General features: G+C 38.8%; 64 protein-coding genes (1 of these 64 only partly in view). 8 read left to right on the forward strand and 56 right to left on the reverse strand.

All coding sequences use genetic code 11. The annotated features are described in order from the left end of the window. From WQ54_RS27010 to ftsE, 3 genes are all read right to left on the reverse strand, one after another. Positions 1 to 182 carry the 5' end (the start) of a peptidoglycan DD-metalloendopeptidase family protein gene (locus tag WQ54_RS27010; protein WP_331435272.1) on the reverse strand. The gene continues 1135 nt to the left of window position 1, outside the view, so only the first 182 of its 1317 coding nucleotides appear in the window; it begins with the start codon at positions 180 to 182; its stop codon lies beyond the left edge, outside the window. Positions 183 to 292: 110 nt separating this feature from the next. Further along, complete coding sequence (gene ftsX / locus WQ54_RS27015) at positions 293 to 1183, reverse strand: permease-like cell division protein FtsX (RefSeq protein WP_046589195.1); 891 nt, start codon at positions 1181 to 1183, stop codon at positions 293 to 295. Beyond that, positions 1176 to 1862, reverse strand: coding sequence for a cell division ATP-binding protein FtsE (gene ftsE, locus WQ54_RS27020; protein WP_046589197.1), 687 nt, complete (start codon positions 1860 to 1862; stop codon positions 1176 to 1178). Before ftsE ends, ftsX begins: the two co-directional genes overlap by 8 nt. Before the next feature lie 317 nt (positions 1863 to 2179). On the opposite strand from ftsE, the gene WQ54_RS33985 reads away from it, so the two are divergent. Continuing rightward, positions 2180 to 2338 (forward strand): hypothetical protein, encoded by a 159-nt coding sequence (locus WQ54_RS33985; protein ID WP_156178184.1) that lies wholly within the window; start codon positions 2180 to 2182, stop codon positions 2336 to 2338. A 70-nt stretch (positions 2339 to 2408) separates the two neighbouring features. Here WQ54_RS33985 and cccB read toward each other — a convergent pair whose 3' ends face one another. The 23 genes from cccB to WQ54_RS27100 all read right to left on the reverse strand — a co-directional run bounded on the left by cccB (position 2409) and on the right by WQ54_RS27100 (position 18254). Next, positions 2409 to 2750, reverse strand: a complete 342-nt coding sequence (cccB, locus tag WQ54_RS27025) for a cytochrome c551 (protein ID WP_046589199.1) — start codon at positions 2748 to 2750, stop codon at positions 2409 to 2411. 66 nt (positions 2751 to 2816) lie between these two features. Next, entirely contained in the window at positions 2817 to 3680 is an 864-nt protein-coding gene (locus tag WQ54_RS27030; protein WP_046589200.1) for a YitT family protein, read from the reverse strand. A gap of 675 nt (positions 3681 to 4355) precedes the next feature. Next, positions 4356 to 5457 (reverse strand): peptide chain release factor 2 gene (gene prfB / locus WQ54_RS27035; RefSeq protein ID WP_156178186.1). Its coding sequence is split into 2 segments (ribosomal slippage): positions 4356 to 5384 and positions 5386 to 5457, totalling 1101 coding nucleotides; the frame shifts between segments, so codons are not numbered across the junction. A 135-nt stretch (positions 5458 to 5592) separates the two neighbouring features. Continuing rightward, positions 5593 to 8103, reverse strand: a complete 2511-nt coding sequence (gene secA / locus WQ54_RS27040; protein WP_046589204.1) for a preprotein translocase subunit SecA — start codon at positions 8101 to 8103, stop codon at positions 5593 to 5595. Between the two features lie 165 nt (positions 8104 to 8268). Next, entirely contained in the window at positions 8269 to 9189 is a 921-nt protein-coding gene (rbsK, locus tag WQ54_RS27045) for a ribokinase (protein ID WP_046589206.1), read from the reverse strand. A 50-nt stretch (positions 9190 to 9239) separates the two neighbouring features. Next, complete coding sequence (raiA, locus tag WQ54_RS27050) at positions 9240 to 9800, reverse strand: ribosome-associated translation inhibitor RaiA (RefSeq protein WP_046589208.1); 561 nt, start codon at positions 9798 to 9800, stop codon at positions 9240 to 9242. 193 nt (positions 9801 to 9993) lie between these two features. Beyond that, positions 9994 to 10392 (reverse strand): hypothetical protein, encoded by a 399-nt coding sequence (locus tag WQ54_RS27055; RefSeq protein WP_046589209.1) that lies wholly within the window; start codon positions 10390 to 10392, stop codon positions 9994 to 9996. A 9-nt stretch (positions 10393 to 10401) separates the two neighbouring features. Continuing rightward, entirely contained in the window at positions 10402 to 10668 is a 267-nt protein-coding gene (locus WQ54_RS27060) for a hypothetical protein (RefSeq protein WP_046589211.1), read from the reverse strand. A gap of 81 nt (positions 10669 to 10749) precedes the next feature. Then, positions 10750 to 11154: a flagellar export chaperone FliS gene (gene fliS / locus WQ54_RS27065; protein WP_046589213.1), complete on the reverse strand. Its 405-nt coding sequence runs from the start codon at positions 11152 to 11154 to the stop codon at positions 10750 to 10752. Between the two features lie 17 nt (positions 11155 to 11171). Further along, positions 11172 to 11390 carry a flagellar filament capping protein FliD gene (fliD, locus tag WQ54_RS35355; RefSeq protein ID WP_269431596.1) on the reverse strand — a complete coding sequence of 73 codons (219 nt, stop codon included), beginning with the start codon at positions 11388 to 11390 and terminating at the stop codon, positions 11172 to 11174. Continuing rightward, positions 11383 to 11664, reverse strand: a complete 282-nt coding sequence (fliD, locus tag WQ54_RS35360; protein ID WP_052737996.1) for a flagellar filament capping protein FliD — start codon at positions 11662 to 11664, stop codon at positions 11383 to 11385. The genes fliD (WQ54_RS35355) and fliD (WQ54_RS35360) overlap by 8 nt, the downstream gene beginning before the upstream one ends. Further along, positions 11654 to 11854 (reverse strand): flagellar filament capping protein FliD, encoded by a 201-nt coding sequence (fliD, locus tag WQ54_RS34985; protein ID WP_052737997.1) that lies wholly within the window; start codon positions 11852 to 11854, stop codon positions 11654 to 11656. Before fliD (WQ54_RS34985) ends, fliD (WQ54_RS35360) begins: the two co-directional genes overlap by 11 nt. Then, a complete protein-coding gene (gene fliD / locus WQ54_RS34990) occupies positions 11841 to 12053 on the reverse strand; it encodes a flagellar filament capping protein FliD (protein WP_052737998.1) in 213 nt (70 codons plus the stop codon). The genes fliD (WQ54_RS34985) and fliD (WQ54_RS34990) overlap by 14 nt, the downstream gene beginning before the upstream one ends. 274 nt (positions 12054 to 12327) lie before the next feature. Next, positions 12328 to 13194, reverse strand: coding sequence for a flagellar cap protein FliD N-terminal domain-containing protein (locus WQ54_RS34995; protein WP_052737999.1), 867 nt, complete (start codon positions 13192 to 13194; stop codon positions 12328 to 12330). Positions 13195 to 13365: 171 nt separating this feature from the next. Beyond that, positions 13366 to 13617, reverse strand: a complete 252-nt coding sequence (locus WQ54_RS35755) for a flagellar protein FlaG (protein ID WP_197089680.1) — start codon at positions 13615 to 13617, stop codon at positions 13366 to 13368. Positions 13618 to 13866: 249 nt separating this feature from the next. Then, positions 13867 to 14289, reverse strand: coding sequence for a hypothetical protein (locus WQ54_RS34440; protein WP_052738000.1), 423 nt, complete (start codon positions 14287 to 14289; stop codon positions 13867 to 13869). Continuing rightward, positions 14283 to 14798, reverse strand: coding sequence for a hypothetical protein (locus WQ54_RS32230; protein ID WP_052738001.1), 516 nt, complete (start codon positions 14796 to 14798; stop codon positions 14283 to 14285). The genes WQ54_RS34440 and WQ54_RS32230 overlap by 7 nt, the downstream gene beginning before the upstream one ends. 543 nt (positions 14799 to 15341) lie before the next feature. Continuing rightward, positions 15342 to 15506, reverse strand: coding sequence for a hypothetical protein (locus tag WQ54_RS33995; protein ID WP_156178190.1), 165 nt, complete (start codon positions 15504 to 15506; stop codon positions 15342 to 15344). A gap of 66 nt (positions 15507 to 15572) precedes the next feature. Next, complete coding sequence (locus WQ54_RS27085) at positions 15573 to 15872, reverse strand: hypothetical protein (RefSeq protein WP_231597664.1); 300 nt, start codon at positions 15870 to 15872, stop codon at positions 15573 to 15575. A 177-nt stretch (positions 15873 to 16049) separates the two neighbouring features. Then, positions 16050 to 16334 carry a phosphoribosyltransferase family protein gene (locus WQ54_RS35535; RefSeq protein ID WP_331435273.1) on the reverse strand — a complete coding sequence of 95 codons (285 nt, stop codon included), beginning with the start codon at positions 16332 to 16334 and terminating at the stop codon, positions 16050 to 16052. Continuing rightward, on the reverse strand, positions 16252 to 16677 hold the full coding sequence (locus tag WQ54_RS35005) for a ComF family protein (RefSeq protein ID WP_052738002.1): 426 nt from the start codon (positions 16675 to 16677) through the stop codon (positions 16252 to 16254). Before WQ54_RS35005 ends, WQ54_RS35535 begins: the two co-directional genes overlap by 83 nt. 40 nt (positions 16678 to 16717) lie before the next feature. Continuing rightward, on the reverse strand, positions 16718 to 17023 hold the full coding sequence (locus WQ54_RS27095) for a late competence development ComFB family protein (protein WP_046589215.1): 306 nt from the start codon (positions 17021 to 17023) through the stop codon (positions 16718 to 16720). Positions 17024 to 17096: 73 nt separating this feature from the next. Beyond that, positions 17097 to 18254 carry a DEAD/DEAH box helicase family protein gene (locus WQ54_RS27100; protein ID WP_331435274.1) on the reverse strand — a complete coding sequence of 386 codons (1158 nt, stop codon included), beginning with the start codon at positions 18252 to 18254 and terminating at the stop codon, positions 17097 to 17099. Positions 18255 to 18465: 211 nt separating this feature from the next. On the opposite strand from WQ54_RS27100, the gene WQ54_RS35365 reads away from it, so the two are divergent. Next, positions 18466 to 18588: a hypothetical protein gene (locus tag WQ54_RS35365; protein WP_269431597.1), complete on the forward strand. Its 123-nt coding sequence runs from the start codon at positions 18466 to 18468 to the stop codon at positions 18586 to 18588. 6 nt (positions 18589 to 18594) lie between these two features. Here the strand turns inward: WQ54_RS35365 and WQ54_RS34000 are convergent, their stop codons facing one another. From WQ54_RS34000 to WQ54_RS27115, 4 genes are all read right to left on the reverse strand, one after another. Continuing rightward, entirely contained in the window at positions 18595 to 18792 is a 198-nt protein-coding gene (locus tag WQ54_RS34000; protein ID WP_156178192.1) for a hypothetical protein, read from the reverse strand. Positions 18793 to 18944: 152 nt separating this feature from the next. Continuing rightward, the gene (locus tag WQ54_RS27105; protein WP_046589217.1) at positions 18945 to 19787 is read right to left on the reverse strand and encodes a DegV family protein; all 843 of its coding nucleotides are present in this window, start codon (positions 19785 to 19787) and stop codon (positions 18945 to 18947) included. Between the two features lie 240 nt (positions 19788 to 20027). Continuing rightward, complete coding sequence (locus WQ54_RS27110; protein WP_046589219.1) at positions 20028 to 20714, reverse strand: response regulator transcription factor; 687 nt, start codon at positions 20712 to 20714, stop codon at positions 20028 to 20030. A 91-nt stretch (positions 20715 to 20805) separates the two neighbouring features. Beyond that, positions 20806 to 21972, reverse strand: a complete 1167-nt coding sequence (locus WQ54_RS27115) for a sensor histidine kinase (RefSeq protein WP_046589224.1) — start codon at positions 21970 to 21972, stop codon at positions 20806 to 20808. A gap of 357 nt (positions 21973 to 22329) precedes the next feature. On the opposite strand from WQ54_RS27115, the gene WQ54_RS27120 reads away from it, so the two are divergent. Both WQ54_RS27120 and WQ54_RS27125 read left to right on the forward strand, forming a co-directional pair. Then, positions 22330 to 22968, forward strand: a complete 639-nt coding sequence (locus tag WQ54_RS27120; RefSeq protein ID WP_046589226.1) for a YigZ family protein — start codon at positions 22330 to 22332, stop codon at positions 22966 to 22968. A 20-nt stretch (positions 22969 to 22988) separates the two neighbouring features. Further along, entirely contained in the window at positions 22989 to 24023 is a 1035-nt protein-coding gene (locus tag WQ54_RS27125) for an LCP family protein (protein WP_046589227.1), read from the forward strand. A 53-nt stretch (positions 24024 to 24076) separates the two neighbouring features. Here the strand turns inward: WQ54_RS27125 and WQ54_RS27130 are convergent, their stop codons facing one another. Then, entirely contained in the window at positions 24077 to 25162 is a 1086-nt protein-coding gene (locus tag WQ54_RS27130; RefSeq protein ID WP_046589230.1) for a glycosyltransferase family 4 protein, read from the reverse strand. 164 nt (positions 25163 to 25326) lie between these two features. Next, positions 25327 to 26451: a glycosyltransferase family 4 protein gene (locus WQ54_RS27135; protein ID WP_046589235.1), complete on the reverse strand. Its 1125-nt coding sequence runs from the start codon at positions 26449 to 26451 to the stop codon at positions 25327 to 25329. A gap of 98 nt (positions 26452 to 26549) precedes the next feature. Between WQ54_RS27135 and WQ54_RS27140 the strand changes: the two genes are divergently transcribed. Next, positions 26550 to 27794: a glycosyltransferase family 4 protein gene (locus tag WQ54_RS27140; RefSeq protein ID WP_046589240.1), complete on the forward strand. Its 1245-nt coding sequence runs from the start codon at positions 26550 to 26552 to the stop codon at positions 27792 to 27794. 147 nt (positions 27795 to 27941) lie between these two features. On the opposite strand, the gene wecB is transcribed toward WQ54_RS27140, so the two are convergent. The 17 genes from wecB to WQ54_RS27230 form a co-directional block, all read right to left on the reverse strand. Further along, a complete protein-coding gene (gene wecB, locus WQ54_RS27145; RefSeq protein ID WP_046589242.1) occupies positions 27942 to 29087 on the reverse strand; it encodes a non-hydrolyzing UDP-N-acetylglucosamine 2-epimerase in 1146 nt (381 codons plus the stop codon). 125 nt (positions 29088 to 29212) lie between these two features. Further along, the gene (locus tag WQ54_RS27150; protein ID WP_046589244.1) at positions 29213 to 30427 is read right to left on the reverse strand and encodes a glycosyltransferase; all 1215 of its coding nucleotides are present in this window, start codon (positions 30425 to 30427) and stop codon (positions 29213 to 29215) included. Continuing rightward, complete coding sequence (locus WQ54_RS27155; RefSeq protein ID WP_046589245.1) at positions 30424 to 31161, reverse strand: ABC transporter ATP-binding protein; 738 nt, start codon at positions 31159 to 31161, stop codon at positions 30424 to 30426. The genes WQ54_RS27150 and WQ54_RS27155 overlap by 4 nt, the downstream gene beginning before the upstream one ends. Further along, positions 31162 to 31941, reverse strand: coding sequence for an ABC transporter permease (locus tag WQ54_RS27160; RefSeq protein WP_046589248.1), 780 nt, complete (start codon positions 31939 to 31941; stop codon positions 31162 to 31164). It lies immediately after the preceding gene. A gap of 231 nt (positions 31942 to 32172) precedes the next feature. Continuing rightward, positions 32173 to 33426, reverse strand: coding sequence for a nucleotide sugar dehydrogenase (locus WQ54_RS27165; RefSeq protein ID WP_046589249.1), 1254 nt, complete (start codon positions 33424 to 33426; stop codon positions 32173 to 32175). Between the two features lie 279 nt (positions 33427 to 33705). Next, positions 33706 to 35313: a glycosyltransferase family 4 protein gene (locus WQ54_RS27170; protein WP_052738003.1), complete on the reverse strand. Its 1608-nt coding sequence runs from the start codon at positions 35311 to 35313 to the stop codon at positions 33706 to 33708. A gap of 53 nt (positions 35314 to 35366) precedes the next feature. Next, positions 35367 to 35687 carry a hypothetical protein gene (locus WQ54_RS27175; protein ID WP_046589251.1) on the reverse strand — a complete coding sequence of 107 codons (321 nt, stop codon included), beginning with the start codon at positions 35685 to 35687 and terminating at the stop codon, positions 35367 to 35369. Positions 35688 to 35761: 74 nt separating this feature from the next. After that, positions 35762 to 37966 carry a glycosyltransferase family 2 protein gene (locus tag WQ54_RS27180; RefSeq protein WP_052738004.1) on the reverse strand — a complete coding sequence of 735 codons (2205 nt, stop codon included), beginning with the start codon at positions 37964 to 37966 and terminating at the stop codon, positions 35762 to 35764. Next, a complete protein-coding gene (locus WQ54_RS27185) occupies positions 37966 to 38973 on the reverse strand; it encodes a bifunctional 2-polyprenyl-6-hydroxyphenol methylase/3-demethylubiquinol 3-O-methyltransferase UbiG (protein ID WP_046589253.1) in 1008 nt (335 codons plus the stop codon). Before WQ54_RS27185 ends, WQ54_RS27180 begins: the two co-directional genes overlap by 1 nt. Before the next feature lie 189 nt (positions 38974 to 39162). Then, positions 39163 to 39762, reverse strand: a complete 600-nt coding sequence (locus WQ54_RS27190; RefSeq protein WP_046589254.1) for an N-acetylmuramoyl-L-alanine amidase — start codon at positions 39760 to 39762, stop codon at positions 39163 to 39165. Positions 39763 to 39841: 79 nt separating this feature from the next. Continuing rightward, positions 39842 to 40372: an SH3 domain-containing protein gene (locus WQ54_RS27195; protein WP_156178194.1), complete on the reverse strand. Its 531-nt coding sequence runs from the start codon at positions 40370 to 40372 to the stop codon at positions 39842 to 39844. Beyond that, positions 40290 to 40838 (reverse strand): hypothetical protein, encoded by a 549-nt coding sequence (locus WQ54_RS27200; RefSeq protein WP_046589258.1) that lies wholly within the window; start codon positions 40836 to 40838, stop codon positions 40290 to 40292. The genes WQ54_RS27195 and WQ54_RS27200 overlap by 83 nt, the downstream gene beginning before the upstream one ends. Positions 40839 to 41278: 440 nt before the next feature. Then, a complete protein-coding gene (locus tag WQ54_RS27205; RefSeq protein WP_046589261.1) occupies positions 41279 to 42607 on the reverse strand; it encodes a UDP-glucose/GDP-mannose dehydrogenase family protein in 1329 nt (442 codons plus the stop codon). 20 nt (positions 42608 to 42627) lie between these two features. Next, positions 42628 to 43524, reverse strand: coding sequence for a UTP--glucose-1-phosphate uridylyltransferase GalU (gene galU, locus WQ54_RS27210; RefSeq protein ID WP_046589263.1), 897 nt, complete (start codon positions 43522 to 43524; stop codon positions 42628 to 42630). A 530-nt stretch (positions 43525 to 44054) separates the two neighbouring features. Continuing rightward, on the reverse strand, positions 44055 to 45875 hold the full coding sequence (locus WQ54_RS32240) for a cell wall-binding repeat-containing protein (protein ID WP_084822354.1): 1821 nt from the start codon (positions 45873 to 45875) through the stop codon (positions 44055 to 44057). Between the two features lie 207 nt (positions 45876 to 46082). Beyond that, positions 46083 to 46853 carry an SGNH/GDSL hydrolase family protein gene (locus WQ54_RS27225; RefSeq protein WP_046589265.1) on the reverse strand — a complete coding sequence of 257 codons (771 nt, stop codon included), beginning with the start codon at positions 46851 to 46853 and terminating at the stop codon, positions 46083 to 46085. 189 nt (positions 46854 to 47042) lie between these two features. Further along, positions 47043 to 47615, reverse strand: a complete 573-nt coding sequence (locus tag WQ54_RS27230; RefSeq protein ID WP_046589266.1) for a hypothetical protein — start codon at positions 47613 to 47615, stop codon at positions 47043 to 47045. A gap of 382 nt (positions 47616 to 47997) precedes the next feature. On the opposite strand from WQ54_RS27230, the gene WQ54_RS27235 reads away from it, so the two are divergent. Next, positions 47998 to 48951 (forward strand): LytR family transcriptional regulator, encoded by a 954-nt coding sequence (locus WQ54_RS27235; protein WP_046589268.1) that lies wholly within the window; start codon positions 47998 to 48000, stop codon positions 48949 to 48951. A gap of 830 nt (positions 48952 to 49781) precedes the next feature. Next, a complete protein-coding gene (locus WQ54_RS27240; protein WP_052738006.1) occupies positions 49782 to 50039 on the forward strand; it encodes a hypothetical protein in 258 nt (85 codons plus the stop codon). An 83-nt stretch (positions 50040 to 50122) separates the two neighbouring features. Here the strand turns inward: WQ54_RS27240 and WQ54_RS27245 are convergent, their stop codons facing one another. Further along, positions 50123 to 50584, reverse strand: a complete 462-nt coding sequence (locus tag WQ54_RS27245; RefSeq protein ID WP_046589272.1) for a hypothetical protein — start codon at positions 50582 to 50584, stop codon at positions 50123 to 50125. A 39-nt stretch (positions 50585 to 50623) separates the two neighbouring features. Here WQ54_RS27245 and WQ54_RS27250 point away from each other — a divergent pair, with 39 nt between their 5' ends. Continuing rightward, positions 50624 to 51214: a hypothetical protein gene (locus tag WQ54_RS27250; RefSeq protein ID WP_231597666.1), complete on the forward strand. Its 591-nt coding sequence runs from the start codon at positions 50624 to 50626 to the stop codon at positions 51212 to 51214. Positions 51215 to 51387: 173 nt separating this feature from the next. Here WQ54_RS27250 and WQ54_RS27255 read toward each other — a convergent pair whose 3' ends face one another. The 6 genes from WQ54_RS27255 to WQ54_RS27285 all read right to left on the reverse strand — a co-directional run bounded on the left by WQ54_RS27255 (position 51388) and on the right by WQ54_RS27285 (position 57652). Beyond that, on the reverse strand, positions 51388 to 52197 hold the full coding sequence (locus tag WQ54_RS27255) for a histidinol-phosphatase (RefSeq protein WP_046589276.1): 810 nt from the start codon (positions 52195 to 52197) through the stop codon (positions 51388 to 51390). A 223-nt stretch (positions 52198 to 52420) separates the two neighbouring features. Then, complete coding sequence (locus WQ54_RS27260; RefSeq protein ID WP_046589279.1) at positions 52421 to 52999, reverse strand: PepSY domain-containing protein; 579 nt, start codon at positions 52997 to 52999, stop codon at positions 52421 to 52423. A gap of 123 nt (positions 53000 to 53122) precedes the next feature. Continuing rightward, the gene (locus tag WQ54_RS32245) at positions 53123 to 53869 is read right to left on the reverse strand and encodes a PepSY domain-containing protein (protein ID WP_052738008.1); all 747 of its coding nucleotides are present in this window, start codon (positions 53867 to 53869) and stop codon (positions 53123 to 53125) included. 218 nt (positions 53870 to 54087) lie between these two features. Then, positions 54088 to 55440 carry a cell wall metabolism sensor histidine kinase WalK gene (locus WQ54_RS27275; RefSeq protein ID WP_046589285.1) on the reverse strand — a complete coding sequence of 451 codons (1353 nt, stop codon included), beginning with the start codon at positions 55438 to 55440 and terminating at the stop codon, positions 54088 to 54090. Continuing rightward, entirely contained in the window at positions 55437 to 56138 is a 702-nt protein-coding gene (locus WQ54_RS27280; protein ID WP_046589289.1) for a response regulator transcription factor, read from the reverse strand. The genes WQ54_RS27275 and WQ54_RS27280 overlap by 4 nt, the downstream gene beginning before the upstream one ends. 194 nt (positions 56139 to 56332) lie before the next feature. Beyond that, positions 56333 to 57652 carry an MATE family efflux transporter gene (locus tag WQ54_RS27285; RefSeq protein WP_046589291.1) on the reverse strand — a complete coding sequence of 440 codons (1320 nt, stop codon included), beginning with the start codon at positions 57650 to 57652 and terminating at the stop codon, positions 56333 to 56335. Between the last annotated feature and the right edge of the window lie 19 nt (positions 57653 to 57671).

Here is a 57671-nt window from a genome sequence, read left to right on the forward strand (position 1 = left end):
AAATTAGCAATTTCACTTTCCTTTTTCTCAATACTTGACGAAACGTTTGATTGCTTCTGTTGGATATCCTGCTTTTTCTGCTCTAAAGATTCAGCAGAGGCAAGATTGTTATACGGCAGCAGTAATCCGCTTGTCCCAATGATGGCGGCCAAGCTAAACGATACTAGTCTTCTTTTCATCATGTCTCCTCCCACAGTTATGTAAGCATTTTTCTTTCACATACGGAGCCTGATCCAGACTCTGTTTTATACATTAAAAAAGCTAGTAAACTAGCAATCAAAAGACTGCTAGTTTACACTTTTAGGAATTTACGGACAGACATTAAGCTTCCCCATACACCGATCAATGCACCGATCAAAAGGAGGATCGCTGACACTTGGAAAACAAATGGATTGAATGGCAAGAACTCCACAAATGAACCTTGAAGCTTTGGCAATGCCCATTTATATAGTGATTGGTAAACGGAGATAATGAGAACAATCGGAATCACCGCTCCAAGCACTCCCAGGAATAATCCTTCAAGGAAGAACGGCCAGCGGATAAACCCGTTGGTAGCTCCTACCAGCTTCATAATCTCAATTTCGCGTCGACGTGCAAAAATTGTGATTTTAATTGTATTGGAAATGAGGAACATCGCTGTAAAAACGAGTCCAATAATGAGACCAATACCAATGTTTCTTGAAATAGAGATGACTTCAAAAAGCTTCTCTACTTCTTCTTGTCCATATTTTACCTTTGAGGCATTTTCAAGCTTGGCAATTTTATCTGCAACGGCTTTTGTATCCTGCGGATCCGCTGCCTTTACAATAAATACATCGTTTAATGGATTGTTCTGTTCAAAGAGCTCAAAGGATTCGCCTTCTTCTCCTAAACTTTCTATTAAATTATCAAGCTCTTGTTCCTTAGACGAGAAAGTAATCGAATCAATCTCTTCTATCTTTTGAATCTCGCTCTTAAGCTTTGCTTGTGCATCTTCATTTGCCGTTACATCGATAAGAACACGAATTTCAACATCGTTTTCAATATTATCCGCTACATTATTTAAGTTCATCATGATGACTAAAAATGTACCAACTAAAATCAAAGTCACGGTTACTGCACTAACTGATGCAAACGTCATCCACGTATTTCTAGCTAAACTTTTTAAGCTTTCACGAAAATGACGACCAAGAGTATTAATCATATATACCGTACTCCCCTCTTGCTTCGTCACGTGCAATCTTTCCATCCTCGATTGCGATGACACGCTTTTTCAGCGTGTTGACGATTTCCTTATTATGTGTCGCCATAACGATCGTTGTTCCGCGATTGTTAATCTCCTCAAAGAGGTGCATAATCTCCCAAGATGTATCGGGATCAAGGTTACCTGTCGGCTCATCCGCAATCATAACCGAAGGATTGTTTACAATCGAACGCGCAATTGAAACACGCTGCTGTTCCCCGCCTGAAAGCTCATCAGGGAAGAAACGTGCTTTATGTTTGAGCTGAACTAAATCTAGTACGTCTAGTACTCTCTTTTTTATATTTTTTGGATTTTCGCCAATTACTTCTAAAGCGAATGCCACATTTTCAAAGACTGTAAGCTTCGTCAGCAATTTAAAATCCTGGAATACGACGCCAATGTTACGTCTTAGCATAGGCACCTTAGATTCCTTTAAAGTGGATAAGTCTACACCGTTAATAATGATTTTACCGCTTGAAGGTTTTTCCTCACGGTACATCATTTTAATAAAGGTAGATTTACCGGCGCCACTAGGTCCAACGACGTAGACAAACTCGCCTTGGTTTATTTTTATATCAATCCCATTTATGGCTAATACACCATTTGGATATGTTTTGTATACTTCGGACATTTCAATCATAAAAACCCACCTAATAGTTGTGTTTTTTGGAAATTTGTCATTCGTTGTCGTATATTGTCGACTAAATAGACAGAAAAATACCTTTTCTTCTAAATTACAAAACTCATTATAACATCAAATTTCGGCAAAAGGTGACTAAATTTATATTACAATTTTATTTCAGTAATATTAACAGAAGGGGAAACCTTGATTTAATAAGGGGTTTGCTACTCATCATGGCATAAAGTGACAAAATTGTATACAATTTTTGAAAGCGCTACACTTCATTAAAAATTTTAGAACTTTCTGACTAAAATTGCAAGGGGAAATTACGACAAATGTCACAGCAGAAAGCGGAAGAAACTTGCTATTGGGCAAATAAGATGAAGATGTACTTATCGATTCTGAATGGCAGCATTTTTTTTATTGGCTGTAATACCGGTCTTCCTGTCGTTCTGACTGCACTTGACGTCCATTGCTTTGAAGCTGGGCACTAATAAATAAATGAAAATAACAAACGAGGTCATCTCAGTACCTCTTGAGACAGCCTCGTTTTCATTGCGTTCATTATTTTTTCTCAGAAAGCCATGATGCAACAACATCAGCATCTGATTCATTTAAAATTCCTTTTGGCATGCTTCCACGACCGTTAATAATAATATTTTTAATTTCGTCTTTATCGTACTTTGCCCCAACCTCTGTTAAATTCGGGCCTGCTCCGCCTTCAAGATTTTCTCCATGGCAGCTGATGCAGTTTTGCTGAACGATTTGTTCTGCATCACCGGCAACCGTTTCACCTTCCGCACCTTGGTTTGTATCTGCTGCATCATCTTGCGGCTCTTCTGCACCGCCGCAGGCTCCAAGAATCACTGATGTTCCAAGCAATAATGCCAGTAGCTTTCCTTTCACGATGAACATCCTCCTTTAAATCGATTATGTAGGCCAATTTCTAAATTCAAGGATATTATAACCTATCTACGCCCGTTTGAAACCTTCCCCGAGAACCTCTGATGTATCTGTTACAGTAACAAATGCATGCGGGTCAATGCCTCTAACAAGTTGTTTCAACTTTGTGAATTCTGTTTGATCAACCACACACATTAATACCGGCCTTTCATTGTTTGTAAAGCCGCCATGTGCCGTTAATCTCGTTACACCTCGATCGATTTCCTGAAGAATTGCCTCTTGGATCTCTTGCTGTTTATTCGTAATGATCATCGTCATCTTCGAACGTCCTAAGCCTATTTGAACAATATCAATCGTTTTGCTCGTTACATACAAGCCGATTAGCGCATAAAGGCCGCGCTCCACATCAAAAACAAACGCTGCCGCAAGCACAATTAATCCGTCAATTAAGGCAACGCATGTCCCAAGTGAAAGTCCTGTATACTTATGAATAATTTGCGCTGCCAGATCTGTTCCGCCTGTTGACGCCTTTCCTCTAAACACAATGCCGAGTCCAAGCCCGATTGCAATCCCGCCAAACAACGAGCCAAGTAACGGATCCGTTGTCGCAGGCTCCCAATTTCTCGTTAAGTACACAACAAACGGAACAAATATCGTGCCAATTAATGTTTTGATCCCAAATTGCTTTCCTAAAAAAATCACTCCGGCAATAAATAGAGGAATATTAAACGCCCACTGAACATAGGCCGGTTCAAAACCAAAGAGTGCATCAAAAATCGTGCTGATCCCGCTCACACCCCCTGAAGCAATACGATTCGGCAGCAAAAATAAATTAAAGCCAATAGCCACAAACGAAGAACCGATCAAGATATATATGTATTCAACCAGGTTTCCCTGTTTAGGATGATAAGATTGTTTTTTCTTTCTGCCCATCTATGTGTACCTCCTATTTTGCTATTTATATGGTTTCGCAAGATGCCAAAGATGAGTATAGCATTCGTTATTTCATCTGTGAATAACAGCCAAATAACGTGGTAATGAGGTAAAGTACGTTGTTTTGCTTCCTTTTTGGATAGTGTTTGCATGTTGGATGAAAAAGTTGCAAGGGGGTTTATCTTATATGCCTAAAGTGGATTAGGGTCAGTGGGACAGTCATCCCTACTACGGAGGAGGATATGTCTTTGAAGACGTCTTTGAAAGACAATAATTGGCGACAAGATTCAAATTTTACTTCATGGCACTCTTCAAAGACTTTAAGCTCATGATTCTCAGCTTTTTTGTCTTCATGGCACTTTTCAAAGACATTTGGCTAGCGATTCTTAACCTTTTTGTCCTTCATAGCTCTTTTCAAAGACATTTGGCTTGTGATTCTTAACCTTTTTGTACTTCATGGTGCTTTTCAAAGACATTTGGCGCATGTTTTCTCAACCTTTTTGTCCTTCATAGCCCTTCTATCGGACTTTTTCTGAGGAATCTCCTGCTGATTTGTCCTCTATAGTCCCTTTTTAAGGATCTCGCTTTATATTTGATTTATTCTCTTCACTCCTCCATATTATTCTCCCCTCAATAAGCACAAAAAAACAACCCAATCAGGGTTGTTTTTTGAGATTATGATAATTTTGAGCGTAAGAAGGCATCGATGAATGGATCTAATTCGCCATCCATGACGGCATGAACGTTGCCGATTTCTGTGTTTGTGCGGTGATCCTTTACCATAGAATATGGGTGGAATACGTAAGAACGGATTTGGCTTCCCCAGCCAATGTCCTTTTGTTCGCCGCGGATTTCAGCAAGCTCGGCTTCTTGTTCTTCAATTCGTTTTTGGTATAGCTTTGCTTGTAGCATTTTCATTGCGCGTTCACGGTTTTTAATTTGGGAGCGCTCTGTTTGACACGTTACCACGATATTTGTTGGGATGTGGGTAATCCGTACCGCCGAGTCAGTTGTATTAATATGCTGACCGCCGGCTCCGCTTGCACGGTACGTATCAATTTTTAAATCCTCTGTACGAATTTCAATATCGATTTCTTCGTTAAATTCCGGCATAACCTCACATGATACAAAGGATGTATGACGGCGGCCAGATGAATCGAACGGTGAAATCCGGACGAGACGGTGAACGCCTTTTTCTGCTTTTAAATAACCGTAGGCATTATGGCCTTTTATAAGTAAGGTAACACTTTTGATACCTGCTTCATCACCTGGCAGGTAATCAAGCGTTTCAACCTTGAAGCCTTTTTTCTCTGCCCAGCGTGTGTACATACGAAGCAGCATGGAACCCCAATCTTGAGATTCTGTACCGCCTGCACCTGGATGCAGCTCCAAAATGGCATTATTTTTATCATATGGTTCACTTAATAAAAGCTGAAGCTCAAAGTCATTTAACAGACCGACCAGATCCTTTAATTCAGAAACAAGCTCTTCCTGCAGGTCATCATCTTGCTCCTCTTTAACCAGGTCATAGGTTAATTGCAGGTTCTCATACGTTTCATTTAAGTTATGAAACTGATCAACCATCTCTTTCAATGCATTCGTTTCATTAATAACAGCTTGGGCTGCATTTTGGTTATCCCAGAAATCAGGGGCAGTCATTTGCCCTTCAAGCTGCTGAATGCGTGCTTCCTTAATATCGAGGTCAAAGAGACCCCCTAAAGTCCGCTAAACGTTTAGCTGTTTTTTCAAGCTCTTGTCGAATTTCTACTAATTCCATTTACGTCACCTCAAAAAATAAGTTATGTTGGTTAGCCAGATTCCGTTCATTTAGAAGTCTGGCTCTATTCGCAAACAAGAGAGAGGCGGTGGTCACCTCTCTCATTTTTCATATCTATTTGCTTTTCATTACGGTTTATTGGCCGCAGCAGTTTTTATATTTTTTGCCGCTGCCGCAGATGCATGGCTCATTTCGGCCGATCTCTACAACCTTGCGGGCCGGCTTTTTCTTAGGCGCTTCATCGCCTTCTTTTGGATGGACGGCTGTTTGGCCTTTTGCCACCTCTTCACGCTCAAGGTTATTGCGGATTTGCGCCTTCATGATATATTTCGCTACATCTTCCTCAATGGCAGAAATCATGCTTTCAAACATCGCAAAGCCTTCCATTTGATATTCACGCAACGGATCATTTTGTCCGTATGCACGTAGATGAATGCCTTGGCGAAGCTGATCCATCGCATCGATGTGATCCATCCATTTTGAATCAACCGCACGAAGAAGAATAACTTTTTCAAACTCGCGCATTTGCTCTTGGCCAAAGTCTTCTTCTTTTTGATCATAATAGTCTTTGGCTTTTTTGGTGATCATCTCGATGATTTCTTCAGGGTCTTGGCCGCGAAGGTCATTTAACTCAAGATCGCCTTCTTGAAGAATATTAGCATTCATATAATCTATAAGACCTTCTAAGTTCCAGGCTTCCTCATCCTCTTCCCGCGGCGTATAAGAAGCTACGGTACGCTCAATTGTTGAAACGAGCATTTTTTCCACAATATCGCGTAGATTTTCAGAATCAAGAACCTCAAATCGCTGCTTATAAATGACTTCACGCTGCTGACGTAAGACATCGTCATATTGGAGAAGCTGTTTACGAGCATCGAAGTTGTTACCCTCAACACGTTTTTGGGCAGATTCAACAGCACGTGAGACGATTTTACTTTGAATTGGCTGGGTATCATCCATACCAAGACGATCCATCATATTCATCATATTTTCTGAACCAAAGCGGCGCATCAACTCATCTTCCATAGAAAGATAGAATTGCGTCACACCAGGATCTCCTTGACGTCCAGAACGTCCGCGGAGCTGGTTGTCAATCCGGCGTGATTCATGACGCTCTGTTCCGATTACAGCAAGACCGCCTTTTTCACGCACACCATCGCCAAGCTTAATATCCGTACCACGGCCTGCCATATTGGTCGCAATGGTTACCGCTCCAAGCTGACCTGCATTTTCGATGATCTCCGCTTCCTTCTCATGGTTTTTCGCATTCAAAACATGATGCGGTACACCTTTTTTCTTAAGAAGCTGGGAAATTAATTCAGACGTTTCAACAGCAACCGTACCAACTAAAACCGGCTGGCCAAGGTCATAACGCTGCTTAACATCCTCAACAACCGCACGGAATTTCCCTTCCATAGAACGGTAAACTAAATCAGGTCGGTCATCACGAGTTACCGGCTTGTTCGTCGGAATTGCAACAACCTGCATGTTGTAAATATTACGGAACTCTTCTTCCTCTGTTTTCGCAGTACCGGTCATACCGGCAAGCTTTTTATACATCCGGAAGTAGTTTTGGAACGTAATCGTCGCAAGTGTCATACTCTCGTTTTGGATTTCAAGACCCTCTTTTGCTTCAATTGCTTGGTGGAGGCCATCACTGTAGCGGCGTCCCTTCATCAAACGGCCGGTAAAGGAGTCAACGATGACAACCTGCTCTTCTTCCACAACATAGTCCACATCTCGCTGCATGACGAAGTGGGCTTTTAATGCTTGGTTGATATGATGATTTAACGCAACATGTGAAATATCAAATAGATTATCAATACCAAATGCCTTTTCAGCCTTTGTAATTCCGTCCTCTGTCAGTTGAACGGCCTTTGTTTTCACATCGTACGTATAGTCCTCTTCTTGCTTTAATTGACGAACAAATCCATTTGCTTGAAGATAAAGCTTTGTGGATTTTGCAGCTTGTCCTGATATAATAAGCGGTGTTCTCGCTTCATCGACTAAGATCGAGTCAACCTCATCAATGATGGCAAAGTTGAGCGGACGCTGTACCATTTGTTCACGGTAAAGCACCATATTGTCACGCAGGTAGTCGAAGCCAAGCTCATTATTTGTTGAGTAGGTGACATCTGCGGCATATGCTTCACGTTTTTCATCTTTGTTTAAAGAGTTTAAGTTTAGACCAACTGTAAGGCCGAGAAATTCAAAAATTTGTCCCATTTCATGGGCGTCACGGCCTGCTAGGTATTCGTTGACCGTGACAACGTGCACACCTTCGCCGGAAAGCGCGTTTAAATAAACAGGCATAGTGGAAGTTAATGTTTTCCCTTCCCCTGTTTTCATCTCTGATATATTTCCTTCATGAAGGGAAATACCCCCCATAAGCTGAACCTTGTAAGGATATAAACCTAACACGCGCTTCGCTGCCTCACGTACAACAGCAAAAGCCTCTATTAATAGATCATCAAGCTTTTCGCCTTTCGCTAAACGACCTTTAAATTCTTCTGTTTTTGCTCTAAGCTCTTCATCTGATAAGCTGCCAATCTTGCCGCTTAAGGCATCAATCTGATCGGCCATCTTTTCATAACGATTTAACGCTCGTTTGTTAAAATCAAACACCTTATTTAAAATTCCAAGCATTCATAACGCTCCTCTGTGTGTAGAGTGAATAATTAATTACCTACGTTGATTAAAAAGACTCCTCTTTATTTTAGCACTATTTGTGGGGAGGTACAACAACGGCAAGTGTATATGGGTATGTTGGGGACTGTCCCTCTTTTGTTCGACCTTTGAGATGATTGCTGTTTAACTTCCATTGATCGGACTTGCGTGGGGACTGTCCCGCAAAAAAGACTTCACTTCTTCTAATGTCGGCATACCTGCTTGTGCGCCGAGCTTAGTTACGGAGAGAGCAGCTGCGGCATTGGCATATTGACAGGCTTCTTTGAGGGGTGCGCCTTTGCTTATAAAAACAGCTAATGCTCCGTTGAAGCAGTCGCCGGCACCTGTTGAGTCAACTGCACTCACTTTATATCCATGGATTTGCTCCTCCACCCCATGATAGAGCTGGACGCCTTTTGAACCCTTTGTGACAATGCATTTTTGCTTGAGTTCTTTTACCTCTTTATCCGATAAATCTTTTGCTGATAAAAGCAGCTCTTCTTCATGTTCATTAGGCGTTATGTAGTCTGCTTGTAAGACAAGGCTCTTCGGCAGTTGTTGAATCGGCGCTGGATTTAAAATCACGGGTACATGATGTTTTTTCGCTATTGTAACAGCCTCCATGACTGATGATAATGGTATTTCAAGCTGGAGGAGGATGATATCACTTTGGGCAATCAGATCTTCAAACCGGCTAACGAACTCAGGCGTAACTTCAGAGTTTGCACCAGAAACAACGATAATGCTGTTATCCCCTTCTGATAATGTGATGGAAGCAATACCTGTTGAGGTGTCAGGGATCGTTTGGATATGTTCAATATTGATTCCTTGGTTTGATAGATGTTGCTTTAATTCTTTTCCAAAGGAGTCCTCCCCAACACATCCAAGCATGGTCACCTCAGCGCCTAGTCTTGCTGCGGCTACTGCTTGGTTTGCGCCTTTTCCACCCGGAATGGTGAAGAAGGCTTCTCCCAGCACGGTCTCCCCGACCTTAGGAATCGTATCTGTTCTTGTAACTAGATCCATATTGATGCTGCCGATAACAGTAATCTTTGGTTTTTCCATCTTTTCTCCTTTCTAAACGAAGAACAGCGCCCATTAGGCGCTGTTACTTTTTAAACATAAGGCTCAATTAAGCCGTATTTCCCGTCTTTTCGTTTATATACGACATTTGTTTTATTTGTTTTTGAATCTGTATAGACGAAGAAGTTATGTCCAAGCATGTCCATTTGAAGAATTGCTTCCTCACTGTCCATCGGCTTTAAGTTAAAACGCTTTGTCCGGACAACCTCTTGCGGCTCTTCCAAGTCTAATACAGCTGCACTTTCTTCTTCTGATTGGCTATTGCTGAACACAAACTTTGGAGCACCCTGCTCACGAAGCTTGCGGTTAACTTTCGTTTTATGCTTACGGATTTGACGTTCTAATTTATTTACAACAAGATCAATCGCTGCGTACATATCCTCATTGTGCTCCTCTGCACGTAGCACAAGATCTGTCATAGGAATCGTTACCTCTATTTTAGACTCTTGGTCATTATAATATTTCAGATTGACATTCACATTTGCGTCAACTGAATCTTCAAAGTATTTCTCAAGCTTACCAATTTTCTTTTCTGCATACTCTCGTAATGCTGGAGTTATTTCAATGTTTTCCCCTCTGACGTTATATCTCATGATTGAACTCCTCCTTTATGATAAAGCTATGTATACTTAATTCTATATTCCCTTGCGTGTCTCCTGCTTAAACGTAAAATTTTCATAAATTTTTTGTGAAAATTGTTGAGAATTGTTTTATTTTTGTAAATACAGGATTAAGTGTAATAATATATGCGCTTACATAGAGAGATATGAAAAAACCCGCTGGGAATCAGCGGGTTTTTTCATGAGTAATATATGGCTGCAGCTTGGCTTGAACCATTTCCTTCCAAGCTAAAAAGGCAGGAAACAGTTGGTTTTTTACAAATTCATAATGTTGTTCAATCGTTGTAAAGATAGCTGGTTCCCCTTCTAACGTTAAAATCACCTGATCGAACTTCCGGATTTCCCCGACCATTCCGGTTTCTTCTTCTAAAAAAGCACATAATGTCAGATGCGAGGAGTCGATATGATAAAAGGCGGATAAAATATCTTTGAATAGATTTTCACCTTCTGTTAACTCCAAATTAGAAAAGCTTTCAATCACATATTCAAAGCCTTCTTCAATTGTATTTAACAGATGGTAATAAAAGTGAAGCATTTCATATTGATCGTTTGTTAAGGATACCATGGTTTTCACCTATTTTCGCTTATCATAAAACATGCCATCTGATGTGGAGATATTTTGATATGGATTGACATATTGCTGTTTAGATGATTTCGCTCTTTTTAATTGCATCATGTCCAGTTGAATTTGCTGTTTAAGCTCGGCAAATTTCGTATGAATCACATCACTCCAGGCTACGATTTGATCGAAATCTCGCTTATCGTTTGCTGTAAAAGGAGGTTGAACCCCTTTCAGGAGCTCCTCACGATGATCGAGCATGGATGTAATGCGTAGAATCACTTCCTCTCTCTTCTTTTACGACTGGCTGAGAGATGAGTTCAAAAAGCTTTTCGGTTATGCCGTAAACCTTTTTTAAGGAGCTCACTTCGCCTGCCCGCCTTGAGTATGCTGCTGTGCACGAGTTAGTTGAATAACTTGCTTCCACGTATCGCGGAATTCCACAACAAGCCCTTCAACCTCTTGGAGGATGGACAGATCATTCTTCACATTCGCTTCTGTTAAACGGTAATTGATGTAATCATACATCACCTGCATATTTTTAGAGATTTCAAGATCCATATTTAACGTGACCATCAGTTCTGTAATAATTTTTTGTGCTTTTTGAATGTTTATGTTTTTCACTTCAATTTGTTTATGTTCAATCGCTTGACCAGCAATCTTAATAAACTTCAAACAGCCATTATAAAGCATCAAAGTGACTTCACCAGGTGATGCGGTTATAACGGCATTTTGCTGATAAGCTGCATATGGATTATTCATTGCCATAATTGACACTCCCTTTCCTACATTGAGAATTGCTGCATGAGATAGGACATTTGTGAGTTTGATTGCTGAATCGCCTTTTCCATTGCGGTGAATTGACGCCAATAGCGGTCTTCGATTTGGGTAAGACGGTCTTCGAAACGGTCGATTTGGTCTTCGATTCTATTTAATTTTCTACCAAATGAAAAGGTGTTATTTGTTGAGTTAGAATTCCCAGCCTTTGTCTTAATGTTATCCATGGTATTTTGTCAGGCTATCGTAAAGGCGATTTAGAATGCCCTGCTCATTGCTTGATGATCCATTGCTCGTAAATAATTTTTCAACTGCTTCAGGATTTGATTCTATCGCTTTTCTGACCTCATCCTCATTAATGACAAGCTTACCTCCTTCAAGGTAATCCGATGTTGTTGTTATCCCGATACTCGATAGTTGTTTATAATTTGAATCGATTTCAGCACCACTCACAGGTGAAAAAAAATCTGTACGTATTTTTGAAAGAAGACTAGAAAGCATTGGAGCCGCTTTTCGCCATCTCTTCCCATTTCTCCTGTTGCTTTTCAGATAGCTCTTCGCGTTCCGTATCTGTTAATGGAAGATAACCCTTATATTTTTCTTCATTTACCTTTGATTGAATTTTTTCGATTAATTCATTATAGGAATTAATAAATCTTGTAATATTCTCAACGACTTTAATTTGTATCATTTGCAATGTTAATTGAGATAATAGGTTCAGTATCAAGTAACTTGTCTTTTAAGGTAAAGGTTACTCCATTCATTTCAAATGTGTTTGATGTCCGTTCCGTATTCAAGCCATTTACTGTAAAAACAGCGTTTGCTCCTCCTGTTTCTACTCCACTTCCAAAACGAAGGACATTGTTAAGGAAACCAGCTGTGGTGATCATTTCGTTTCCACTTTCATTAAAATTCCCTGTTTCTTTTCGGGTTAATGTTACTTGGTCTGTAAAAGAGTCATAATAAGTTGATAAACCGACAGTTGAAGAATTAATCTTACTTAAAACAGAATTAAGAGATTCCGAGCCTTGGATAAGGATACGCTCAGTAACCTGTCCGTTTGATGTATATTAGCCGATATCAAAGCCAAAATACATTTGTTCATATGCTACTTTTACTTCAGTATCCTTTGTCAGCAGGTTAGCAAAGGTAATTTTCCCGCTTTCATCTATATGTTGCAAAAACTGAGTTATCAGCAGCTAAAAGTTCATTTTTATTAACACCATTATTTCGATATTCGACACCATTAATAGTAACGACAATCTCATCTTGTAAAGATACCGGGCTTTTGGTTAATTGTATTTCTTTAAAATATGCAGTTGGCTTGAACGATTCAATTCTTTTGGTTGCCGCAAAATCAACTTTAATCGAACTGCCTTGTTTTACATCCTCAGCAAACGTCAGATTGCCATCCTTATCAACCAAAACCTCACCTGTTTGAAGAGTTGCTGCAGGATCCGTGATTATTTTATAGGATTTTCCATCGAATTTAACAGAAGTATGGATAGCAATTTCTTGAAGCTCCACTCCTGCTGATAGCGTAAGCTCGAACGTCTTGCCAGCTGCTTCTGAGGTAATTGTTTGGCTTTCGACACTGCCTGAAGTCCAACCAAAGTTTGCATTGGCAAAATTGTCTTTCATACTGTAAAGACTAGCAGCAGCATCAATTTTTGAACCAGCCTTGAAAATTTCCCCAGCATTCACTTTTGTTGCAGCTGTTGCTAATTGATCAATTTTTGTTATTGTAAAGGACGAAAGATCAGCTGCACTATTTGCAACAGCGGTTACCTTACTTTCGTTAGATGAAGTAACGGTACGCACTCGAAAGGTTGATAATAATTTCATATCAAAGGTTTGGTTACGAAAATTTAACAGAAGGGTATTCATTTCTCTGAAAGCATCACGGTGCCATTCAATCGTTTGTTTATTCTGATTTAATTTATCTAGTGGGATTCGCTCTGCCTTCATTAAATCACTGACAATCGTGTCAATGTCCATGCCACTGGCTAAACCGCCGATTCGAATTGCCATATTTGCAAGCACCTCCTATATTTTTTTATCTACAAATAATCCGATAAAGCAAGACTTCCATCAGAGGGGGTTTTACTGCCCGTTAAGATTGGGATAAACTCTGTCATTGCTGCATAGACATCCAGGAGCTTTTTTAAGGAATCTCGCGAACCACCTCTTTAGTCTGATCATCTACAACATGGCATAGTATTCATTTAATTTTTCATGTAACACGAATTGAGTATGGGTCCGTGAAGAATCGATAAAATCGTTTAAGCTTTTAACAGCCTTTTTCAATTCTTCTTTAGACGGCTGATTTGATGCTTGTTGATTTTCAAATAAACGTTTGTTTAAGATCTCTATTGAGCCATTTTTATTGGTATTGTCAGTACGGTGAAGTGTGGACTGCTGTAAAGAGAGGTTTTCAACAGTTATAGGTAACACTCCTAATGGTTTGTTGTCTACTATTTTTATCGGTTTTTGTTTTGGATTGTTTAGGTTTGGAGGGAACTATTTTGCAGGGATTTGAGGTAAATATAAATGGATATATTGAATTTTTTGATACTATTCTTCTCTGTGAAAAATGTTGAAGTTAAACAAAATCCTTGGCGTTATTAAAGAATAAGTAACTGGTATCCTAGTATGAGGGGCCAAGGTACCTGTCTCCATGTCCTTTTCTTGGGACTCTTCTTCTCACAACTTTCGAATCTCTTCTTCTGATAGCTCTGTCAACCTCGCTATCATTTCAATTGGGAATCCCTCTTTCAGCATCCTTATTGCAACTTTTCTCTGAGCTTTTTCTAGTCCCTCTTCTCTTCCTTCTTCCCTTTCTAATTTGATTAACTCACCGAAAGTTGGCGGCAAATTTTTTCTATCTAAATACATCATTTCTATCTCCTCCTTTGAGAGAATGATTTCACTTTTTACCTTTTCAGTTAATTCTTTAGGAATTTGCAGTAAGTAGTCAATGAAGTAGATTGATGCAGATAAATACACGCGTTGTTCTTTTGTGGAATATTCATTCTTTTGCAATACTAACAGGATTAATTTTCGTTTAAAGCGATAACGTTTCTCGGCATCATTTTTGGCCTCATTAGCATATTTGCCTGCTAACACAGCGTTGGCGAATGGGTTGCTTGAATGTAGAAGTTCATTTTCTTATCTTGAAATTTGTAAATATTATATTTGTACGTTAATTCAGTTCCTTGATACGAACGGTGATACTGATTAGCTCGAAAGCTTTTGGAGGTATCCGTTAATAGAGCAATAGCGACAATATCCTGATCATACCGATCAAAAATCCTGTAATAATACCGAAGCATTCTTTTTGAAAAGTCAGGTTCTCTGTCTCCCTGCACCTCAATATGAATCAGTACCCACTTTTCCTCTCCACTCTTTAAATACACCTTAACTATTTGATCCGTTACTTGTCTGCCCATTTTTTCTTGAATGATTTCCTGAAAGAGCTCCTGTTGCAAAAATTCAGGTTCCTTCAAAAAATCAATTTCCTTATACAAATCTGCTGCAAAATATAACACAAACTCTTCAAACAATTCATAGATCAGCTTCTTCCAAAGACCATCAAAATCCATCACGCTATAATCATGGGCTTCTCGAGAACACAATTTATCATCATTAGTTTATCACACTCCTTAATAATATTATACTTCAAATAGTCTAAAACAAGAACACACGTTCCTTTATTTAAAAATGCTATTCTAAAAAGGATATGTATCTATTAAAATCATTACGCTAAATAATGGCAGAATTAAAATATTTCCTTGGATGCATATTCTTTCGTTTAGGCTTCCATTGTAAAATTTTTGTGAACGACTATGAAAGCTTCGAATTAATACATTATGAAGCATCAAATCTAACCCTGCCTCCTAATGAAAAGAGACTCTAGTAAAACTAGAGCCTCTTTCAAAAAATATAAAATTAACGAAGAAGTTGTAAAACTCCTTGTGGTTGTTGGTTCGCTTGCTTAGCGACTGTATCTTTCGACTACAGAATAGACTATATCTTCACCCTTACTCTCATATGGGGCCGGGCACTTCGAACAGCGCGTGCTGCCCTACGAGATTCATAAGTCATAGCTTCTGCCTTAGACCGTGTTCTCTAGTCGTTGGACCTTCTCCAGGGAGCATGGAGGATTATCATTCCGGCTCTCACACTCCGGTTGATTTCTTCACGTTTGGAAATGAAGGGTTAAACGATGCAAAAGGGTCAGACTCTCTTATGCAAGTGTCAGGGGTCGGTGCGGCCGCCGCATTTTTTTCTGCATTTCGTTGATATGGATTCATCCCCATTGAGCCTAGATGATTGATTTTCAAGAAGATCCCTCGCTTTCGTTCGTTTTTATCTATATCGGATCGATTTTCACTTTATTTAGTTATAAGTTAATTTTTAGTTCTTTGGGAGTAGTAAGTGTAGGTAGGACTTTTCGGCTTATTGTGTTCACTGATCTTTTCTTCCTGCTCCATTTGCTGAAGCTGTTTGGTAAGATCCTTTTTACAGCCTTCACACATGCGTTCCTCTTTAATCGTTTTTCCGCATTTCTCACATGGATAGCCAAGATGAGGAATGTTTGCAAGATGAATTTTCCCGGTACGAATAAATTTTAGCACTAATTCCTCCGCAACACCCGTTCCTTCTACCACCTCATGAAGAATCGCCTTGCGATTGTCACGCTTGCGCAAAAATCGATAAACCGTTTCATATGCTTTTTCTTCTTCCTGAAGTCAAGCATCACAAACAGCTCGAAATGATGTTTGGACAAACAAGGCATTGCATTTTGGGCAGTTCGCTAATTCTCCCATTGTCATTCACCTATCGATTTAGATCTAGTATTTATATCGGCAGGAACTTTCACTTTTTTAGCTTCTAATTAATGTTAATGAAAAAACAGTTTTTGCCCCGTTATCAACAAGAAGTTTGGCAGCATTTCTTAGGGTGCTGCCCGTTGTGTATATGTCATCGACTAGGAGAATTTGCTTATCTTCTATTTTACTAGAGCTTGCATAAGAAAACACATTTTCAGCTGCAAGTCGTTCCATTCGTGATTTTTTGGATTGCTTTTCATGATGGGTACGCCAGAGGAGCTCTTGTTGCGAGCGGCAGGAGATCAGCGAGGAGCTTCGCCTGATTAAAGCCGCGTTCATATAGACGTTCCTTGCTTAAGGGGATTGGGACAGCAAAATCAATTTGGAGAAAGGAGATTTCTTTTTTATAACAGGAAGCCATGTCTTTTTGAAAAACTTCCGCTAACACTGCATCACCGCGAAATTTAAAAGTTGACAGAATCTCCTTCATCGCATCATTGTATTCAAACAATGAAATATTTCTTTGGAGGATGTTATTCCACTGAGGATCATCCTCCCACTTTTTGCAATCATTGCAAAGCGTTTCAGTTTCTTGCTGCCTGCTGCAGGCTGGACAGGTGGTGCCTGATATTCTTATTAATGATTGATAACATTCATCACATACCTTCTGTTCTGGTAACAAAAGCAGGCTTGTCCAGGACGCCTTAACAGATATTTCTTGGCTACAGATAAGACAAATGATTGGAATCATTCCTTTTTTGCTGTTTTTGGCAAAGGGGTCTGTCTGAAACAATTTTTGCACATTCGGCTAGCTTCACTAAAAGTGAGGTCATTTCCTGTTTATCAACAAACTCTGCTTTGATAAACATAATTTTTTCTTCCTTTGTCACGTAACGCGGCTCGGTTTTGTTTAAGGTAAGGGCTAAGATATCATCCAGGCATTCATTACACGTGCATGTTAGCTGTAAGCGATTTTGATATTCATCCAATAAATCCTTCATAATCCTTTCCATTGCATTAACGATCATACTATCGCTCTCCTTGCAAATGAGAAGTTTACATTGATTATGACATATAAAGAATGGATTTGAAAGATATTTGCTATTTTTTGGTAAGAAGGTCACTCCTTCTTGCAGCCTCATTCATTTTCTGAATATGCCTTTTGGCATCGAGCATCGCTTGTGTCTTACCAAAATGGAAAAGAATAATCTCTCCAGTTGGATAGGAAGCACTTCTTCCGACCCGTCCTGAGATTTGCACAAGGGCACTTTCTGTAAAAATTTCATCCTCGCTACCGAGTACAGCTACATCGCTATTAGGAATGGTGACCCCCCGTTCTAATATAGTAGAAGTGACAATAATCGGGATGTCTCCGTTACGAAAACTTCTGACCTTTTCTTTTCGCTCCGGATCCTCTGCATGTACCCCGATAATGCGCTCATCAAATTTCTTACATAACTGAACAACCTGATCAATGATTGAGATGGAAGGAACAAAAAGAAACGCTTGTTTCCGGCTTTGTAGCTGGGCGGTCATCCACTTTATAATGACAGTTGGCAAAGTATCTTTTTTTAATTTTTTCCTCCAATCCCCACACCATTTATATGCCGGGACTGGCAGCGGATGCCCATGATAGCGTGCAGGAATTCTTACTGCCATACGCTTATTTTGCTCAACCTCTCGTTTCCAGCGTTTCGATGGTGTCGCTGTTAAGTAGATCAGCGAGCTTACAGGTTTTCGCGATTTTTCAACAGCATATTGCAAGGCTTTATCAGCTGAATAGGGAAACGCATCAACCTCATCAACGATGATGGCGTCAAACGCTTCTTTAAAGCGTAATAATTGATGGGTTATTGAAAGATATAAGGATGCGGACTTGTTTCTTTCTTCACTGCCGCCATAGAGGGCTGTGATGTCAGCGGTTGGAAATACTTTTTTTAAACGTGGAGCTAATTCGAGAACAACATCTGTTCGAGGGGTGGCGATGCAGATTTTCTTACCGATTGCCAGACCATATTCAATGCCGCTAAACAATACCTCTGTTTTCCCGGCGCCGCACACTGCCCAAACGAGGAGCTCTTGGTGATGACGTATGGCATCCGCGACCTGCCGTGATGCCTTTGCCTGCCCTTTTGACAGCACGCCATCCCCTCTAGCGAAGCGGCGGCACTCCCTGCAGGAGGAGGGCCAGCCCAACGATATAATGGAGTGCACTCGCTTACTCGCCCCATCATGATACAATTCCTGCAATAGTGGCACCGTTCTTCTCCACAGCGCGCACAGGAAAAATAGGCAAAATACGCAGGATGGTTGTTACCGCAACGATTGCAGTAGAATCGGTCTTTTTTGCGGTACACACCATAGTTTAATTGAATAAACCCCTTTTGATAATGGCTGTGGAGCTGCTCTGTTGTGAATAGAAGCTCCGAATAAAGCAACTCCCTACCAAAAAGGTATTGCTGAAGCTGGATTGAATAATCAAAATTATGTTGTAGTGGATGCTGTGGAAGAGGATTCAAGCGCCCGATCGGCAATCCTTCCTGGCAGGATAGAACTGGTATCAAGCTATGATGTTGGAGTAAAAATCTCATAGGTCACCTCAATCAGATTTTGAGATTTTTCGATAGCGTTTTTCAACACTAATGGCTGTGCGGGATAGCTGTGTTGCGATATGGCAAAATTTCATGCCATTGTTGCGTAGTTCCAGAAGCCTTCTGTCCTCAAGAGTTGTCCAATGGCGATATGTACGTTTTCTGACGTCCTTACCGGATTGAGATTGATTAGTAGTAACACTCAAAGCGATCAAACCTTCCTATACGTAATTCCATGAGTATTATGTAGGATTAAATAGGACATGTCCATAATTTCACTTAAATAAAAGAGGAAAGAACTAGACCTTTCGTACTTTCCCCACCTACAACCAGAATTCTCATCGGTTAGAAGTAAGGCTTATTTCCTATACCATCCCAAACCGATTGCACCCTCACCTAGATGTGTGCCAATAACCGGACCAAAATAGCTGATCAAGCATTCAACATGCGGATATTTTCCTTCTAGTTCCTGCTTCATTTTTTCTGCTTCCTCAGGACGATTACCATGGATTAAGACAGCTCGCATCGGAACCTCTTGCTTCGCATCCTCGTGAAAAAGCTCAAAAACCCGGTTTAACGCCTTTTTACGTGTACGGATTTTTTCATATGGCACGATTACTTTGTTTTCAAAATGAAGAATCGGTTTCACTTGAAGCAAGCTTCCAATCAACGCCTGCGCACTGCTTAACCGCCCGCCGCGCTGCAGATTCGTTAAATCATCCACCATAAAGTAGGCACGCATCGACTGCTTCATTTCCTCTAATCGGGCTAGAATATCATCAGGCGTTTTTCCTGCCTCTGCCATGTTCGCAGCTTCGAGCGCGTAAAAGCCCTGGACCATGCAGCTCACCTCTGAATCAAATGGGTACACATTAAAGTCCTCAACCATCTCTCCCGCAGTTACAGCCCCATTAAAAGTACCGCTAATGCCGCTTGAAAGGTGAATCGAGATCACAGCATCATACTCTTTCGCTAATCTTTCAAATAAGGCAACAAACTCTCCGACCGGTGGCTGCGAGGTCGTAGGAAGCGTCTGCATCTCTTTTACCTTAGCAAAAAATTCTTCTGCTGTAATTTCGACCTCTTCCTGATACGTATCCGTTCCAAAAATAACACTTAACGGAATCATATGTATATTAAGCTTCTCACGCATTTCTTTTGGTATATATGCGGTACTATCTGTTAAAATAGCCGTTCTCATCTTTTAGTTCCTTCCCTAATACGAAAATCATCGTTTTTCTTTTCATTTTAACGGATACTGTCCGGAATTTCACTAGTTACTGATTTGTTCATGATCTTTGAATGGTTTTATTTTTTCTATGCAGTGATAGTTTGTAATGGATGATAAAAGTTAAGTCAGGATTTGGACCGCCTTCTCAAATGACCGAACCACTCCGCCCAAATAAAAAAGCCAGGCCCCATAAAGAGCCTGACCCGAATATTACTTCACTTCTACCCAGCCGTTTTTAATTGCAACGACTACTGCTTGTGTACGGTCATTTACATTCATTTTTTGCAGAATATTACTTACATGGTTCTTAACTGTTTTTTCACTGATAAATAAAGCTTCACCGATTCCGCGATTGCTTTTTCCGTCCGCCAGCATTTGCAGCACTTCACATTCACGACGAGTGAGAATATGTAATGGACGTCGGATTTCTGGTTGTAAGCTTTGAGTTGGGGCAGCTTGTCCTGTTGTAGTTGCAAGACGTCTGAATTCATTGACTAGGTTATGGGTTACTTTTGGATGTAAGTAAGAACCGCCGTCTGCTACAACTTTTACTGCTTCAATTAATGTGTCTGCATCCATCTCTTTTAATAAGTAGCCTCTTGCACCAGTTTTCAAAGCGTGTGTTACATAGTTTTCATCATCATGTATTGATAAAATAATGACCTTTGTATCAGCATTCGCTTCGATTAATTGCTTTGTTGCTTCGACACCATTGACTTTTGGCATGTTAATATCCATGATGACAACATCAGGCTTGTGCGATTCAACAATCGCTAATGCCTCTTCACCGTCATCACCTTCTGCGATTACCTCAAAGCTTGGTTCGAAATCTAAAATGCGTTTTACACCTTCACGAAATAACTGATGATCATCAATAATTACAATTTTCGTCTTCATGCTTACGCCTCCCCACTTTTTTATTCTAGTCTATTAGCCATCTATACCGTCAATAAGCCTTTAGAACGTATTTATCATTATTTCCCATCTTTTACACAACTTGATAAGGAACCCGGATCATGATAAAAGTCCCTAGGCCAATTTTTGAATCAATTGTCATTTTTCCCTCGAGAAGATCGACTCTTTCCTTCATCCCGATCAACCCGAACGATTTTTTGTCTTTTTTCCCCTTAAATTGATCAAGACTAAATCCTTTACCATTATCCTTAATCACCATGGTAAAGGTTTCCTCTGCAGCTTCTACTTTTACGGAAATTTCCGTTGCCTCTGCATGCTTCAGGGCATTTGTTACTGCCTCTTGGGCCAGCCTGAAAAGTGCAACCTCAAACCTTGGAGACAGCCGCTTTGCCTCAAGGCAGCCTAAGCTTTCGAAATGAATCTTTGTTTTCCCATTATTATATTCTTCGATTGTATTCATGTATTTTCTGAGGGTTGGGATAAGTCCTAAGTCATCCAGCGCCATTGGCCTTAGGTCATAAATAATCCTGCGCACCTCATATAAGGCATTGCGAACATTTTGCCTGAGGTTGCGGATTTCTTTAAATCCCTCATCAGCACCGCGTTCCCGGTAAATACGTTCGATCAGCTCTGAGCGCATCATCACATTGGCCAGCATTTGCGCCGGGCCGTCATGGATCTCCCTGGACACCCGTTTCCGCTCCTCTTCTTGAGCTTCGATAATTCTTAGGCCAAAATCCTGTTTTTGCTGTGCATCCTCTAATAGTATGCCCACTTGACGGATATCACGATTTAAATAATTTAAAACAACTGTAATTTGACTGACAAGCGAGTGGGAACGCTCAATAATTTCCTGTAAGCCGAGCAAACGCCGTTCTAAATCATCACGGCGGTCGCGCAGCTGTTTTTCATGCTGCTGCATCATCGTAAGCTGAACTTGAAGTTTGTGGGCTTTTTCATAGGCTTCCCGAATTTGATCTTCTGAAAACTGTTTAAAATTCTTGCTTACTTCTGAGAGCCGGTTACGAGCTGACCGTGCATGGACCTCAAGCTGATCTCCCTCTTCAATCACTTTGCTCACTTGGCTTTTAATATCCTTTAGTTCAACAACTAATGACTCATATTGCTGGCGCGATTGTTCGCCAATTTGAAAAATTTCATCCTTGCTTCCATCAACTGTTTGGATCATTTTATCCAACACTTCATCAAGTACTTTGCTATCTATTTTGTTGGAGTTCACAATCTACCCTCCGATTTTTTACTAAAAAGTTCTTGTTAATACTTTCCTGTTTATTTACGTTACAGAGCTGTTCGTAACCAGGGTTTCCCTTTACGTTTTTGCGACTGCTTAAGTCTTTTCTGTCCCATTATTTCCGCAGGAATCCTTGCGCAGTCTATCATTCACATTGTAACAAAATCCACCTTTAGTTTTAACAAAGCCTATATGAAACATAACGATCTTTACACAATATTACAAAATTCAACTGATCTCTTTTTCATTTGTCACATTAATAACGATTGAAGTAAAAAAAATGTCGTTTTATAATAAAAGAATGCGCTATTTAATTTTCGCTTGCTTGTCAGGAGGTGTACAAGCATGCTTTCACATTATTATACCGTAAAAGGCTATGGAGAGCATGAAATTATTATTCAGAAATCACGTTTTATTTGCTATACAGAGAGAGTGGCCAATGAAGCAGAGGCTCAACAATTTATTCAGCAAATAAAAAAGAAGCATCATGATGCAAATCATAATTGCTCTGCCTATTTGATTGGTGAACACGATCAAATTCAAAAAGCAAATGACGATGGTGAACCAAGCGGAACAGCAGGGGTCCCAATGCTCGAGGTATTAAAAAAGAAACATCTTAAGGACACCGCAGTCGTCGTAACCCGTTATTTTGGCGGGATTAAGCTTGGAACCGGCGGTTTAATACGCGCATACGGAAAATCAGTTTCCGAAGGATTACGTGAGATTGGGATTGTTGAACGAAAGCTTATGCGCGTCATTCACACAAAGATTGATTATACATGGTTAGGAAAAGTGGAAAATGAATTGCGTTCTTCCACATTTTTAATAAAGGATATACATTATTTAAATGATGTTGAAGTGGAAACCTATGTAGAAGAAGAGAAAAAGGATTCCTTTATTGACTGGATGACCGAGCTGACGAATGGGAAAAGTAAGATTTCTGAAGGCGAGGTTACGTATTTAGAACAGACTGTTCAAATTTAGATTGAGGAGAAATTTATTTTATGAATAGAAAACAGATGAAGAAAGCAAAAAAGAAAAAGAATCGATTTTTAAGAAGACTGTTGTTTTTTGCTCTCCTGATATTAATTTGTGTGGGAGGGTATTTAGGATATGTGTTTTATCAAACATTTGAAGCGGCAAATGAATCCTACGACGACCTTGGGCGTGAAAAATCCAAATTACGTGAACAAGCTGTCAGCATCTCGAATGACCCGGTATCTATTCTGCTTTTAGGGGTAGAAAACTATTCAAGCGGCGGAAATGGCGGACGATCAGATACTTTAATGGTTGCTACCTTTAATCCTGAGGATCAAACGATGAAGCTTTTAAGTATTCCTCGTGATACACGAGTAGATATCCCTGATGAGGGAAGGGATAAAATCAACCATTCTTACTCGAAGGGCGGTAAAGAGCTGACCATTGAAACGGTTGAGGACTTTTTGGACATCCCAATCGATTATTATGCCACTGTAAACTTTGATGGCTTTAAAAATATAGTCGATATTGTCGGCGGTGTTACTGTAAATGTTCCGTTTGATTTCGAGCAAAACAGTGATGATCCAAAAGCTGAAAAACTCGAGTTTACAGAAGGGCCGATGGAGTTAGACGGACGACACGCCCTTGCCTATGCAAGGATGCGTTACCAAGATCCAATGGGCGATATCGGCCGTAATGAGCGTCAGCAAGAGGTGGTAAAAGCGGTTATTGATGAAATTGCTTCAGCTGGAACCCTTTTTAAAGTAGATCAGATAACAGATGAAGTTGGTAAAAATGTCGAAACAAATATGAAGGTATCTGAACTTCTTGGTTTTTATCAAAAATACTCTGGCTTTAACACAAACAAAATTGAAACCATCAAGCTTGATGGTGCAGGGGAAGATATTGACGGCATTTCCTATTGGATCCCTGAAGATGAAAGTGTAGAAGAAGTCCAAACAGAATTACAAAACCATTTGGAAATCCAGCTTTCTAGCAATACGAGTGAGGATGAAAATGAGTTTGATTCAGCAGCATCGTCTGAAGATGAAAGCAATTAATACAAAAAACAGGGGCGCCTATCTAAGGCGTCCCTGTTTTTGTATGATAAGATTTAATTGTTTTTTTGCGGTTTTTTTACTGCTGTTAATCGTTTAAAGAAATTAATTAACGGCTTGCGATTCTTCCCAATTAAACCAACTATTTCTGCAATAAATTGTATGGCTATCAAGAGAATGACCATAATAAGCAATGATATCCAAAGTGTTGCATTTGAGAAAATGATCGCTGAAAAGCCAAAGCATGCACTAAAGAAATAAATAACTAATACTGCCGATCGATGACTGAAACCGAGATTTACCAGACAATAATGCAAATGCAATTTATCAGGAGCAGAGATGCTTTTCTTATTCAGCACCCGCCTAATAATCGCAAAGATGGTATCAAAAATAGGTACAGCTAAAACGATAATCGGAATAATAAAGCTGAATAACGTGATGTTTTTAAATAAGCCCAGCATCGAAATGATTGAGATGCAGTATCCTAAAAATAATGCCCCTGTATCTCCCATGAAGATCTTCGCCGGATAAAAATTATGGATAAGAAATCCTAATGTGCTTCCGATTAAGATAAAGCAAAGTGCGACAACTAAAAATTGATAATCAGTAAAAGCCATAATCAGGATGCTCGTCATTGCGATTGTCGAAACACCTGCAGCTAACCCATCGAGACCATCTATTAAATTAATCGCATTTGTGACTGCCACAATCCATAGCACAGTCACCGGGAAGCTTATATATTCATTCAGCTCAACCATTCCAAAAAATGGAATCGTGAATTTCTCGATTAAGAGACCTGATGATGCCACAACAATGGCAGCAATTAACTGCCCTGCAAATTTATATTTTGCTTGTAAAGTGAATTTATCGTCTAATATTCCGACAACTAAAATAATCAATGCCCCAAGAATAATCTCTTTCATATAGATGGATTGTGGTTGCAAATAAAGAAAACCAGCAACTACTCCGCAAAAAATTGCAAGCCCACCAAGTCGCGGCATAATATCTTTATGAATTTTACGAGCATTTGGTTGATCAGTTGCGCCGATTTTTATTGCCAGCCTTTTAACTAATGGTGTAACAAGTACAGCCACAGCAAATGCAAGGATAAAGGCTATAATGTAGTCAATATAAGAATGCATATCATATCCACCCACTTGTGTGAGAAATTTACATCTCCTCAATCATAGCAAAAATTTATAAACTTTCAATTGTTATTTTTTTAATGTTTTATTACATTTCTTAAGTATTAGCATTAACAGGCAGGTTGAAACCTATTTCATAGACCTAAAAATTGAAACATTTACTATTTTTTCAAGATATCATTGTAAAATGTCAGCAATTTCTTTTCCTCAGAGTTCCAATTATACGTCTCACTAAAAGCTATTCTGCCGTTATCTCCCATTTTTTTTGTAACATTTTTATCCTCTAATAGAGTGTTGATCGCCCTTGCGATAGACTGAGGCTCTTCAGGATCAACCAAAAGCCCGCTATTAGCAGATTCGACCACTTTCCTATAATGCGGAAAATCTGACGCGATCACAGCCACACCAGCAGCCATGTACTCGAAAAGCTTGTTAGGCAAGCAGACCAAATGATTGGGAACTGGCAAGTAAGGGATGATCCCGACCGAAGCGCTTGATAGATATTGCTCAATTTGCTCATAAGGTACTTTGCCTTTGAATTCTATTTTATCTTCTAACCCTTCAGCTTTGACTTTATCATGAATAAACTGTTCATAGGAATGTGATTCAAAACTGCCAACGAACAGAAGCTTTGCTTCCGGGTTGCTTGCAGAAACTTTTGAGAAGCCATCTATTAACTCAGTTATCCCTCTAATAGGTGTTATTCCTCCTAAATATAAAAGATAATCATCTTTTTTAGGTTTTTTTTCATCAGTAACGAACATTTCTTGTAAAGGATAGTTTTCAATCTTGCATGATTTGTAAGAAAGATAACGTTCACCCACCTCATCAGTTGTATAAATAACACCGCTTAAAAATGGTATACATAGTTTTTCAATCAGTTCATATGCAACGCGGATCGGTTTTTTAAGCCATGGCTTCAAATATTTTTTGCTCATGATTGCATTAGGATAATGCTCATGCACATCGAAAATAACTGGTTTTTTAGTAAAGAGTCTTAAAAGAACTCCAACTGGCAATAGCTCCGGATCATGAAAGTGATACAAGTCGGCCTCTGTTTTTCTGGCAAGCTTTAAGACAGAAAATGATCGAAAGAATCGTTTCCATTCCTTTTTTGGCTTCTCAATTGGAATGAGCTCGATCGTATCGTTTTCATTTATTTTTTCCGGCCTAGGCGCAACTAGTGTAACATGATAGCCAGCCCTGGCTAATGATTTACATTGTTTATGGTAAATACGTCCATCGTACGCATGATGAACAGTCGTCAATACACAGATTTTTTTCATTTAATCAGTTCCTTTTAGTAATCAAAGTTGTAACTTTTCCATTTATACTTTACACTATTATATTGACAATTTCTAATTTTTTATCGGAAGGAATTTATATGAAAATCGTCTATATTACACAGCATTTCCCGCCGGAAATTGGCGCAGCACAAGGCCGGGCTTATGATATGAGTAAAAATCTATCGATCTTGGGCCATGATTTACTCGTGCTAACGTCTTTTCCAAACTCTAGTTCGACTAATAAGCTTTTTAAAAAAGAAACAATAAATGACCTAAAGGTCTATCGTTCCTTTAGAATCAAAGATACGAAAACAAGCTCAATAAGACGCCTTGCAAATTATCTATCATTTATGATTTCAAGTACCTTTAGCGGATTGCTGGCGAAAAAACCGGATATTATTTATGCTACCTCCCCGCAGCTTTTTCAGGGAGTAACCGGCTACCTCTTAAGTCGCATCCATCGCGCTAAATTTGTTTTTGAGGTACGTGATTTATGGGTAGACTTTGCCGAGTTGCTCGGACAATTCAATAACAAAAAACTGCTTAATCTTGCAAGAAAGCTTGAAACTTTTCTATACAAAAAGGCAGATTTAATTGTAGTCGTCACAAATGGATATAAATCACGGCTAATTGAGCAGGGAATACCTGAACAGAAAATCATTGTGATACCAAATGGTGTTGACCCCTCTTCCATAAAGCCGTATAAAAAAGATCCTGCCATTAAAAAGGAATATGGCATAGAGGATAAATTTCTCGTCCTTTATACCGGCAATATCGGGGCTGCTCAAGGTCTTCAAACCGTTATAGCTGCAGCCGAACAGCTAAAGGATGATCCATCTGTGTTTTTCTTATTTATCGGTGAAGGGGTAGAAAAAGCAGCTCTAAAGCAACAGGCTGAAGTGTCTCAATTAAAGAATATTCTTTTTCTCGATAGCAAAAAAAAGGATGAACTCACTGCATTCTATCATGCTGCAGACATCGGCATTGTCAGCTTAAAAAAGCATCCTTTATTTGAGATTACAATCCCTTCAAAAGTGTTTGATTATATGGCTGTTTCACTTCCTGTCTTAATAGGTGTAGATGGTGAAGCAAGGGAAATCGTTGAAAAAAATCAGGCTGGGTTCTATTTCGAACCGGAAAATACAGCCGACTTTCTGCGGGTATTAATATATGCACAAAGCCAGCAGGATAAGCTTCAACAAATTAGACCTGAACTTCCGAATAAACTGCTTATGTCCTTTAACCGAAAGACAATGGCAGAGGAGCTATCTGAAGCCCTAAACAATTTGACGGATGCAACGAAGCAGAAGTTACATAAAAAGACGACCAAATCTCATGAATAAATGGTCGTCTTTTTTACTATATATTGAACATAACATCCTTCATGCCTTAGCTCGCGCGCCTGGCCCCGAAATCGCAGACAAAGGACGTCTTTCTATTCCTGACCGTCTTATTTTTGCCTTAGGCTGTCAAGGCGCGTGCGCTTTTGTTTAAGAATGAAAAGGTTCCGGTTTATCCATACGTTTGCCAAAGTGATGAAGAATCGCTTCTACAATTCGTCTAGAGGCTTGGCCATCACCATATGGATTGGATGCTTTTGACATACTTTCATATGTTTCATTGTTGTTTAACAGCTCATATGCCAGGTTATAAATGGTTTCCTCATCTGTACCTGCTAATTTTAATGTGCCTGCTTCAATTCCTTCCGGACGCTCTGTTGTATCCCTTAGAACAAGAACTGGAACACCAAGAGACGGAGCCTCTTCTTGCACGCCGCCGGAATCAGTCAAGATAATGTGGGCTCTTGAAGCAAAGTTATGGAAATCATAAACACCTAATGGTTCAATCAAATGGATTCTTGGGTCATTTCCTAAGATTTCATCTGCTACCTCACGCACAGCTGGATTCAAGTGTACAGGGTAGACAACTTGAACATCATCATGTTCATTAATAAGGCGTTTAATCGCACGGAACATATTTCTCATTGGATCTCCCAAGTTCTCCCTGCGATGAGCAGTTAATAAGATCATTCTGTCAGAACCGATCTTATCAAGAATTTCATGAGAGTATGTATCTTTAACTGTTGTTTTTAGTGCATCAATCGCTGTATTTCCTGTCACATAGATCGATTCACCTTTTTTATTTTCTGTCAGCAAGTTTTGTTCTGCTGCATTTGTTGGAGAAAAGTGAAGGTCTGCTATAACCCCTGTAATTTGGCGATTGATCTCCTCCGGAAATGGAGAATATTTATTCCAAGTACGTAAGCCAGCTTCAACATGGCCCACTGCGATTTGATTGTAAAAGGCAGCCAAGCTCGCGACAAAAGTTGTTGTCGTGTCTCCATGGACAAGAACGAGATCAGGTTTTACCGTCTTCATGACATCATCTAAGCCTTCTAACGCCTTCACTGTAACTCCTGTCAGTGTTTGACGGTCCTTCATAATGTTCAAATCATGATCAGGTGTTACGTCGAATAATTCTAGTACTTGATCAAGCATTTGGCGATGCTGTGCGGTTACAGTTACAATTGAATCAATTTCGTCTGGATACTTTTCAAGCTCTAACACAAGCGGTGCCATTTTAATGGCTTCTGGCCTTGTTCCAAAAATTGTCATCACTTTTATTTTGCGATCCATATTAATGTCTCCTTTAATACGTTCTCTAAACTAAATTAGCATATTCTACATCATTCTACAAATTTCACTTTTGTTACAAAAAAGGTGGTGCCATTATTGAACACCACAACCATACATGTATATGCCTATATGTTTTTGTATAACTCCACTAATTTTTTGCTTTCATCTTCCCACGTTAACACCTTTTGTGCTTCCAAACAGTTTTGTTTATATAAAGAATAATGGTTTACAACCTCTTTAATTCCATTAACAATGCCTTCGGTTGTTTCTTCTGCTAAAACACCTGTTTTATACTGATCAACGACGACAGCTTTCCCTGGGTGATTTGAAGAAACACAAGGAATGCCTGCTTGGATATATTCAAACATCTTATTTGGTGTCGAGTAATAATTATTTTTAGAAATCTTTTCATACATAACAAGTCCTATATGTGCTTGCTGTGTATAGTAGATTAATTCTTCTGATGGTACTTGGTCATGGAAAAAAACCTTATCCGTAAGGTCCAGAGTGTGAGCTAGTTCGATCAGTTGATCTTTTAGGATACCTGAACCTATTAACACCAGCTTATAGTGATCAGGCAGCTGTTTCATCGAACGAATAATCAGCTCTAAGCCGCGATATGGAGAAAAGCCTCCCTGATAGATTAAAATACGATCATCTGCTTGAAAAGGAAATGTCCACGACTCAGGCACTTTCGAGGGTACGAGCTGATTTTGATGAACAATCGGGATGTTTTGAATAAGAATACATGGTTTTTCCCCATTACGCTCAAATAAATAATCTCTTAAATAAGCATTCACTGTTACAAAATAATCGATCCTCCGAAACAGCTTCTTTTCCATACGATAGCCAACAAATCGATCCAGCTGATTCCGACCGGCCATTTCATTAAAGATTTCATGAGAATCATAGATCAGCTTTGCCGAAAAGTCTTTGGCAAGCATGGTGCCCTGCCATAGTGTGTTTAAATCATGGCAATGGATAACATCAATATCCATCTTCTGCACAGATTGCTTTACCTTTTTATAAAACTCATAATAGGCCAGATAATCCTTTACAATCTTTATAACAGGCCTCCGCGCTGCCCAAACCAGCATGCTTTTAAAGCCAGATTTTCTCTGGCTTTTTCCTTTATGCTGTGAGATTTGTGCCTTCATGTTTTTCACTGTGATTTGGATATGTACAAGCTTAATGTTTTCATGTAAAAAAGGAGCAGGCTCATTGTATTCCTTCACACAAGCGAGATAGATGACATGGCCTGCCTCAGCTAATGCAAGAGCCTCTCTTTTGACCCTTGCATCATAATGAATATCTTTATACAAAAGCATTAAGATATTCATTTTGCAACACTGCTCTTCATAAATTGATCATACTCAGTTACAATCGGTCCTGTCTCTCCGACCGCTTTTTGTTCACCTAAGTGAATCCATACAACCCGATCACAAATTGATCTTACAAGATTTGATGAATGGGTGACGAGAATCACTGTACGGTCTTGTTTGATTTTCTCCATAATAGCTTGTCTGCATTTTTGTTGGAAAGCGGTGTCCCCTACTCCTAATACTTCATCAATAAGGAGGATTTCCGGGTCTAATGAAATCGCTGTGGCAAAAGCTAATCTTGATTTCATCCCTGCCGAATAGGTTCTAACCGGCTTATAAATAAAATCGCCAAGCTCAGAGAATTCAATGATTTCATCAATCTTTTCATCGATCGTTTTCTTGTTATGACCAAGAAGCAGCCCGTTCAGGTAAATATTTTCAATTCCTGGCAATTCAGGCTGAAACCCGGCACCTAATGATAGTAAAACAGGATGCTCTTCTTCATGGATAAGAAATTCGCCTTTATCAGGTGAGATCAACCCGCTTAACAGTTTAAGCAGAGTACTCTTTCCGGATCCATTTCGCCCAATGATTCCAAGAACTTCGCCTTTTTTAACCTCAAAGTTCAAACCCTTTAATGCCCAAAAACGATCATCTTTTTTATGAAGATTTATTAACTTTTTTAAAGGTTTTTCCGTAAACTCCGGATACGAAACCCAAAGATCTTTTACTTCAATTATATTTTGAGTCAATTAAATCACCTTGGCATATTCTTTTTCATTTTTATTTAACAAGCGTAATCCCAAATATAAAATAAACACGGAAACAATTGTTAAGATAAATAACGGTAAAAACTCTGGCGGTCTTCCGTAAATCAGCACATCACGATAAGATTCTAAAAAGGTCGTAAACGGATTTAAATATAGGACCGGCACCAGGCTTTTTGGTACATCACTCATTTCAAATAACACGGGTGATAAGTATAAAAGCACCCTGGAAATATACTGCATCATATTTTTAATATCCCTTAAAAATACCCCCAGATGCGCAAGGAATATCATGACTCCCAACAAACAGAAGGCATTTACAATAAAAATCAACGGGAAGTAAAGGACATTCCATGTGTAATCAATTCCATAAATCGCAAGGAAAATAAACAACACGACCACACTAATTAAATATTTAATACAGTTCACTAATAGACGGACAATGAGGAAAATGATCTTGGGGACATAAACCTGCTGCAAGATATTTCCCTTTGATGATATCGCATTTGTTCCTTCAACAAGACAAGCCGTTACAAATTTTAATGGAATTAATCCAGTAAAAATAATGATCGGATAATCCGGACTGCCTTTTTTAAGTATGACAACAACTAATAAGTAAAAAACCGCCATATAGAAAATTGGGTCTAATATCCACCATAAAAAACCAAAATAGGTTCTTGAAGTATTAGCTTTAAAGTCAGAAGTAGTCAAGTGATAGATTAAATCCTTGTTGGCTTTAATGGCTTTGATTGTATCAATAAACATACACGTTCTCCTAACCTACAAAATGTTGCATCCTTATAATAATAAACTTAGTTCAGACTGCTTTCAAGTTTTTACTTAATGAATCCTTATCCTATCCAACAATAGATTTATTCTGTTCACAATATGTTTAAACTTCCCTATTTAATTGGCTTTCAAGAGCCCAAAAAGAGAAAGACGACCATAAAATATTATGGTCGCAAAGGATCATTTCATGTTATCTATCTTACTAAATCAAATATATTGATAAAGATTACCAAAGTTAATGTAATCAACGTCTTCAGGATAATTTTTCACAATATTCTTCGTATCAAAAATTTGTTTTTTGGCCATACCGCTTAAATCATCTTTTTCAATTGATTTAAATTCATTATGGTCAGTTAGAACCAACACTAAGCTTGAATCTTTTACCGCTGCTTTCATGTCTTGTTCTACCCAGTCTTTTTTAACATGAGGATCATATGCAATCACATTTGCTCCGGCTGCCTTTAAGTGGCCGTAAATATCCATTGCCGGGCTCTCGCGGACATCGTCAACATTTCCTTTATACGTAAGACCAAAGACCGTGATTTTTTTCCCTTCAAAGCCATTGAGGATTTTCGCTGCATGCTCCACAACAAATGAAGGCATTGATACGTTAATATCTCTCGCCTGATAGATTAGTTTTGCTTGTTCAGGTGCTTCCGCCACAATAAAATATGGATCAACAGCTAAACAGTGTCCGCCAACTCCAGGACCTGGATGATGCAGGTTTACACGCGGATGCTTATTGGCCATTTCAATAACATCTAATGCGTTAATTTCAAGCTTTGTACAAATTTTAACCAGTTCATTTGCTAATGAAATGTTAACATCGCGATACGTGTTTTCCATCAGCTTTGACATTTCCGCTGTTTTTGCATCCGTTAAAATCAATTCACCTTGCACAAATGTACGGTAGACATCTGCGCCAGCTTTTTTACAAGCTTCGGTTACACCGCCAATAATACGGTTATTATAAATCAATTCATGCATGATTTGACCAGGAAGCACGCGCTCTGGGCAGTGTACAAGGAATAAGTCTTCCCCAATTGTGAAACCGGCTTTTTCTAATAGCGGTTTTACATGGTCATCTGTTGTACGAGGCGCAATTGTTGATTCAACAATCACTGTATTATTCTTTTCAAGATAAGGAATAATATTTTCTACTGCACTTAATACATATTTTAAATCAACTGATTTATATTGATCATCTTTATTTGGGGTTGGTACTGCGATAATAAAAACGTCTGCTTTTTCAGGTGTTGTTGAAGCCTTAAATTTTCCGGATTCCATCACATTTTCCAGAGCTTCCTGTAAGCCAGGCTCTTCAATATGAATTTTACCTTGGTTTAATGAGTCAATAACATCTTGCTGAATATCAACACCTAGCACGTCAACTCCATGCTTAGCAAACATAATCGAAGTCGGAAGGCCAATATAACCAAGACCAATTGTGACTAACTTCATATTTCATTTCCTCCAGTATATACCAATATGTTAAATTTCAATTCTCTTACCACATTACAACTTACTTTCTAGCATGTCAATTATCTGCACCATTTAGAAAAGCGCAAGGCGCTAAGCCTAAAACCAGACCCTTGAGGCAGTCAAAAACGCGACGGCATTATCTCTTGACGGCACTTGCACATCCTGTGCTTCGCCGATGGCGTCTGAGCTGGAAACAAGTACCACGTTAAAATTGTATACTTTCTTATACTGCATAACAGGCACAAACTGAGCATGTGCCTATGCCATGATTTCATTTAATTCAGACTGAACCATCTTATTCTTCCCGCACTGATTACGTACACGGCTTGCAGAATTTGCTGATTTTTCCAGAAAGGTTTCCGGATTGTGATACAAATCCTCTATCGCATCTGCCAAACCGAGGTAATCTTCCTTTGGAGCTAAATAGCCGCATGTATCATCGATAAATTCCGGAATGGCGTATACACTGCTTGTTACTGGAACTAGTCCGCTTGACATTGCCTCCCCTAAGGATACTCCTTGAGAATCCATTCTGGAAGGACACAAAAAGATTCCATGCTTTTTATGTTGTTCAGCTATTTCCTCTTGAGATAAAAAATAATTATGAAGATGTACGTTTGGAATATTGCGAATCGGTGCTACGACTTCATCGAATAATGGACCTTGGCCGTATATATTAAATTCGAGTTCATTAAAAAACGGCCTATCCTTTAATGCTAGTATTGCTTTAACCGTCAAATCATTTGCATATGTTCGTGAAGCAAACGGCCGAATCGTCAATATTTTTTTTCTTTGTTCTTCAGACTTCTCTACATAATTAAATAATTCATCATCGATCATATTGTGGATAATACTATAATTCTTCACAATACTATTTGTGTCTTTTTCAGCAACATTTTCTTTATACCAATTAGAAACAAAAATGAATTTTATTTGATCATCCTTTGTATTATAGATGTCATGCATAAAATCTAATTGTTCCTGATTTCTTTCTGCATACGCCAAGCTTTCACGCAGACCTTTTGTGTCATTGTAAAAATTAAACCAGCGTCGATACCATTTTGTTGTTTCAAAGCCGTGTACCCATACGATTTTAGGGGTATTTCGCGCTTTTGATTTACGAACAGATCTATACATTCTTTCATTAATGAAATGGAATAATAGTTTTTTATAAGGCTTGCTATCCAATAAACCTGTCAGGACATCTTCTCCGCCTATAAACACCGGTATTCCTTCAAATTCATAATGAGCCACACTGGTAGGTGACGTATTAAGTCTATAGATTGCAACGTTAATGCCTTGTTCTTTATAGCCTAAAACCCGTTTATGAATAAACATGTTTTGATAATACGTATTTTTTTCCGGATAAACATTGGTGATGATTAGATGGTCAACCTCTGGATAACGAGAATATAGTTCTTTTTTGCTTTCCTCATTCGTCATATTAAAAGCCGATACAGTAAATTCGGATAGCTTCGCTTCTCCAGCTCCTGTTAACCGAATCCCTAAAGAATAGCTGACAACAGATTCAGGGAAACTAAGGTTCATCTCGCATCCTAATGGATTATATTGAACATAGATTTTTTGTTTTTTCTGGTCATAACCGACGATCACTTGTTGGATTTGTAAGCCATTATCGATTACACCATCAATTTTGGCCACGTATGTGAATGCTGAATTCAACTTTGTGTTCACAGCTTTATTATGATCATAATAAATAATAAGTGGCCGTGCATCCTTGTTTACCTGTTGAACCTTAATGGTTAAATCATCCGCATTCTCTATTGAAACCTTGTATGTTGAATCTGTATATTTTGGCCACTTATCTACATAATGGTTCACTTCAACTGGTTCACTTTTCAACATACGTTCCCCTCCTGTCATAACGATAACGATACAAAACATGTGATTTCATAAACTTACCTTTTTCTCTTTCTAAGTTCCCAATATTTCATTTGCAATTTTCCCAATTTCGAATTTTGCAATTTGGATAATCGTTTTTGCAGATCATTAATTGTTTGTTCTTGCTGTCTTATTTTTTCCTGTAATGAAGCTGATACTTTCCCATCATCGACCACAGCTTTATCCTTTGCTTCAATTTCATTTAGAATGGCAGATATAATTTGTTTAAATTCCGTTTCCATTTCTTTTTTATCTTCAATAAGACGATCAACAAGCTTATTCACTCTTTCATATTCTTCTTTATCCACACTAACTTTTTGATCAATTGTTGTTTCCATTTAAATCTGCTCCTTTCAAAATACCTTACAGTATAGAGAAAACGATTATTCCTTCTCTTTCCACAGTAAATGGATTAGCCGGGAAATTTTTTCAACACCATCTTTTCAAAAACCTTTGCAGCTTCTTTCGCATCATTAAGAGGAGACAGATATGTGATATTCTCACTTTGACTTAGGATGCTTCCTTCTTCATAAACTCCCCAAATATCTGTTCCGCTTCCTTTATAATCACTTAGTTTTGAAGGCAAATATGGATTAATTGGTTTATTGTCTTTTGTCGTTGAATCATTAACAACTAAGCAATCAAATTTCGTACATAAATTTAAAAATGGGTAGAAATCAACAAACCCATTTACGATAATTGAGTCTTCCAGCGGATCATTTTTTAGTTGATCTTCCAGTTCTCCCGGTTTTGAGGTAAAGACATGAATAAGAACTCGATCCTTAACCTCACCTGTTGCTTCTTTTAATCCATCAAATAAATCATTGAGATTTCTTTTACTGTAGAAATTTCCAAAATACGCGACATTTACATGCTCATCAGATAACAATGGGTACTCAAACTCTTCCATATGATAATACTTTTCTGGAAGTGTCGGGTGTGGCTCAATAATCGCTTTTTGTTGAATAAGCGGTTTAACTTCTTCAATTGGAAACATGTCCATCATATATTGAAATTGATTCTTATTTGTAAAAATCAATTCGTCAGCAAAAATATAAGGCAAATATTCACACCAGAGGAACAGACTATTATCGTTTGGAGATGGGTATCCTGCCTTTTTTACAGCTGCTTCAAGTTTTTTCACATAAGCCGGTTCTGTGATATCGACAACTCGTTTCTTCGCTTCAATATCATAAATTAATGGATCTGAAAACTCTGCAATCCATTTCGATTGAGGGTATTTCATTTTATACTCATAAGCTAAAAAGTGAGAGGCTGCCCACATAGCACGGCTGAAGACCTGCTTATGCACGCCATTTTTTTCAACTAATTCTTCTGCGCCTTCCATACCCAAATCGACAAATTTTCTGATATGCGCCCAATGAGAAAAACTGGAAGGTGAATTGATCGGCAAGCGAACGTTAATTAAGTCATCAACCATTTGGTTTAAAGACACATTTTTGTTTCGCACTTTATCCATCATATTATAAATAACATCCGATACTTTTCCTGATTCCCTCATGCGCTTTGCCATAACATTTCCTGCTGTGTCATTATATGGCGGAAAACAATAAGATACAACTAATTGTTCTACCCTATCATGGTTTAATAAATTATACGGAAAATAAATGAATTTTTTGTTTGTTATAGCATTTATAATTTGGTCATATTCATCTTTATGTTCTTCGTAATAGCTTTGAATAAAGGAACTTTGAGCATTTATTTTACGCTGTATAAATTTTCGTTTTATAGGCGATATATAATCTAGTGACAGTAATTCATTCAGCTTTGCAATACATTCCAGCCGTTGATTTACGTTAAAATCAAACGTCATGGCTTGTCTTGAGATAGAATTTTCTCTTAAGGTTCGGTAGTATACAACTTTTTTGGTCACAGGAGCCACTACATACTGCAGATCATTTTTTACAGCTAGCTCTGTGAAAAAGACGACATCTTCGCCGCTATGAAGACTTTCGTCATATTTGTATTTTTGTACATACAAAGTTGGGATGAGCTTGCAGGCATTAAGTGTCAACACCGTGTAAAGCTTATCATATGGACTATGTTTGCTAATAACGGATTTTAAGATTTGCCTATTAATTGGATTAGAGGCCTGGATTTTCCCATCTTCCTCAACATTAAAAATTTGTGAGATAACGACTGTGTTTTGGTCTGCTAAGTAATACATTTCCTCCAAGAAGTTACTTGAAACGTAGTCATCATCATCAATAAACGTACAAAATTGGCGGCTCGCCATCATAATTCCCTTATTTCGTGCAATCGACGCACCGGCTTCTTCGAGAATAACCACCTTAATATTTTCCAATTTCCGTTCAGCAATAAATTGATTAATTAATTCCTCTGTACGGTCTTTTTCTCCATTTATAATGACAATCACTTCAAATAATGATGCATCTAAAGTCTGATTTGCTAACGATTCCAAACATTTTATAATAACATTTTCCCCTTTATAAGTTGGCAAAATGATACTGATCCCTTTTTCATATAGAGGATTTTCTTTCTTTCGAACACCCTCTTCTATCGATTCGTATCCCAATTTTTGAGCACGAATTTGTCTTACCTTTTCTAAACGCTTAACTATTTCTTGTTTCAGCATTATTTTTTACCTCTTCCAGCAATTTTTTTCTTTAGCTCCCAGTATTTTATTTGAATCCGTCCAAAACGGGATCTTCTTAACACCTTATAACGATGTTCGAGTAAATTGATTTGTTTACTCATATCTTCAATTTTATTTGACTTTATTAGAGCATCCTTTAATGCATCTTCTTCTTTATTTAATAATTCAACTGTTTCAATCTGCAGTTGACGTACGAGCTCTTCCTTTTCCTGGCGATCTTCTAGTAAGGATTCATGTACTATTTTTAATTTTTCAAGCTCTTCTTTGTCCTTCAATAATTCCTGATGCTCATTTTTATACTTATTTAGTTCCTTCATGTAGTTTTCAATGCGATCCAGATACTCTCTTTCCACATCATAGAACGCTTTTTCTAGATTTTGAACGTCTTGAGCCGTATATAATGGCGCACCTTCCTCTGATGTAGCCTTGCATATAACCCCGGTCCACTTCCCAAGATATGTAAAAGACTCAATAGAAAAATGTCCTTTTAATTGCTCCGCTAACAAAGAATAAAAATAGGTTCTTTTATGATCAATAAAGTCATTAATACCAAACGGTACCGTCACAATTAATTTCCCGCCAGGCTTAATATGCTTACTAACCTTTTCTAAAAACGAATCAGGATCGCTTATATGCTCAATAACCTCTGTTAGGAGAACCGTATCATAATCAGAATCGATTTCATGATCAGTCATAAAATTGCTAACCCGGAAGGTAACAGACTGTTGAACCGATGGATGTTCTTTTTTAAGTTCTTCTTTTGCATATTCGATTGCATCGCTCGAAATATCGATTCCATCAACCTTTTTGCCTTCACGTCCCAATAAAATTGCGTTGATTCCCTGAGAACATCCGATATCTAAAATCTTGTTTCCTTCGACATGAGTAACAATCCAATTGATTCTTTCCCTCGTTTTTTTACTAAAATCAGCCCCTAAAACTCCATAGTAAGCTTCATTTACACGATCTATAATAAGATTTCCCAAGATAACTCCTCCAATTTATTGTACAAAAATCTTTATGTATAGACTTTGCAATAATTTATATTTGAATTCCCCTTTTAGACTCCATTTATTATATCGAAAATTGTCTAACTTCAACAACCATAAAAAAGTTGTACTTTTATAGAAAAAAGCTAGCATCGTTCAAAACGACAGCTAGCTTGATGATCAATCCTACTTATTGCTCTTCCATTTATAAAAATCATGTATTCCTTGTGCAATGGCCGCAGCCGCTTCATCCTGCCCTTCAGCTGTTTTAAAAATAGCTGCATCCTCTGGATTTGAGATAAAGCCCATTTCAATCAATACAGACCTGGTATAGTTTTTATCAATCACATAAAAATCATTTTGTTTTGCGCCACGATCATCAGTATCAAGAGCTTCAAGCAGCCTTGACTGGATAAAGGAAGCCAATTTGTCACTGTCAGATTTCTCTGCAGGAGTTAACGATTCGACGCCATCAGTAGAGTAAATCTCTGTACCATCTACATCAGGATTGGAAAAGGAGTTCATATGTAAACTAACAAAAACCCCCGGACTAAAGCTGTAGGCAAATTCTGTTCTCTCATTGAGAGCTAAATAAACATCTTCTGTTCGTGTCATATGAACTTCGTAACCCATTTCTTCAAGCTTTCCCGTTACTTTTTTCCCAACGGCAAGGTTCACATCAGATTCTCTCAGCCCGTTCCCTATTGCCCCGGGGTCCTCACCGCCGTGACCAGGGTCGATGACAATCGTTTTATTTAAAGGTGTTTCCTTTGCCGTGCGTTCCAATGTTAAGTAACGGCTGAAAACATAACCTGATTTCCCGTTGTACCTTACGTTTACCCAATCCTCAAATAATTCATTTCGATTAAGGACAGCAACCTCTCTTGCCCTGTGGGATTGTTAAGATACTTTTCGCATTCGTGCTTTTTTGTGAGCGTAATACTAAGCTTTCCCTTGCATAATAATAAGGCTTGTTAACAATATCCGCTGCTTTAATATACCCCGGCTCACCCTTAAAGTCAGAGACAATGGCCCAGCCATTGTTTATGCCGCCGATTTGAATTTTAACAGGTTCATTTTTACTAAGCGTACCTAAACGACTGGAATTTGTCGTATTTGCTGAGTAAATATTCGTTGATTTATTTGCATAATAGATAAAAAAGCCTGGTTTTTCCTTCGTTATATAACTGTAAGGGGCATACCCTTTAATCCCATTGTATTCAATTCGGCTCCAGCCATTGAAGACACTGCCCTTTTTCACTTTTACAACAGCTTCATCCAGTACATTTACTTTTGGTGTCGTTGTTTTTCTTTCATTTATATAAGGTGAAAGTTTTTGTTGCGTAATAGGTAAAATAGATAGGTGCTCTAGGGGTAAGCTGATCATATTCAACATAGTATTTCTTACCTTTAAATCTGATTTCTACCCAATCATTCAAAACCGTTCCCTTTGCAACTTGAACAATGGCATCTTCCGCAATCGATCCATATCTTTTAGTGCGAAGATCGCGGCTTTCATAGAAGCTAACCGGTTGTCTTGCATAGTACTGGAAATAGACGGGCTGAGCTGGTTTTCGATTTACGATATTGCTGGAATCAACATACGCCTTTTTTCCATTTAACTTCATTTCCGCCCAGCCATTCACAATACTGCCTTTCTTCACTAAAAAAGCTGTTTGGAAAGACACCCTTCCTGCTGATGGATAATGTGTGCCGCGGCCCGTGTTGGCCACAAAATCATTTTTTGCATAGTAGGTAAAATAGGTCTCAGACGCTTCCGCCTTATGTGCTGAATCAAGGCTTGGCCAAGCAATCACCAGCAGCATAACCGCTAAAAACCAAGTGAACATTTGTTTATTCATTTGCTGCCTCCATGTTGTTTAATTCCCAAAACATAATAGGGATGGTTGGCACACCAACCTTTAGTAAATCGAAAGGACCATTATGTAAATCTATTAATCTCATTTTTTATTATCGGCTTACTAGGGGGAAAGTTTAGGATAAAAAGAAAATTTCTTTTTAAAAAATTGACCTATTCTAAGTTATTGTTGTTTTAAACAGATTCATTTGACGAAGAATGGTTTCGTTTTGATTAGAACTGGTTACCTCCTGCTTAGAGCAGCGGGACAAGTGAGACTTATACAGGCGTATACCTCGAGGAAACTAACCGCTCTCCCCGCGGAAACGAGCCTCCTCTCACAACAATTAACTTTGATTTGCGAAAACAGCCAAACAAAAAAGAGGAAGACTCAAAAAAGATAATTTGAGTCTTCCTCCTTCTATCTCTGCTCTACAACATAGATTAACCACTAACATGATTTGTCTGCTGCAGAATGGCTTTTCGTCCAATGGAAACGTAAAGTATTTCATTGCTTTCCATTTCTGAAAGTGAATAACAATTTCTTCCGTCAAATACTCTTGGACTTTTCATCAGCTTTTTATAGTTTTCAACAGGATATTCGATCATCTCTTGCCATTCAGTGCCAATAAAGGTTAGATCGGCTCCAAGTATCGCCTCATCAATTGATGTGCAATAAATGACACGATCACCCAGAACTTTTTTTGCATTTTCAAGGGCAATTGGATCATAGACAGTCACAATAGAGCCTTTTTTTACCAATTCCTTTGCCAGCACTAGTGATGCTGATTCTCTAACATCATCTGTATTCGGTTTAAAGGCCAGACCTAATAAGGCCGCTTTCTTTCCATATAAATCACCAACGATATCCTCCGCTTTTTTCAGCAATAAAAGGGGCTGATGATTGTTCACCTTTATAACAGATTCCAGGAGCGCAAAATCATGCTTAACATTTCCCGCAAGCTGCACTAAAGCTTTTGTGTCCTTTGGAAAGCACGACCCGCCATAGCCTAATCCGGCTTGAAGGAATTTATCCCCGATTCTGCTATCAAGGCCGATTCCTTTTGCGACATCCTCAATATTTGCGCCAAGCTTTTCGCAAATATTCGCTATTTCATTAATAAAACTGATTTTCGTTGCGAGGAATGCATTAGATGCATACTTAATCATTTCCGAGCTTTTAATATCCGTTCTTACAATGGGAATGTTAAAGGGTTTATACATCTCTTCAATGACATCACCGGCATGCTGGCTGGCAGATCCAATCACAATCCGGTCTCCTTTAAACGTATCCTGAATAGCAGAACCTTCCCTCAAGAACTCAGGATTGGAAACCACTTCTACCAGGAGATGGGGCAATTTATCTTGATAAAGTAACCTTTTCACACGATGATTTGTCCCAACTGGAACCGTGCTTTTAATGGTTACAATCACATGATCTGTTATATTCTCACCTATATCCCTTACTACATCTTCTATATAGAATAAATTTGCTGAACCATCTCTATTTTCAGGCGTGCCAACGGCAATAATAATGACTTCTCTTTCAGCATATGCCTCTTTTGGCGAGGTTGTAAAATACAGACTCCCGTTTCTTACATTTTTTTCAAGCAGATCCTCAAGACCCGGTTCATAGATTGGAGATTTGCCCTTTTTCAACAGCTGTATTTTTTCTTCATTTATATCAATACCTATCACGTCATGCCCAATTTCAGCTAAACATACTCCCGTTACCAACCCGACATAACCAGTACCCGCAACCGTTACTTTCAAGGGATTTGCCTCCTTGTATTTTAGCGATTCAAATATTCCTCTTGATTCAGAATTTTACTTAAATAGTCAAGCAAGTCATTTTTCAATTCATCTCTTTCCAGCGCAAAGTCGATGGTAGCTTTGATGAAACCAAACTTATCTCCAACATCATATCTGTTGCCATTAAAATGATAGGCTAGGATGCTTTGTCTCTTTAATAATGCCTTCAATGCATCTGTTAATTGAATTTCACCGCCTGCACCTGGGGCTTGATGCTCCAATATATCTAAAATTTCCGGAGTTAAGATATACCTTCCCATGATGGCGCTATTTGATGGTGCTTTATCAAGACTAGGTTTTTCGATCAAATCTTCGATGCGATATATTCTTTCTTGCAAAGAATCCTCATCATAGCTGACGATTCCGTATTTGGATACATCTGCTTGATCAACCTTTTGTACTCCTACAACCGCTTGCTCAAATTGGTGAAAAACATTGATCAGCTGCTTTAAGCAAGGGTCTGATCCGTTCGTTTGAACAATGTCATCTCCAAGCATAACAGCGAAAGGCTCATTGCCTATGAATCGTCTCGCACAAAAGATAGCATGTCCAAGACCTTTTGGCTCTTTTTGGCGTATATAATGGATATTAGCAAGTTCTGATATCCGCTGAACTTCCTCGAGGATATCCCATTTTTCTTTGCTGGCTAATGTTTCTTCAAGTTCATATGATTTATCAAAATGATCTTCAATTGCCCGCTTGCCGCGACCACTTACGATTAAGATGTCTTCAATACCCGAAGCTACAGCTTCCTCGATAATATATTGAATGGTCGGCTTATCAACAATTGGAAGCATCTCCTTGGGCTGTGCTTTCGTAGCAGGTAAAAATCTCGTCCCAAGCCCTGCAGCAGGAATAATGGCTTTTTTAATTTGCATAGATACTCCTCCTTGAATGTTGGTTTCGTTTTTATGCCCCTTGCCATGTAAAGGGCTATTTCATCGTTCATATAATGAGCAGGAGTACAAACTCTTTCTCTCCTTACCTACATATATTCATTTTATTGTATTTTATCAATAGAAAAGTTAAGGATACGTTAATTTTCTATAAAGAATGATAAGGCGCTAAGCATTTCTTTTTACCCGAGCCGATGCCGCTTGGAACTAGACACCAAAACGTAGTAATTGTATGAGTCCGTCCTTCCTTACCCTCGAACAAAAGTGCATGTGCCTTAAATTGAAAATAGTCAGATTCTAGAGGGACAAGATGCCGGCAGTCAAAAGCTTAACGTTAATCGACATGACTGCTCTTGCACACCCTGCTTCGGAACTGGTGTATTAGCGCTTTACTATAGTTTAAATCATTTGATCCTTTCAAAGACATCAAAAAATACATTTTCTATAAATCAAAAAAACATGAGGCTAAATCAAAGGATCAGACCCTTTTGAAACAGCCTCATGTTGCGAGTTTAATGTATTAAGCTTTGAAAAGAAGGGATTAGCGATTCCGATATGGCGACATTCCCGCCTAGCAGATAAAAATGCTCTAATCCATTAATATTTCCAGAGACAATGGATGGGATGCTATCATTTTCAACTAGTAATAAAGGTGCATTATACTTTGCAGCTAAAACAGAGCCTGTAAGAGCGTCTGCAAAGTTACGGCCATTCGTAAAGAAAATCTTACTTTGGTCTAGGGATAAGCCGTTTAAAATCTCAACAGCTGTACCAAAGCGATTTTTACCGCTTAGCCTTTGTGAATTGTCTAATTGATTCTCAATCACTGGACTAATCACACTTGTACCGCCTACGATGATCGTTTCATCAACAGTTGAAAGAACTTGGCTCACACGGGCCGAAAGTTTCTCTGTATCTGTTAACAAAATTGGATAGCCGTGTCGAGCAGCATACGGTGCAGCCGCTAATGCATCAGGATAATCCCTTCCATAGGCAAGAATCGCTTTTTCAAAATTGCCGCCAAGCTCTTGGGCAATTTTAACTGACGTTTCAAAACGATTGCTGCCGGAGATCCTTTTGACAGGCAGATTTAGTTCTGTCTTGATGGCATCCTCAACATCCTTGGTAATCGCAACTTCGCCGCCTAGTATAATGATGTTATTTGCTTGGAGACGTTTGATTTCTTCCTTTGTTGCAGTGGTTAACCTATTATTATGCGTTAAAAGAATCGGTGCATCATATTTATAAGCCAACGGGCCGCCTGCAAGAGCATCAGGGAACATATCTCCTCTTGCTAAAATAACCGTGTCCGCATGATCCCAACCGGTCTTAGAGATTTGCACGGCTGTTTTATAGCGGTCAGCTCCAGAAATCCGCGAACCTATACGATTAATATATTTAGAAGCAACAAAGCCTTGTTGTCTGCCGATTTTTACAGGGACCCAAGCAAATCGATTTGCACGGTCGCTTACTTCATCATAAGCAAGTTGGCCTTGTACATTCATGATTGTATTCTTACTAATATTACGTACAACCGGACTTAAAATATCCCCGTTGCCAGTTGTAGGTTTTTCTCGTAATTTTGTATCGAGCGTTGCTTCAATATAATCATTTGTTTGGAGATGGAATTCTTTAGAGACTGTTAATGAATCTGTTAGATTGTATTGCTTTGTTTGAAATTTGATATTCTCACTAGAACCGCAAGTATATTGAAAGTCTTGCGCTTTAAATGGCAGCTGGTCAACCTTTGTTGATAACTCATAATCTTGCTCTAAGTTTGCATAGACACGCTCTTGGTATGCATTTGTATTTCTTGTAATCTCTGAATTTGTGCATTTTTGAAGAGGACTATTTACCGGCTTCGTTCCATTGTAAGCCATGATCGCAAAATACCAGCTTTCAAGCTTCTCTGGGGAATGGTTATTGATTTTTGGTAAATCTGTCCTGGAATAAAAGTTTTCCGCTAACCGTTTCATTCCTTCTTGAATGTTACCAATCGCATTATATTTTATTTTCTCCTCAAGAGCGGGATCATAGGTAGTCAATTGCATAATGCCTATTCCGCCGTCAGTAGTTTCGATTGGCTCACCATCACTCTTGAATTGCTTCCACTCTCCATTTTCCTCAGTCGCTACTGCCTTAGCGATTTCAGGCGGCACTCCATATTGTTCAGAAATGGTTGTAAGTAAACAATTCACCTGCTGGAATGTGGGATTTTTCCCTTTTACAGGTGTGTAACCACAAAGACTTTCGGAAGCTGACGCTGTCTTTCCTTGAAAACTGATGACCGATAATAATGTGACGATCACGACAAATAATTTAAAGTTCAACATGTACCCCCCTAGATTAATAGATTCCTACTCCTACTATAGCAAAATTTAACAAGAGGAATAAATAGTTTGCTTGAAAATATTGGCGAATTATGTTATTTTTTTCACCTGTCAAAATACCTACAACAAAAGAATTTATTGCCATTTTAACTTTTAACTCAATTCCTCTTTTGTTTTAAGCATAAAAAAAGACGATGAATGTATCACCGTCTACTTAGCAATAAAGTATTCCTTTAAATAGTCCGCCCAGATTTTATTTCCGTTTTCATTGGCTTTATTATCTTCCGTTAAATATTCTTCCATCTTAACGTCCTCTAAATCCGGCCAATTCTCCCAATGATTTAAATAGATGATTTTGTTCTCTGCTGAGTAGTCCTGCAGTTGAGCTACTTCTTTTGGATAATACGTTGCAGAGTATAATGGATTAGGAGGCTGGATCATCAAGGTCATATTCTGATTTGCCGCTTTCCAAGAGGCAATCATGGTTTGTATATTTTCTAACGTATTACTAATTCCTACAACACCGTTGTCCTTCAACATTGAAGGTTCAAACAAGAGAATATCAGGCTGCAGCTCGTTTACTTGCTCAAATGAATCATCGTTAACAAGATCTCGCGTCGTTTTGTCACCTGTCGAAAGAACCGTTACCGCAAATACATCTTCCCCGTATGCAGCTTGAAGCTCCTTGCTAAATGACTCTGACCATGCTCCTTTTTCACTGGATGTACCGTAGATAACAAGTTTTACCGGTTTTCCGGTATTTGCCGCCTCTGCGATTTTCTTTTGCAAATGCTCTGGTAAATTTTTAGAATATAAATATGTATCATTACCTGTGTTAGACTCTTCTTCAGTTAATACAGCTGCACTGTTACTTTTTTCTTTCTCACCATGTGCAGATATTTTATTTTTCCAATGGATATTGCCAAAAATAATCGCCGCCCCACAAACAATCAGTGTGACGATGACAAGAAGCTTTTTCACATTGATATCCCCCAATTATCGACATTTTTCTATCTAAAATTATACATAAAAACTGCTAATCTACAAACTATTTCTAAGAAAAATCAGCCGACTGGCGAAGCACAATGAGAAATTGCTCTTATCCTTTATTCTTAAAATTGGCCACTACGTAGAATATTTTCTTAACGGCAAAAAGAAAATGGTTTCCATTTAATGATAGGAAATCGTTTGTAAGTATTGGATCAAATTGACCTCTTCTTTATGCTTTTGCGAGCCTGTTTCTTGGCTGAGCCGTGCCAAACATTCATCGATTGTCATACACTTGCCGCTTTTTACAAGCTGAGACATCCTCTTTATCGCAGTAGGTGTTACATAGTTCTGAGGGATGGATGACGCCGCAAGCTCCTGTAAAATTTCAAAGCGTTGCTGGTCAAGTTCATAAATTGAATTAGCCGTCTGAGATTGATGCCAAAGCTCTGAACGATTGGCCTGACCTTCTTGAAGCTTAACGGCAAAAATGATGTAAATGCTAATAGCAAGAATTGATTGGCCAAGGGCAATATACGGAATAAAGGCTTTGGCATTCTCGAAAAATAAACTGATTGCATAGGTGACAGCAATTATAATAAAGGTAATGCCTGCTGCATTAAGAAAATGACGAATGAACGATATTGTTGGCACCTGCTGCTTATTCATAGACTGGTAGTCTTGATAGCTTTTCATCAATTTAGTCAGCTGATTGTCTATTTGCTGTAAATGCATGGTTAACTCATAACCTACCATTTGGAAAACTCCTTACAAACCTATTTTTTCTTTTATTATTATTTCGGTTTAATGAAAGAGAATGTTAAGGGAAGTAAGAAATTCTGATCGATAATTTTTTGGCAAGAAGTGAAACCTTTTTTATGGGCTAATCGTCTAATAAGCGAGTCTTAGCATGCTTATATCTCCAGAGCGGTATGTCTCTCGCATGACTTGTCTATAAACCTCTGTCAGAGCTTTATAGACAAGCGATCACCACCCTCCCATCTTAGCTTTAAAGGGAAGTTAAGATAGGATAATTGGAAACAATTTTTTACAAAAAAAGATTGTGATAATAGGAAGAGAGAACTATAATCTTTATAGCAGGGCGATTTACATTAAATTGAAAAAGGATGAAATAGATATGAGGGAAACAAAAAAGAAGACGAAAAAGAAAAAGTTTCTATTTATTGCTCTTAGCATTATCGGTTTGCTTATCCTCGGTACTGGCGGATATGCATTTTATCTATATAAATCTGCTGCAGACACAGTCGCAAGCATTCATGAAGATCTAAACCGCGAAAAATCTGAAAAGCGTACGGAAGAAGTACAATTCACTGAGAAAGATCCCATTTCAATTTTATTAATGGGTGTTGATGAACGTAAAGGCGATCGCGGCCGCTCAGACTCTTTAATCTTAATGACAGTCAATCCAAATACAAACTCAACGCAAATGGTCAGCATTCCGCGTGACACTAGAACGGAAATTGTAGGCAAAGGAACACAGGATAAAATCAACCATGCTTACGCATTTGGCGGCACAGAAATGGCGATTAATACGGTTGAGAATTTCCTCGATATTCCAGTTGATTACTTTGTGAAAATCAACATGGAAAGCTTTAAAGATACAGTTGATGCTGTTGGCGGTGTTGAAGTAAATAATACACTTGATTTTACGTATGAGGGATATCATTTCCAAAAAGGCAAGATTTCATTAGACGGTAAAAAGGCATTGGCTTACTCAAGAATGCGTTATGACGATCCACGCGGTGACTTCGGCCGTCAGGATCGCCAGCGTCAGGTAATTGAAGCAGTTATCAAAAAGGGTGCAAATGTTTCATCCATTACAAAATTCGGTGACATGTTCGGCGTTGTCCGTGACAATGTCACAACAAACCTGACATTTGACCAAATGTGGGATATCCAAGCGAACTATAAAGCAGCAAGCCAAAACCTTGAGCAATTCCAAGTTAATGGCTCAGGTGATAAAATCGATGGAATTTATTATTACATCGTTCCAGAAGAAGAACGCACGGCTCTATCTAATCAGTTGAAAGAGCATCTGGAAATTTCCACAAATACGGCTAGTGCAGAGTAAGCTAAAAAGGTTCGTAACTTGTTCGGCTTAAAATCTTAAAATAAAAATAATTACGTATTAACAGCCCAATTAGCTTGCTATTGGGCTGTTTTTTTATCGTTTTTGTGTCTTATGGTTATGGTGGAGTTTATTTATGAAATTCGTTGAGTGGAATGGTCTTTACTGGGGATTTTAACGAGGAATATTTCCATGGATTAGACGGGGGATGTCCTGTAGATGGGGCTATTGGACATTTCCCTTCTTCTCTTCAGGCGTATTGCCCTTTTCATCCTTCCTATTGGACACATTCCTCTCCTTCCTTCCAGGCAATATTGTCCTTTTCATGCTTCCTACTGGACACTTCCCTCCCTCTTTCAGGGCGTATTGTCCTTTTCATGCTTCCTATTGGACACTTCCCTCCCTCTTTCCATTCGTATTGTCCTTTTCATGCTTCCTATTGGACATTCCTCTCCTTCTCTGCAGGCGTACTGCCCTTTACAAGCTTCCTACTGAACATTTCTCCCCTTATCTCCATTCGTATTGTCCTTTTCATGCTTCCTATTCGACATTTCATCCTGTTCTACCGAGGATATGTCCTTCATTAAGGTTTTCATAATTTTTTCAAAGATCCTATCCAAAATTCACAGTTAATCTATTCAAAGCCGAATCAGTTCTCGTTTACGCTGAATGTCCAGGATTTCGTAAAAATCGGCTGCATTTTTAAATAAGAAAGAAATAATCTATAGGATTAGGGACATATACTAAAGGGAAAGGCTATGATATAGTTATTCAGAATAAAACGAGCAGAACGTCATATCCTTAAGGGATGATTGATTTAGGGAGGGATTAAGGTGGAATTTTCTTTTGGCTTTATTGTCTCGATTGCCATTGCGATCTACTTAGCCATTGATGCACCGAAGCATAACAAAAATCCATGGCTCTGGGGAATTTTGGGGTTCATCTTTGGACCAATTGTTCTCGGTATTTATTTAATTCGTACAGGCCGCAAAGTTGCTGGATGGATTATCTTTGTCATCTCCGTTTTACTTATCATACTATTTATTATTTTATTTGGAATAGGTATGTTCTTTTTATTTAATAGCATGTAAGACAGACTATAGAACAAAAAATCCTGCACTTCTTATAAGCGAAGTGCAGGATTTTTTGTGTTGGGAACTTTCCCCATTCTCCTTTATTCAAATTGCCAGGCAATCTTCCATTCTTCCTTGTCTTTAACAACAAACACATTCTGAATAACCTTAAACTTCCCAAACTTACTTTTAAACGTTTGCTGTACCTCCACCCGGCAGACAGTGGAGAAGCCTTTGCCGCCCTTCTCCATTTTCCAGCCTTTAACCTCTTCTTCCTCACCAAGTTCAAACGCAAAGGTGGATACACCGTAATGGCTCATATAAATATGTGAACGCTCTGTCACATATGCATTTTTTGGGAAGCGTTCCTGCATAACTGGATGAAACAGCTCCCACGCGCTGCCAAAATCACCTTCCTGCTCGAACTGATAAAAAGCATGAACGGCATCAGTTGGATCTTCCCCGCCGAGCCCAAATAACATCCTAATCATGACGATGATAAACAACAAAATCGCGATCCCTATCATAACCATCGAAAACTTATTAAAAGATCGTCTCCTCATGTCTCACCTCGCTGCCTGTCTACTATTATGTATGTATGGATGTGGACGAATATTCATTTTGGTATGGACAATGCGAATGGGAATGTCCCGAAAATTGTAAAATATTCCTCGTATGTCGATAATATTCAATTGTGGAGACTGTCCGCCAATTGGTATAATAAAGGTTCAATGTTCAAAATCGTTTATGAGGTGAGTGAGAATTTAGTGGGAGAGGGTATTAAGTTTATTGTTGAGGTTGTGAATACTATTCACGATCTGTTGATTCTCATTATAAATGATGTTCTTGGGCTGCAAATGACAGATAAAGACATGCATTTTTGGATCATGGGGGCTATCGGGATTGCGGCATTTGCTTGTGTGTATGTGATAACAAAGTGGTTGTCACAGCTTCCGTTTGGGATCCATTTGATCGCCTTTTTCTATACATTAACCTTTATGTTTGTCCTTGTATTTGCCATCGAAATTCAGCAGGCGATCACAAATCGCGGCAATATGGAGTTTATTGATGCAGTTATCGGCCTCTGGGGTTTTATCGCGATATTTTTCGTGTATGTTTTAATAGCTGCGATGTTTTACTTAATTAAATTCATCTTTAGAAAAATAACGAAAAAAGATGATGTGGATATATAGAAAAGCGGAAGTGCCTTGCTCAGACTAGGGCAAATATGACGCTAATGAATAGAAGGTGTACTTTACCTTCCATTCATTAGGGGCTAGGCGCTGGAGCTTGACACCGAAATTTCATTAAAATAAAAAAGAAGTAACGCCTTCCAACCAAAGCGCGTTACTTCTTTTTGCATCCTTTAAAGTGCCGTCATAATCCGCTTCTTCTCAACAAAATAAGCCCATTCCTTGAAGCCGATTTCCTTCAGCCGTTTTTTCACCAGGTCAAATTCATCGCCAATCCGTTCAGGTTTATGAGAATCTGAGCCAAAGGTGACCTTTACATTATAAAAGAGCGCCCGTTCTAACATGTCGTCTGATGGGTACCAGCCTCCGCAATCCTTTGTTTTTCCGGATGTATTGATTTCAATGGCAATGTCCTCTTCACCAATCACTTTTAGTGTTTCTTCCACGGATCCTGTTTCGATGTCTGAAAATGCCGGGTAAAAACCTTTCATTGCATCAATATGGCCGAGAATTTGAAAAGCGCCGCTTCTTGCTGATTGCTGAATTAGATCATAATACTCTTCCTTCACTCTTACTTGTTCTTGAGTGGTCAGTCCTTCCCAGCGTCCTTTTTTAAAAATATTCAGATCCTGTACATAGTGCACAGAGCCAATGATGTAATCAAACGGATGGAGAAGGTATTGGTCACGGTAGATCGAAATATAATCCGGGTAAAAGTCGCTTTCCATTCCCAATAAAACATGGATTTTATCTTTGTATTTTTCCTTTAAACGCAGGACTTCTTCAATATACGGAACAAATTCACTTTTCGCCATGGCGATCGTTGGATACAGTTGGTCTTCTTCACTGTAAAAATAAGGTGAATGATCTGATATCCCAATATAATCGAGTCCGTATTCAATAGCTTGCTTGACATAGTCTTCAATAGTACCGACGGCATGTCCACAGAGTTCATTATGTGTGTGAAGATCAAATTTGACCATATGTAAGCCTCCTACTAAAATTAACCAATTTATCTACCTTCATCATAGCTTAGAATTTTGTTTTTTTCCATAAAGAAAACTTGCCGACTGAAGAACCTGATTGGTGTAAAGTGATGAGTAGTAACACTTTTACTTTATACGTAAATTTTGCCGCTGCTTCTTAAAGTGAAAAAAGAGCCCCCACTATTTTACGCGCGGGGGCTTCATTTATACCTCTATTTGATTAATCATCATCACCGTCGTCATCATTATCGTCATCGTGATCATCCATTTCAAGCTCTGTTACTTTTTTTGTTTCAGCATCAATGGTGATTTCCGCTTTGCCATCCTTCGTCTTTAACTCCAAATCATATTCATATCTTTCATCATCTTCATCTAATGAGATTTCCACAACCTCACCAGTCACTTGCTTTTTCGCAATCTCAATGGCTTCTTCTTCAGTTATAATGGATTGATTTGCTGGAGCTGCTTGCAGGTTTCGATCGTCATCATCATCGTCATCCCAGTTTTCATCAACTTTTAGAATTTCTGCTGTATATGCATCAACATCAATATCATAATCCTTTTGGTCCTTATCAATATCTACCTCATAATAGGTTTTCGAAAAATTCTTTTCTAATTCAATACTTTCGACTGTTCCTTCTACCTTTGACAATGCAACTTCCTTCGCTTTTTCAATGCCGATCAGTTCCTTTGCTTGTGAAGCTTTTTGACTGTCCTCTTTCGCATATCCATGATTAATTGCAAGTGTACCGCCTAATACAACGGCTGCTGCCAATGTCATTGTCACGATTTTTTTCATTTCTTTTTTCCTCCTATGTTTTCTGTTTTCTTCTTACAATCTCTACTATAAACAGCAAAAATGAAAGGAGGAGAAAAGAAAGATTAAAATTTGATGAGAAACGGCTAAATTTATTCTCAGGTTTTATTCCGATTCATCTTCTTCATCTTCATCTTCATCTTCATCTTCATCTTCTTCATGTTCTTCCCATAACACGTTTTTTACTTCCCGAGTATAAGCATCAACTTGGACGACCGCATCCTCGCCATTTTCTTTTTCAATCTCAACAAGATAATATGGCGATTGATCAGGTGGTTCCTCAAATTCCACTTCATCAACTGTTCCATTCTGTTCTTGCAAAGCAAGTTTGATCGCTTCCTCTTTAGTTAAAAGAGGGGGTGGTTCTGTTGCAGTGCCAATAATCTCACCGGAATAAGAATCGATTTTGAATGTTGTTGATTTATTATTTTGACTAACAACCGCTTTATAATAGGATGCTTCGTTTTCCTGTACCAGGTCGATTGATTTTACTTCACCTTTTGCAGCAAGGATCGCTTTTACTTCATTTATTGTTAATGGCTTTTTCTCAGGTTGGCTGGGAGGCTGCTCAGCCTTTGCTTCTCTATTTACAGAAATCACCTCACCGCTTTTCGCATCAATCCGAATAAGATAGGTTCCAGTTTCAAGATTCATCGTGATCCGGTATTCACCGTCTGATTTTGTTGTCTGAATAATTTCACCTGGGTAAACTTCCTTTGCAGCTTCATTTGCTTCAGCTTCCGTTAATGTTTGAGCAGATAATGACGGCACCCACCATTGCAAGCTGATGACGAGAATAAAGGCCAAAGCGAGCACACTTCCAATGAGCCAAATCCATTTTTTCTTGTTCACTTGTCACACCACCACTCTAATCCAATTTTCGTCAAATGCTTGAAAAAACCTAAAAGTTGCAAGATTCTTTTCCAAAGTTGCAAAAATATCAGCAAAAGTTGCAAAAATAACATGGAAAGTTGCAAGATTCCGTTTCAACGTTGCATTAAGTTCTATAAAATTGCTGTTTATTCTACTGATTATATCGATGCAAGATGAGAATTTACTGAGAAATCGCATTAAGATAGCGGTAAAAATAATGTTGCCGTTGTTCCTCTTCCTTCAAGACTGTCCATTTCGAGCCTGATATTTATTGCCTTCGCTATTTCATTTGCTACCGAAAGTCCTAGGCCAGAGCCGCCTTGCTTGCGGCTTCTTGCTTTATCCACACGATAAAAACGGTCAAATACCTTTGGCAGATCCTGCTTTGGGATGCCAATTCCTCTGTCCTCGATACGAATATAGGCGTCCTTCTCACTCGTTCGTCCAATATAAACAGCAATCTCATCATCACTATACTTTCGTGCATTATCTAAAAAAATGAACAATAACTGCTTTAATTTTTGTTGATCTGTCGTGACATTGATTTGTTCTTTCCCATGGATATCGATCTGGCGCTGATAGGCATTTTGGAACACTTTTGCTGACTCTGACACCAGGTCATTTAGGTTAAGGTTTTCAAGCTTGATGTTCCATTGTGCTTGATGCTTAGCCAACAGCAGCAATTGCTCAGTCATGTCCCTCATTCTGACCGCTTCCGAATGAATTGCTTCGATTGATTCATCAAATAAATCCGGCTGCTTCTTGCCTCTTCTTTTTAATAGGTCAGCATAGCTTTCAATAATGGTGAGCGGTGTTTTTAATTCGTGTGATGCATTTGATACGAATTGCTCCTGCTTTTCAAAGTTTGCCTCAAGTAAATCAATCATGTGGTTAAAGGTATTACCCATTTCAACCAGCTCATCCTTTGATTTTCCTTTTAGGTTCAGACGTTTAAATTGCCCGCTATTTTGAATATCCTTCATCGTATCAATCATCGAACGGATTGGACGGGTGATAAGATTACTTAAAAGACTTGTTGAAACAAGCACAGGGATCATGGCAATGAACGTGACTGCCAGGAGGACAACGCGAAGGATCGCCAGCATCTCTTCTGTTCTTTCAATACTTCTTGTAAATTGCAAATTGACGATGCTGCCATTCTTCCAGATGATCGGATTTGATGTGAATACATATTGTTTCTTTTGAAACGTGATCAAGTCGCTTTTTTCACCAGGATAAAAGGTTGCTTTTCGCCCTCTTAAATCTTGTTCTGTCTGGGATGTGACCGTTGTGGGCTTATCCTGTTCAAACACAATTTGCAGCATTCCATCAACAGGTACATAGGCACGAAGCAGGTTTCCAGGATCGGCAATATTCGTTACGTCCCGGCTGACATTTTTAGCCACCATCGCTGCCTCTGATTTTGAACGTTCGATCTCATTTGAGATCATCATCTTACTGAAAACAAGGTAAATTGAGACATTCATGACGATTAACAAACAACTAAATAAGACAGCTGTATATAAATTGATTTTATTTCGCAGTCTCATTTTGCATCCTTTAAGACGTAGCCAACGCCTCTTACCGTATGGATGAGCGGCGTCTCATAGTTATAATCAAGTTTTTTTCGAACATAGCGAACATACACATCCACAATATTTGTATCGCCAAAGTAATCATAACCCCAAACCGCCTCTAAGATCTGGTCCCGATTCAATACTTGCCGCTTATTTTTCAATAAATAAAGCAGCAAATCATATTCCTTTGGTGTGAGCTCAATTTCATCCTCGCCCCTCATGACTTCCCGTGTCTTTTCATTCAATCTTAAGTCGCCTGCCGTTAACCATTCCTCTTCATCTGGTTCTGCCGCAGGGGCAGCGGCACGCATTCTTAACACCGCACGGATCCTCGCAAGCAATTCCTCGATTTGAAACGGCTTTGTTATATAATCATTCGCCCCAAGGTCAAGCCCTGACACCTTGTCCTCAACAGAGCCCTTTGCAGTTAACAGGATAACAGGGGTGTAGGAATCCTTCGCCCGGATTCTGCGCAGCAGCTCAATCCCGCTTAGCCCTGGCAGCATCACATCCAGCAAAATCAAATCCCATTTCCCCGAGCGATACGCTTCAAGCGCCTCAATCCCATCAGACGCCTTCCCGACCTGGTAGCCTTCATATTCTAGCTCTAATTCGAGTAAACGTTGAATTTTTTCTTCGTCCTCTACAATTAATATTGATTCGTTGTTCATGGCGGATCCCTCCCTATATGTACCGAAACCTTACCTATTCTCCTTTCATGATAGCTAATTATGCCAGCAATTTCCACGAATTGTGTGAAGTGATGGCATGATCATCCTTCGAAAATATAAAACACCGTTCTAATTCGAACGGTGTAAAAAAGTGGTTAACATTTTGTTATGTACGATACCTTTTTTAGATTCCACTACTCAAATACTTCTGATAGATTTAATAATTTCTTATTTAATCTAGGAATATACATCACTAAGAAGCCCGATCGTCCAATAGTATATATGATAAAGGCAAGCCACAGGCCATGATTATGCCAGATCGGGGTGATAGTGATTTGGATAATGATATAGATCATCATTGCGTAAATCATAGAGTTTCTTACTGGTGCAATTTCAGTTGCTCCTGTAAAGACACCGTAAATAACAAGGCCTAAACAAGCAGCAAACGGGTAGATGATGAGCCATCCTCCATACGTGGTTGCCAGTTCGATTACACTTGGTAAATTTGTAAATAGCCCTATGATTTGTTCTTGAAAGAATCCGTATACACAAGCGAGGATAAAAGCCGTTATCACCGACCATAGTGTTGATAAAGTAAGTGTCTTTTTATATAATTTTTCATCATTTGCTCCTACCGCTTTGCCGACAAGAATACTAGAGGCGTTGGCAAACCCATCAAAGAAATAAGCCATTATGTAATGAATTTGAAACAGCACAGCGTTTGCAGCTAAAAATTCCGTACCAAACGAAGCACCTTTTGCGGTAAACATATTAATTACGACTAATAAACAAATCGTTCGGATAAACAAATCCTTGTTCACATTAACCATCTTTTTCATAGACTGTGTATCTATCAAGGTTTGAATCGACGGCATTTTCCATGCAAACGGTGATGCCTTTATAACAATAAGCAATCCTAATAAAAAGGCTGTTATTTCCGCCATCAAAGTGGCGCTAGCGACCCCTTTTACAGCAAAAGAAAAAACGTGGACAAAAAGGATGGCCAATATCATATTCAACACATTCGTAAACACTTGCAAAAATAATGATTCTTTAATCTTACCCATCCCCATTAACCAGCCAAGAATCACGTAGTTCATCAATGTGAAGGGAGCTCCCCAAATCCGAATTCGGAAATATTCAACAGCAAACTTACTCACATCTGAATCAGGCGCTATCAATGTAAGGGCGGCATATTCAATCGGCCATTGTAAAAAAATAAAACAAATCCCAACAATAACGGCTAATAAAAATGGCCGAGATAAAGCAAGTACTCCTAAAGCTGAATCACTTGCTCCATTCGCTTGGGCGGCAAACGCAGATGTACTGACCCGCAAAAACCCGAATAGCCAGTATAATGTATTAAAAATAAGGGATCCAACGGCAACACCGCCGATATAAGCTGGATCAGGCAATTGCCCGACAACAGCGGTATCTACAGCTCCTAATAATGGCTGTGTCATCGTTGAGATCGTCAGAGGGATTGCTAAAGCAAGATATGCACGATGATTCATCCAACTTACCTCCTTCCAA

It is taken from the genome of Bacillus sp. SA1-12, assembly GCF_000981385.1.
Classification (GTDB): domain Bacteria; phylum Bacillota; class Bacilli; order Bacillales; family Bacillaceae; genus Metabacillus.

Bases quoted from the DNA above. Each gene is read 5' to 3' on its own strand.
- ftsX (WP_046589195.1), bottom strand. From the start codon at position 1,183: ATGATTAATACTCTTGGTCGTCATTTTCGTGAAAGCTTAAAAAGTTTA.
- ftsE (WP_046589197.1), bottom strand. From the start codon at position 1,862: ATGATTGAAATGTCCGAAGTATACAAAACATATCCAAATGGTGTATTA.
- WQ54_RS33985 (WP_156178184.1), top strand. From the start codon at position 2,180: ATGTCACAGCAGAAAGCGGAAGAAACTTGCTATTGGGCAAATAAGATG.
- WQ54_RS27030 (WP_046589200.1), bottom strand. From the start codon at position 3,680: ATGGGCAGAAAGAAAAAACAATCTTATCATCCTAAACAGGGAAACCTG.
- secA (WP_046589204.1), bottom strand. From the start codon at position 8,103: ATGCTTGGAATTTTAAATAAGGTGTTTGATTTTAACAAACGAGCGTTA.
- rbsK (WP_046589206.1), bottom strand. From the start codon at position 9,189: ATGGAAAAACCAAAGATTACTGTTATCGGCAGCATCAATATGGATCTA.
- raiA (WP_046589208.1), bottom strand. From the start codon at position 9,800: ATGAGATATAACGTCAGAGGGGAAAACATTGAAATAACTCCAGCATTA.
- WQ54_RS27055 (WP_046589209.1), bottom strand. From the start codon at position 10,392: ATGGTATCCTTAACAAACGATCAATATGAAATGCTTCACTTTTATTAC.
- fliS (WP_046589213.1), bottom strand. From the start codon at position 11,154: ATGGCAATGAATAATCCATATGCAGCTTATCAGCAAAATGCCGTTATA.
- fliD (WP_269431596.1), bottom strand. From the start codon at position 11,390: ATGGATAACATTAAGACAAAGGCTGGGAATTCTAACTCAACAAATAAC.
- fliD (WP_052737996.1), bottom strand. From the start codon at position 11,664: ATGCTTTCTAGTCTTCTTTCAAAAATACGTACAGATTTTTTTTCACCT.
- fliD (WP_052737997.1), bottom strand. From the start codon at position 11,854: ATGATACAAATTAAAGTCGTTGAGAATATTACAAGATTTATTAATTCC.
- fliD (WP_052737998.1), bottom strand. From the start codon at position 12,053: ATGATCACCACAGCTGGTTTCCTTAACAATGTCCTTCGTTTTGGAAGT.
- WQ54_RS34995 (WP_052737999.1), bottom strand. From the start codon at position 13,194: ATGGCAATTCGAATCGGCGGTTTAGCCAGTGGCATGGACATTGACACG.
- WQ54_RS35535 (WP_331435273.1), bottom strand. From the start codon at position 16,334: ATGAACGCGGCTTTAATCAGGCGAAGCTCCTCGCTGATCTCCTGCCGC.
- WQ54_RS27095 (WP_046589215.1), bottom strand. From the start codon at position 17,023: ATGATCGTTAATGCAATGGAAAGGATTATGAAGGATTTATTGGATGAA.
- WQ54_RS27105 (WP_046589217.1), bottom strand. From the start codon at position 19,787: ATGAGAACGGCTATTTTAACAGATAGTACCGCATATATACCAAAAGAA.
- WQ54_RS27110 (WP_046589219.1), bottom strand. From the start codon at position 20,714: ATGAAGACGAAAATTGTAATTATTGATGATCATCAGTTATTTCGTGAA.
- WQ54_RS27120 (WP_046589226.1), top strand. From the start codon at position 22,330: ATGCTTTCACATTATTATACCGTAAAAGGCTATGGAGAGCATGAAATT.
- WQ54_RS27125 (WP_046589227.1), top strand. From the start codon at position 22,989: ATGAATAGAAAACAGATGAAGAAAGCAAAAAAGAAAAAGAATCGATTT.
- WQ54_RS27130 (WP_046589230.1), bottom strand. From the start codon at position 25,162: ATGCATTCTTATATTGACTACATTATAGCCTTTATCCTTGCATTTGCT.
- WQ54_RS27135 (WP_046589235.1), bottom strand. From the start codon at position 26,451: ATGAAAAAAATCTGTGTATTGACGACTGTTCATCATGCGTACGATGGA.
- WQ54_RS27140 (WP_046589240.1), top strand. From the start codon at position 26,550: ATGAAAATCGTCTATATTACACAGCATTTCCCGCCGGAAATTGGCGCA.
- wecB (WP_046589242.1), bottom strand. From the start codon at position 29,087: ATGGATCGCAAAATAAAAGTGATGACAATTTTTGGAACAAGGCCAGAA.
- WQ54_RS27150 (WP_046589244.1), bottom strand. From the start codon at position 30,427: ATGAATATCTTAATGCTTTTGTATAAAGATATTCATTATGATGCAAGG.
- WQ54_RS27160 (WP_046589248.1), bottom strand. From the start codon at position 31,941: ATGTTTATTGATACAATCAAAGCCATTAAAGCCAACAAGGATTTAATC.
- WQ54_RS27165 (WP_046589249.1), bottom strand. From the start codon at position 33,426: ATGAAGTTAGTCACAATTGGTCTTGGTTATATTGGCCTTCCGACTTCG.
- WQ54_RS27170 (WP_052738003.1), bottom strand. From the start codon at position 35,313: ATGTTGAAAAGTGAACCAGTTGAAGTGAACCATTATGTAGATAAGTGG.
- WQ54_RS27175 (WP_046589251.1), bottom strand. From the start codon at position 35,687: ATGGAAACAACAATTGATCAAAAAGTTAGTGTGGATAAAGAAGAATAT.
- WQ54_RS27180 (WP_052738004.1), bottom strand. From the start codon at position 37,966: ATGCTGAAACAAGAAATAGTTAAGCGTTTAGAAAAGGTAAGACAAATT.
- WQ54_RS27195 (WP_156178194.1), bottom strand. From the start codon at position 40,372: ATGTTGAATATGATCAGCTTACCCCTAGAGCACCTATCTATTTTACCT.
- WQ54_RS27200 (WP_046589258.1), bottom strand. From the start codon at position 40,838: ATGAATAAACAAATGTTCACTTGGTTTTTAGCGGTTATGCTGCTGGTG.
- galU (WP_046589263.1), bottom strand. From the start codon at position 43,524: ATGCAAATTAAAAAAGCCATTATTCCTGCTGCAGGGCTTGGGACGAGA.
- WQ54_RS32240 (WP_084822354.1), bottom strand. From the start codon at position 45,875: ATGTTGAACTTTAAATTATTTGTCGTGATCGTCACATTATTATCGGTC.
- WQ54_RS27230 (WP_046589266.1), bottom strand. From the start codon at position 47,615: ATGGTAGGTTATGAGTTAACCATGCATTTACAGCAAATAGACAATCAG.
- WQ54_RS27235 (WP_046589268.1), top strand. From the start codon at position 47,998: ATGAGGGAAACAAAAAAGAAGACGAAAAAGAAAAAGTTTCTATTTATT.
- WQ54_RS27245 (WP_046589272.1), bottom strand. From the start codon at position 50,584: ATGAGGAGACGATCTTTTAATAAGTTTTCGATGGTTATGATAGGGATC.
- WQ54_RS27250 (WP_231597666.1), top strand. From the start codon at position 50,624: ATGTGGACGAATATTCATTTTGGTATGGACAATGCGAATGGGAATGTC.
- WQ54_RS27255 (WP_046589276.1), bottom strand. From the start codon at position 52,197: ATGGTCAAATTTGATCTTCACACACATAATGAACTCTGTGGACATGCC.
- WQ54_RS27260 (WP_046589279.1), bottom strand. From the start codon at position 52,999: ATGAAAAAAATCGTGACAATGACATTGGCAGCAGCCGTTGTATTAGGC.
- WQ54_RS27275 (WP_046589285.1), bottom strand. From the start codon at position 55,440: ATGAGACTGCGAAATAAAATCAATTTATATACAGCTGTCTTATTTAGT.
- WQ54_RS27280 (WP_046589289.1), bottom strand. From the start codon at position 56,138: ATGAACAACGAATCAATATTAATTGTAGAGGACGAAGAAAAAATTCAA.
- WQ54_RS27285 (WP_046589291.1), bottom strand. From the start codon at position 57,652: ATGAATCATCGTGCATATCTTGCTTTAGCAATCCCTCTGACGATCTCA.